General features: G+C 39.5%; 52 protein-coding genes and 2 riboswitches (1 of these 54 running past the window's edge). Of the genes, 34 read left to right on the forward strand and 18 right to left on the reverse strand.

Features of this window, described 5'->3' with window-relative positions:
- Positions 1–87 precede the first annotated feature (87 nt).
- The 3 genes from CYJ36_RS00005 (at position 88) to CYJ36_RS00015 (ending at position 2,327) form a co-directional block, all read left to right on the forward strand.
- Entirely contained in the window at positions 88–870 is a 783-nt protein-coding gene (locus CYJ36_RS00005) for a TatD family hydrolase (protein ID WP_101563589.1), read from the forward strand.
- The gene (locus tag CYJ36_RS00010; protein ID WP_101563592.1) at positions 867–1,772 is read left to right on the forward strand and encodes a fumarylacetoacetate hydrolase family protein; all 906 of its coding nucleotides are present in this window, start codon (positions 867–869) and stop codon (positions 1,770–1,772) included. Before CYJ36_RS00005 ends, CYJ36_RS00010 begins: the two co-directional genes overlap by 4 nt.
- Positions 1,773–1,973: 201 nt before the next feature.
- Positions 1,974–2,327, forward strand: coding sequence for a DUF4181 domain-containing protein (locus CYJ36_RS00015; RefSeq protein WP_101563593.1), 354 nt, complete (start codon positions 1,974–1,976; stop codon positions 2,325–2,327).
- 33 nt (positions 2,328–2,360) lie between these two features.
- Here CYJ36_RS00015 and CYJ36_RS00020 read toward each other — a convergent pair whose 3' ends face one another.
- Positions 2,361–3,608: an ornithine--oxo-acid transaminase gene (locus tag CYJ36_RS00020; protein WP_101563596.1), complete on the reverse strand. Its 1,248-nt coding sequence runs from the start codon at positions 3,606–3,608 to the stop codon at positions 2,361–2,363.
- A 123-nt stretch (positions 3,609–3,731) separates the two neighbouring features.
- On the opposite strand from CYJ36_RS00020, the gene CYJ36_RS00025 reads away from it, so the two are divergent.
- Positions 3,732–4,082 (forward strand): YisL family protein, encoded by a 351-nt coding sequence (locus CYJ36_RS00025; protein WP_101563598.1) that lies wholly within the window; start codon positions 3,732–3,734, stop codon positions 4,080–4,082.
- Positions 4,083–4,566: 484 nt separating this feature from the next.
- Here the strand turns inward: CYJ36_RS00025 and CYJ36_RS00030 are convergent, their stop codons facing one another.
- The gene (locus CYJ36_RS00030) at positions 4,567–5,133 is read right to left on the reverse strand and encodes a DUF2777 family protein (RefSeq protein WP_101563600.1); all 567 of its coding nucleotides are present in this window, start codon (positions 5,131–5,133) and stop codon (positions 4,567–4,569) included.
- 175 nt (positions 5,134–5,308) lie between these two features.
- Here CYJ36_RS00030 and asnB point away from each other — a divergent pair, with 175 nt between their 5' ends.
- From asnB to CYJ36_RS00070, 8 genes are all read left to right on the forward strand, one after another.
- Positions 5,309–7,159, forward strand: a complete 1,851-nt coding sequence (gene asnB, locus CYJ36_RS00035; protein WP_101563602.1) for an asparagine synthase (glutamine-hydrolyzing) — start codon at positions 5,309–5,311, stop codon at positions 7,157–7,159.
- Positions 7,160–7,244: 85 nt separating this feature from the next.
- Positions 7,245–8,096, forward strand: a complete 852-nt coding sequence (locus CYJ36_RS00040) for a hypothetical protein (RefSeq protein WP_101563604.1) — start codon at positions 7,245–7,247, stop codon at positions 8,094–8,096.
- 21 nt (positions 8,097–8,117) lie between these two features.
- A complete protein-coding gene (locus CYJ36_RS00045) occupies positions 8,118–8,456 on the forward strand; it encodes a phytoene/squalene synthase family protein (protein ID WP_101563606.1) in 339 nt (112 codons plus the stop codon).
- Between the two features lie 55 nt (positions 8,457–8,511).
- Positions 8,512–8,970: a GNAT family N-acetyltransferase gene (locus CYJ36_RS00050; protein ID WP_101563608.1), complete on the forward strand. Its 459-nt coding sequence runs from the start codon at positions 8,512–8,514 to the stop codon at positions 8,968–8,970.
- A gap of 116 nt (positions 8,971–9,086) precedes the next feature.
- Positions 9,087–9,902, forward strand: a complete 816-nt coding sequence (locus CYJ36_RS00055; protein ID WP_101563610.1) for a lipid II flippase Amj family protein — start codon at positions 9,087–9,089, stop codon at positions 9,900–9,902.
- Positions 9,903–10,071: 169 nt separating this feature from the next.
- On the forward strand, positions 10,072–10,305 hold the full coding sequence (locus CYJ36_RS23340) for a hypothetical protein (RefSeq protein ID WP_142382661.1): 234 nt from the start codon (positions 10,072–10,074) through the stop codon (positions 10,303–10,305).
- 34 nt (positions 10,306–10,339) lie between these two features.
- Positions 10,340–10,451, forward strand: a riboswitch (SAM riboswitch).
- 76 nt (positions 10,452–10,527) lie between these two features.
- A complete protein-coding gene (locus CYJ36_RS00065; RefSeq protein WP_101563613.1) occupies positions 10,528–11,346 on the forward strand; it encodes a MetQ/NlpA family ABC transporter substrate-binding protein in 819 nt (272 codons plus the stop codon).
- 76 nt (positions 11,347–11,422) lie between these two features.
- Positions 11,423–11,683: a hypothetical protein gene (locus CYJ36_RS00070; RefSeq protein ID WP_219621046.1), complete on the forward strand. Its 261-nt coding sequence runs from the start codon at positions 11,423–11,425 to the stop codon at positions 11,681–11,683.
- A 59-nt stretch (positions 11,684–11,742) separates the two neighbouring features.
- On the opposite strand, the gene CYJ36_RS00075 is transcribed toward CYJ36_RS00070, so the two are convergent.
- Positions 11,743–13,032, reverse strand: coding sequence for an ammonium transporter (locus CYJ36_RS00075; protein ID WP_101563617.1), 1,290 nt, complete (start codon positions 13,030–13,032; stop codon positions 11,743–11,745).
- 255 nt (positions 13,033–13,287) lie between these two features.
- Positions 13,288–14,658 carry an MATE family efflux transporter gene (locus CYJ36_RS00080; RefSeq protein ID WP_180849965.1) on the reverse strand — a complete coding sequence of 457 codons (1,371 nt, stop codon included), beginning with the start codon at positions 14,656–14,658 and terminating at the stop codon, positions 13,288–13,290.
- 117 nt (positions 14,659–14,775) lie between these two features.
- Here CYJ36_RS00080 and CYJ36_RS00085 point away from each other — a divergent pair, with 117 nt between their 5' ends.
- Both CYJ36_RS00085 and CYJ36_RS00090 read left to right on the forward strand, forming a co-directional pair.
- On the forward strand, positions 14,776–15,639 hold the full coding sequence (locus tag CYJ36_RS00085) for a helix-turn-helix domain-containing protein (RefSeq protein WP_101563621.1): 864 nt from the start codon (positions 14,776–14,778) through the stop codon (positions 15,637–15,639).
- A 71-nt stretch (positions 15,640–15,710) separates the two neighbouring features.
- The gene (locus CYJ36_RS00090) at positions 15,711–16,031 is read left to right on the forward strand and encodes a 2Fe-2S iron-sulfur cluster-binding protein (RefSeq protein WP_101563631.1); all 321 of its coding nucleotides are present in this window, start codon (positions 15,711–15,713) and stop codon (positions 16,029–16,031) included.
- Positions 16,032–16,447: 416 nt separating this feature from the next.
- Here the strand turns inward: CYJ36_RS00090 and CYJ36_RS00095 are convergent, their stop codons facing one another.
- The gene (locus CYJ36_RS00095) at positions 16,448–17,839 is read right to left on the reverse strand and encodes an amino acid permease (RefSeq protein WP_101563633.1); all 1,392 of its coding nucleotides are present in this window, start codon (positions 17,837–17,839) and stop codon (positions 16,448–16,450) included.
- Positions 17,840–18,183: 344 nt separating this feature from the next.
- On the reverse strand, positions 18,184–19,959 hold the full coding sequence (locus CYJ36_RS00100; protein ID WP_101565549.1) for an alpha-glycosidase: 1,776 nt from the start codon (positions 19,957–19,959) through the stop codon (positions 18,184–18,186).
- Between the two features lie 423 nt (positions 19,960–20,382).
- On the opposite strand from CYJ36_RS00100, the gene CYJ36_RS00105 reads away from it, so the two are divergent.
- The 5 genes from CYJ36_RS00105 (at position 20,383) to CYJ36_RS00125 (ending at position 26,929) form a co-directional block, all read left to right on the forward strand.
- Positions 20,383–21,687 (forward strand): sugar ABC transporter substrate-binding protein, encoded by a 1,305-nt coding sequence (locus CYJ36_RS00105; RefSeq protein ID WP_101563635.1) that lies wholly within the window; start codon positions 20,383–20,385, stop codon positions 21,685–21,687.
- Positions 21,688–21,899: 212 nt separating this feature from the next.
- Complete coding sequence (locus CYJ36_RS00110) at positions 21,900–23,201, forward strand: carbohydrate ABC transporter permease (protein WP_101563637.1); 1,302 nt, start codon at positions 21,900–21,902, stop codon at positions 23,199–23,201.
- Complete coding sequence (locus CYJ36_RS00115) at positions 23,201–24,037, forward strand: sugar ABC transporter permease (RefSeq protein ID WP_101565551.1); 837 nt, start codon at positions 23,201–23,203, stop codon at positions 24,035–24,037. Before CYJ36_RS00110 ends, CYJ36_RS00115 begins: the two co-directional genes overlap by 1 nt.
- 133 nt (positions 24,038–24,170) lie before the next feature.
- Positions 24,171–25,706 carry an alpha-amylase family glycosyl hydrolase gene (locus CYJ36_RS00120; RefSeq protein ID WP_101563639.1) on the forward strand — a complete coding sequence of 512 codons (1,536 nt, stop codon included), beginning with the start codon at positions 24,171–24,173 and terminating at the stop codon, positions 25,704–25,706.
- A 176-nt stretch (positions 25,707–25,882) separates the two neighbouring features.
- A complete protein-coding gene (locus tag CYJ36_RS00125) occupies positions 25,883–26,929 on the forward strand; it encodes a LacI family DNA-binding transcriptional regulator (protein WP_101563641.1) in 1,047 nt (348 codons plus the stop codon).
- 165 nt (positions 26,930–27,094) lie between these two features.
- On the opposite strand, the gene CYJ36_RS00130 is transcribed toward CYJ36_RS00125, so the two are convergent.
- Positions 27,095–29,479, reverse strand: coding sequence for a penicillin acylase family protein (locus CYJ36_RS00130; RefSeq protein WP_101563644.1), 2,385 nt, complete (start codon positions 29,477–29,479; stop codon positions 27,095–27,097).
- 311 nt (positions 29,480–29,790) lie between these two features.
- Here CYJ36_RS00130 and CYJ36_RS00135 point away from each other — a divergent pair, with 311 nt between their 5' ends.
- The 4 genes from CYJ36_RS00135 (at position 29,791) to CYJ36_RS00150 (ending at position 36,601) form a co-directional block, all read left to right on the forward strand.
- Positions 29,791–30,735, forward strand: coding sequence for a nucleoside hydrolase (locus CYJ36_RS00135; RefSeq protein WP_101563646.1), 945 nt, complete (start codon positions 29,791–29,793; stop codon positions 30,733–30,735).
- Positions 30,736–31,103: 368 nt separating this feature from the next.
- Positions 31,104–35,342, forward strand: a complete 4,239-nt coding sequence (locus CYJ36_RS00140) for a tetratricopeptide repeat protein (RefSeq protein ID WP_101563649.1) — start codon at positions 31,104–31,106, stop codon at positions 35,340–35,342.
- A gap of 11 nt (positions 35,343–35,353) precedes the next feature.
- On the forward strand, positions 35,354–35,530 hold the full coding sequence (locus CYJ36_RS00145; protein ID WP_219621047.1) for a hypothetical protein: 177 nt from the start codon (positions 35,354–35,356) through the stop codon (positions 35,528–35,530).
- Between the two features lie 132 nt (positions 35,531–35,662).
- Positions 35,663–36,601: a manganese-dependent inorganic pyrophosphatase gene (locus CYJ36_RS00150; RefSeq protein WP_101563653.1), complete on the forward strand. Its 939-nt coding sequence runs from the start codon at positions 35,663–35,665 to the stop codon at positions 36,599–36,601.
- Between the two features lie 361 nt (positions 36,602–36,962).
- Here the strand turns inward: CYJ36_RS00150 and CYJ36_RS00155 are convergent, their stop codons facing one another.
- From CYJ36_RS00155 to CYJ36_RS00180, 6 genes are all read right to left on the reverse strand, one after another.
- Positions 36,963–37,091 carry a YjcZ family sporulation protein gene (locus CYJ36_RS00155; protein ID WP_101563655.1) on the reverse strand — a complete coding sequence of 43 codons (129 nt, stop codon included), beginning with the start codon at positions 37,089–37,091 and terminating at the stop codon, positions 36,963–36,965.
- A gap of 164 nt (positions 37,092–37,255) precedes the next feature.
- Entirely contained in the window at positions 37,256–37,447 is a 192-nt protein-coding gene (locus tag CYJ36_RS00160; RefSeq protein ID WP_101563657.1) for a hypothetical protein, read from the reverse strand.
- Positions 37,448–37,587: 140 nt separating this feature from the next.
- A complete protein-coding gene (locus CYJ36_RS00165; protein WP_101563659.1) occupies positions 37,588–38,457 on the reverse strand; it encodes an SDR family oxidoreductase in 870 nt (289 codons plus the stop codon).
- Between the two features lie 351 nt (positions 38,458–38,808).
- Entirely contained in the window at positions 38,809–42,228 is a 3,420-nt protein-coding gene (gene metH, locus CYJ36_RS00170) for a methionine synthase (RefSeq protein WP_101563661.1), read from the reverse strand.
- A complete protein-coding gene (locus CYJ36_RS00175) occupies positions 42,221–44,074 on the reverse strand; it encodes a bifunctional homocysteine S-methyltransferase/methylenetetrahydrofolate reductase (RefSeq protein WP_101563663.1) in 1,854 nt (617 codons plus the stop codon). The genes metH and CYJ36_RS00175 overlap by 8 nt, the downstream gene beginning before the upstream one ends.
- An 80-nt stretch (positions 44,075–44,154) precedes the next feature.
- Positions 44,155–44,286, reverse strand: a riboswitch (SAM riboswitch).
- A gap of 107 nt (positions 44,287–44,393) precedes the next feature.
- Positions 44,394–44,885, reverse strand: coding sequence for a YajQ family cyclic di-GMP-binding protein (locus CYJ36_RS00180; RefSeq protein ID WP_101563665.1), 492 nt, complete (start codon positions 44,883–44,885; stop codon positions 44,394–44,396).
- Positions 44,886–45,057: 172 nt separating this feature from the next.
- Here CYJ36_RS00180 and CYJ36_RS23450 point away from each other — a divergent pair, with 172 nt between their 5' ends.
- The 4 genes from CYJ36_RS23450 (at position 45,058) to CYJ36_RS00195 (ending at position 49,160) form a co-directional block, all read left to right on the forward strand.
- The gene (locus CYJ36_RS23450) at positions 45,058–45,195 is read left to right on the forward strand and encodes a hypothetical protein (RefSeq protein ID WP_180849966.1); all 138 of its coding nucleotides are present in this window, start codon (positions 45,058–45,060) and stop codon (positions 45,193–45,195) included.
- 189 nt (positions 45,196–45,384) lie between these two features.
- Positions 45,385–46,239 (forward strand): CvfB family protein, encoded by an 855-nt coding sequence (locus CYJ36_RS00185; protein ID WP_101563667.1) that lies wholly within the window; start codon positions 45,385–45,387, stop codon positions 46,237–46,239.
- Between the two features lie 287 nt (positions 46,240–46,526).
- Positions 46,527–47,495, forward strand: a complete 969-nt coding sequence (locus CYJ36_RS00190) for a BMP family lipoprotein (RefSeq protein WP_101563669.1) — start codon at positions 46,527–46,529, stop codon at positions 47,493–47,495.
- 12 nt (positions 47,496–47,507) lie between these two features.
- Entirely contained in the window at positions 47,508–49,160 is a 1,653-nt protein-coding gene (locus tag CYJ36_RS00195; protein WP_101563671.1) for a methyl-accepting chemotaxis protein, read from the forward strand.
- Positions 49,161–49,251: 91 nt separating this feature from the next.
- On the opposite strand, the gene CYJ36_RS00200 is transcribed toward CYJ36_RS00195, so the two are convergent.
- Both CYJ36_RS00200 and CYJ36_RS00205 read right to left on the reverse strand, forming a co-directional pair.
- Positions 49,252–49,383, reverse strand: coding sequence for a DUF3941 domain-containing protein (locus tag CYJ36_RS00200; RefSeq protein ID WP_101563673.1), 132 nt, complete (start codon positions 49,381–49,383; stop codon positions 49,252–49,254).
- A gap of 53 nt (positions 49,384–49,436) precedes the next feature.
- Positions 49,437–50,297 (reverse strand): DegV family protein, encoded by an 861-nt coding sequence (locus tag CYJ36_RS00205; RefSeq protein WP_101563675.1) that lies wholly within the window; start codon positions 50,295–50,297, stop codon positions 49,437–49,439.
- A gap of 209 nt (positions 50,298–50,506) precedes the next feature.
- Between CYJ36_RS00205 and CYJ36_RS00210 the strand changes: the two genes are divergently transcribed.
- Both CYJ36_RS00210 and CYJ36_RS00215 read left to right on the forward strand, forming a co-directional pair.
- Positions 50,507–51,349 carry a YitT family protein gene (locus CYJ36_RS00210; protein WP_101563676.1) on the forward strand — a complete coding sequence of 281 codons (843 nt, stop codon included), beginning with the start codon at positions 50,507–50,509 and terminating at the stop codon, positions 51,347–51,349.
- A gap of 14 nt (positions 51,350–51,363) precedes the next feature.
- Positions 51,364–51,837, forward strand: coding sequence for a BsuPI-related putative proteinase inhibitor (locus CYJ36_RS00215; RefSeq protein WP_101563678.1), 474 nt, complete (start codon positions 51,364–51,366; stop codon positions 51,835–51,837).
- A gap of 32 nt (positions 51,838–51,869) precedes the next feature.
- Here the strand turns inward: CYJ36_RS00215 and CYJ36_RS00220 are convergent, their stop codons facing one another.
- The 3 genes from CYJ36_RS00220 to CYJ36_RS00225 all read right to left on the reverse strand — a co-directional run bounded on the left by CYJ36_RS00220 (position 51,870) and on the right by CYJ36_RS00225 (position 53,211).
- Positions 51,870–52,142, reverse strand: coding sequence for a DUF3813 family protein (locus CYJ36_RS00220; protein WP_101563680.1), 273 nt, complete (start codon positions 52,140–52,142; stop codon positions 51,870–51,872).
- Positions 52,143–52,292 (reverse strand): hypothetical protein, encoded by a 150-nt coding sequence (locus CYJ36_RS23455; RefSeq protein ID WP_180849968.1) that lies wholly within the window; start codon positions 52,290–52,292, stop codon positions 52,143–52,145.
- 106 nt (positions 52,293–52,398) lie between these two features.
- Positions 52,399–53,211, reverse strand: a complete 813-nt coding sequence (locus CYJ36_RS00225) for a Cof-type HAD-IIB family hydrolase (protein WP_101563682.1) — start codon at positions 53,209–53,211, stop codon at positions 52,399–52,401.
- A gap of 213 nt (positions 53,212–53,424) precedes the next feature.
- Between CYJ36_RS00225 and CYJ36_RS00230 the strand changes: the two genes are divergently transcribed.
- The 5 genes from CYJ36_RS00230 to argB form a co-directional block, all read left to right on the forward strand.
- A complete protein-coding gene (locus CYJ36_RS00230) occupies positions 53,425–54,201 on the forward strand; it encodes an alpha/beta fold hydrolase (RefSeq protein WP_101563684.1) in 777 nt (258 codons plus the stop codon).
- A gap of 69 nt (positions 54,202–54,270) precedes the next feature.
- A complete protein-coding gene (locus CYJ36_RS00235; RefSeq protein ID WP_101563685.1) occupies positions 54,271–54,579 on the forward strand; it encodes a metal-sulfur cluster assembly factor in 309 nt (102 codons plus the stop codon).
- Between the two features lie 371 nt (positions 54,580–54,950).
- Complete coding sequence (argC, locus tag CYJ36_RS00240) at positions 54,951–55,988, forward strand: N-acetyl-gamma-glutamyl-phosphate reductase (protein ID WP_101563688.1); 1,038 nt, start codon at positions 54,951–54,953, stop codon at positions 55,986–55,988.
- 11 nt (positions 55,989–55,999) lie between these two features.
- Complete coding sequence (gene argJ, locus CYJ36_RS00245; RefSeq protein ID WP_101563690.1) at positions 56,000–57,226, forward strand: bifunctional ornithine acetyltransferase/N-acetylglutamate synthase; 1,227 nt, start codon at positions 56,000–56,002, stop codon at positions 57,224–57,226.
- Between the two features lie 10 nt (positions 57,227–57,236).
- Positions 57,237–57,671 carry the 5' portion of an acetylglutamate kinase gene (argB, locus tag CYJ36_RS00250; RefSeq protein WP_101563692.1) on the forward strand. It continues 345 nt past the right edge of the window, so 435 of the gene's 780 nt are visible here — the first part of the coding sequence; it begins with the start codon at positions 57,237–57,239; its stop codon lies beyond the right edge, outside the window.

Below are 57,671 nucleotides of genomic sequence, written 5' to 3' on the forward strand. Positions count from 1 at the left end.
TAGGGTGTTTGTCGAAAAATATTTTTTTGACATCCCACCAACGGGTCAAACCGTTGATATATCAATATTTATAGAGGGAGGGTGAGCATGATTGATTCACATCTGCATCTAGATCAATATGACCGAATCGATGAAAAAATTGATAGATGGAGACAAGCTGGAATTACAGGGGTTGTTGCTGTTTCTACTGATCTTGAATCAAGCTATCGCATACTTTCCATCAAACAGAGATATCCTGACTTTATTTATGCTGCAATTGGCCATCACCCTGAAAAAAGGCTTCCTTCAGCTTTTGAACTGCAAGAACTGTCCAAATTAATAAAATTGGAGAGGAATCTGCTTTCGGCCATTGGTGAAATTGGCCTGCCGCATTATGAAAAAGAAAAACTTTCCATTCATCATCATGAAGAGGAATTTTACGATATTTTAGAGTCCTTTTTGCTGCTTGGAAATGAGCTGGATTTGCCTGTTGTTCTTCATGCTGTTCATGATGAGGCGGAAAAAGCACTGGCTCTTTTAAAAGGGCATGATGTAAAAAAGGATCATTTTCATTGGCTAAAAGCAAAAAAGGCTACCGTTCTTGAAATTGTGAAAAGAAATTACGCAATCTCAGTAACACCGGAGATCTGTTACCGGGAAAGAGATCAGGAACTGGCAAAGCAGATTCCTCTTGAGCAGCTGCTAATTGAAACGGATGGGCCATGGCCGTATAGCGGATTATTTGCAGGAATTGAAACTTCGCCTGTTTTTTTAGAGGAAATATGTCATTGTTTAGCGAATATTTTACATATTCCAATCATTGAGATTAAAGAAAAAACAGTAAGGAATAGTCAAATGTTCTATCAAAGGCAAAATGGGGGAAAACTATGAAATTAGCTACAGCACAGCTTCACGGCCGAACATTCATCGGACTGATTATGGAAGAAGATAAAATCCTGGATATTCAAAGGGCAGAGAAAAAGTTATTCGAGATGGCTACAGCTCCCCAATCAATGATTGAGTGCATTGAAATGGGTGAGAAATTTATCAATCATTTAAAGCAGCTTGAGCTTTGGGTGAAAAAATCGGATGAGACTGAATCGTATCTCTATTCCATCTCCGAAGTGAAATGGCTTGCGCCTGTTCTGTATCCGCGGAAGAATATCTTCTGTGTCGGCAAAAATTATCGTGAACATGCAATGGAGCTTGGCAGTGAAGCAGATATCCCTGAAGATGTGATGCTCTTTTCTAAAGCTCCGACGACAGTCATCGGACATGAAGAAACGATTGATCCGCATTTGCATCTTACGAAGGAACTGGATTATGAAGGAGAACTCGCCGTTATTATCGGAAAAAAAGGAAAAGTGATATCCGAAGAGGAAGCCATGGATTACGTATACGGGTATACAATACTTAACGATATAACCGCCAGAGATCTGCAATCACGCCATAAGCAGTTTTTGCTCGGCAAAAGTCTTGATACATCGTGTCCAATGGGTCCTTATATTGTACATAAATCAGCGATGGAAGATCCTTATGCGCTAAATGTGATCACAAAAGTAAATGGTGACGTGAGACAAAACGGACATACGAAAGACATGATTTTTTCTATTGAAAAAGTCATTTCAACCATCTCTCAAGGCACGACACTTGAGCCGGGAGATATCATTGCAACTGGGACACCTGCTGGAGTCGGTAAAGGATTTAAGCCGCCCAAATATTTAATGCCTGGTGATGTCGTTGAAATCTCGATTGATGGATTAGGAACGCTTACCAATAAGATTGGGGAATAAAATTACACGCCAGCGTGATTAGCTGGTGTGTTTTTATATAAGGAGGATGGCAATAAGAGTTGGATTAGCTAGGAAACTGAGATTGAGAGATGCGATAATTCCTTTGAAAAGACTATCTTTATTGTCAGCGATAGAAATAGATCTACCAGATCATGAATGGATAGATAAGATTTTGAATATGGTTATTTGGGAGGTGGATTGATGACATTTCAGCAAAAAGTAATTTTATTGGTGGTCCTTGTTGTCGTATTCACGATTGCAGAAAATACGATAAGGCGTAAATTAAAGCTTTCAAGGCAGCCGTTTTTTGCCATATATCGTCCCCTAAATAACTTCCATAAATGGATTGAGCTCATCCTCATCGGTTTGTTGATTTCCTTTATTATCGTTAATCAGGTGCTAATACCTTATTTATTAATCGCTTTTTTTATTTTACTTCAATTGTTCCGAATGGTCATGGAGTGGAAATATAACAGGAAAGAGAAAGAATATATCATGCATGGGGTCGGTGTCATTTTCTTTTCGTTTTTCATGGCAGTTATCGTAAATTTATAAATCCCCAGCTGTTTGACCAGCTGGGGATTAGTCTTAGGAAAGGACCTTTTTCACTTTTTCAATTGCCCAGTCAAGATCTTCTTTTGAGATGACTAGCGGCGGTGCAAAGCGGATAACGGTTTCGTGTGTTTCTTTGCAGAGCAATCCTTCTTCTTTCAGTTTTTCACAGTATGGGCGTGCAGATTCGGTCAGTTCTAAGCCGATGAATAAGCCTTTGCCGCGTACTTCTTTAATGATTGGATTGTCTATTTCTCGCAGGCGGTCCTGCATGTAGCTTCCGAGTTCTAATGAACGTTCTGGCAGCTTTTCATCCACAAGCACATCCAATGCAGCTATGGAGACGGCGCATGCCAGCGGGTTCCCGCCAAAAGTAGAACCGTGTGAGCCTGGCTCAAAAACGCCTAGTATATCTTTATTTGCAGCCACACATGAGATTGGGAATACACCTCCGCCTAGTGCTTTTCCGAGGATATACATGTCCGGTTTTACGTCTTCCCAGTCACATGCAAACCATTTGCCGGAGCGGCCCAGTCCTGCTTGGATTTCATCCGCTACATATAGAACGTTGTTTTTTTTACAGATGTCATATGCAGCCTTCAGAAATCCTTCTTCAGGAATGTGAATGCCTGCTTCACCTTGAATCGGTTCGAAAATGAATGCAGCCGTATTTGGTGTAATAGCTTCTTTTAATGCGTTTAAATCGCCAAAAGGAATTACTTTAATGCCAGGAAGCATTGGGCCGAATCCATGTTTGTATTCATCACTTGAGCTCATTGAGACCGCTGTCATTGTACGGCCGTGGAAATTTTCTGCGCACACAATGATCTCAGCTTGATCAGCTTGTACACCTTTTACATCATATGCCCAGCGGCGCACAGTTTTAACTGCTGTTTCAACAGCTTCTGCACCAGTGTTCATTGGCAGAACCATTTCTTTTTCAGTCAGATTTGAGACTTTTTCGTACCACGGGCCTAATTGATCATTGTGGAACGCTCTTGAGGTTAAAGTAATTTTATCCGCCTGATCCTTCAGTGCGGCAATAATTTTAGGATGGCGATGCCCTTGGTTTACAGCAGAATAGGCACTCAGCATATCCATATACTTGTTGCCTTCCGGATCTTCTACCCAAACTCCTTCTGCCTTTGAAATCACGATTGGCAGCGGGTGATAATTGTTTGCTCCATATTTTTCAGTCAGGTTGATGATTTGTACTGATTTTGACACAATATCCCCTCCGAATACGATTAAGTCCGGAAATACTTGAACATAGGATTTCCTCATCTACTACAATAGCCTACCTTTTTTAAGAAAACAATAGACAAGTAGGTGCGCTTACATTTCATTTTTTATGGGTATTCATGATACTATAGGGATGGATTTTATGAAAAAGAGGAGGATTTACCATTGGGAACACACTTACATATTACGACATGGGTTGTCGCACTTATTCTATTTTTTGTCGCGAACTCCCTCTTTAAGTCGGGGAAAGAAAAACCATTTAAAATTGTACACATGACATTGAGACTGTTTTACTTGTTAATTATCGGTTCAGGACTTCAGCTTCTGCTTAGCTTGGCTGTCATTAGCGGAGAGTACATTGGGAAAGCGATTCTTGGCATCTATGTCATCGGTATGATGGAAATGATTCTTGTTCGCTCTAAAAAGAACAAACCCACACGCATTTTCTGGATTCAATTTATTATTGTTGTGATTGTTGTGATTTTGCTTGGCTTCCGTTTGCCGCTCGGTTTTTAATTTGAATGAGCCCCTGCTTCGCGCAGGGGCTTTTATTTAGTTATAGGGGAATTTTCCGAGATTTGAAGCTCGGATAATAAGATCTCCTTTTTGGATAGTAAAATCAGGTTTCCGGAGGATAAAACGGGTCGAGCGGAGAGTAAGAGCTGCTTTTCAGATCATAAGCCTGGAAATTCTGAATTGAGGGAGGCTGCCTAGCATGAAAATGTGCGCTTTATATCGTGTGTTGGGATTAAAATGCCAAGGGCAGCTAGAAAAGCTCCATTTAGGGTTGAGATATTAAGGTTTCTGGTAAATACCGTTCCTTTTGTAATTGTATATGAAAGGTGAACTATTACAGATTACCAACAAATGATTTGATAGAATCAGAAGGTAATTAAAGTAAACTTGAAACAAAAAAGCTGCCATCCCCAAAGGAGTCAGCAGCCGAATTAGTATTAGCCAGACTTCAAACATTATTCTTCTCAATAAATCAATAAATAAATCACGTATGAATTTGTGTCAGCAGCGCTCTTTTCCCTGTACAAGTCGTAAATTCAAACCGGTCTTCTTGTTTACTGCCCCTAGAAAAATGATGCTGCAAGCCGCATATTGCCTCTTCATTATCAAATTGAAAGAAAGAAACTCCTAATTTATCATCTGCCTCCTCTTGAAAAACCATTTGATTATAGCAATAAATGCAATCATAAATAGAAAATGAGAAAGAGTTCAGTTTAGCTGTAAAGGCGAGAAATGAATCATCACTTAGTTCCTTCAGCATATATTCTAAAGCGTAAGGAACCTTTTTCTTAATACGGAGTGTATCTTCGGTTTTTAGCTGATGACTGCCCATAGGAATTAAAATCTGACCTTCTGTAAGATAGGTTCCGTCATACCAGCTGCCATGCAGAAGAATCTCAATGCGTTCGTTTTGATGTAATTGCAAGAGAGAAACGTCTTCATTAATATCATCATAAAATAAAATTTCGTTATCTTCACCTATTTCAATCATGCCAGTCACATGAGCACGTTCCTGACGTTCGAGCAGATGGTGTCTTTCTTTTGAAAGCATGACAAAGGCCTCCTTATTAGCATCGTTACTGTTCGTTTTTGCCAAATGAGAGGAAGTTTATGCAAATAAAACGTGATAAGGACAAATCAACACTTCATATGTTAAGCATAGGATAGGTACATCTTTTACTGTCTGAGTGAAAATCAGGCTGTTTAAATTGGGGAGATGGTAGACGATGTGTGGAATAACTGGCTGGGTCCATTACAAGAAAGATTTGCGGCAAGAAAAAAAGATGATGTCGAATATGGCAGAATGTTTATCTAAAAGAGGTCCCGATGATACAAATATTTGGGGCGAGCAGCACATCCTTTTTGGCCATAAACGTCTCGTAGTTGTCGATCCCGCGGGCGGAAGACAGCCGATGACCCGTAAAAAGGCAGAAAATTTGTTTACGATTTGCTATAACGGGGAGCTCTATAACACAGAAGATATACGGGTCGAATTATTGAAGCGCGGATATACTTTTGCAGGACATTCTGATACAGAGGTGCTGCTCACTTCTTATATGGAGTGGGGAGAAGAGTGTGTTCATCATCTAAACGGAATTTTTGCTTTTGCCGTATGGGATTCTGAACAGGAAAAACTATTCATTGCCAGAGATCGGCTGGGTGTAAAGCCGCTTTTTTATTCAGAGCAACAAGCCTCTCTTCTATTTGGATCTGAATTGAAGGCAATCCTTGCACATCCTGATCAAAAGGCAGTGCTTGATCGGGAAGGTTTAAGCGAAGTCTTTGGACTCGGACCTTCAAGAACTCCCGGAGTTGGAGTATTTAAAGGAATAAATGAACTGCGTCCTGCTCATGCCATGACTTTTTCAAAAGAAGGACTGAAAGTATGGAGATATTGGAACGTGAAAAGCCAGCATCATCTAGACTCTTTTGACGAAACTGTGGATCGTGTCGGATTTTTAGTGAAAGACGCAGTGACACGGCAGCTTGTATCAGATGTACCAGTTTGTACTTTTCTGTCAGGAGGCCTTGATTCGAGTGCGATAACCGCTATCGCTGCCAAGGCTTTTGAGAAAGAGGGAAAAGGTCCCCTGCATACGTTTTCGATTGATTATGAAGATAATGATAAGTTTTTTAAAGCGAATGAGTTTCAGCCGAATTCAGATGGTATGTGGATTCAGAAAATGACGGACACCTTTCAAACGGTTCATCATAGCTCCATAATCACGCAGCAGCAGCTGGTCGATTACTTGACTGAAGCTGTTGAGGTCAGGGACCTGCCTGGAATGGCGGATATTGATTCTTCTCTTTTATGGTTCTGCAAGGAAATTAAAAATGACTTTGTCGTTGGGCTCTCTGGAGAATGTGCAGATGAAATATTTGGAGGATATCCATGGTTTCACCGTCCACAGGATTTGTCAGATGATGCGTTTCCGTGGATGCGCTCAACAGATGCCAGAATGAGTCTGCTGAGATCTGATTGGCAACATAAGCTGAATTTAAAAGAATACGTGAAAATGAGATACCAAGAAACCTTGAAAGAGACCCCTTTGCTGGATGGCGAGTCTGAAATAGAATCAAAGAGGCGCCAGCTTTTCTATCTCAATATTCTTTGGTTTATGACCACCCTGCTTGACCGTAAAGACCGCATGAGTATGGGGGCAAGTCTTGAGGTTCGAGTCCCGTTTGCCGATCACAGACTTGTCGAGTATGTCTGGAATATTCCATGGGATATGAAAATGCATGGAAACCGGGAAAAAGGAATCCTGCGTAGAGCACTAGAAGGTGTGCTTCCTGAGGAGGTACTGTACCGCAAAAAAAGCCCATATCCAAAAACGCATCATCCACACTATACGAAAGCCGTTAAGTCATGGCTTCAATCATTGACGAAAAATCAAGATTCAGCCCTGCACGTTTTCTTTGATAAAAATGCATTAATCGACATTATCGAATCAGAAGGCAATGCTTTTCAGGTGCCATGGTACGGTCAGCTAATGACAGGCCCGCAGCTTTTAGCCCATCTTGCACAAATTCATGTCTGGTTTGAAAAATACAGGATTAATATTGAAGAGTCATAAGAGTCAGCCATTCAGGCTGGCTTTTTAAATAGTTATCCATAATTTTCTATCTTAATATGCTAGAATTAATTTTGAGGTGGATATTATGCTTTTAAGAAAACTATTGATTGCTGCAGCTGTCTCTTTATTCATTAATATCATTTTTTTTATATCAGTCCTTGTGCAATCTAATACCTTCCATGGGTTATTTAGTGAATTGACCTCCCTCTTTATATTTATTAGTATATTTATCTTTATGCTAGGTCTACCTGTAAGCATTTTAGCTTACTTCATTGTACGCGACATGGAAGATAGCCGAATGGCGATAAACTTCGTAATCCATATTGGATCTTCAGTAATTATTGGCATCCTTTTATTTAAAATATTGTTTTTTTTCGTTATTTTAACATTTGTAGCGGGATTCCTGTTTTTCATTGGTGATGAAGTTTTCATATTCCAAAACGAACATACTCGCAAAACCAATAAATTATGGAGCGCTGTTTCAGTTCTGCTCCTTATTTTGGTTATTTCTGCACCGATTCTTTGGTTTTTCCCAAACCAAGATGCCAATCTAAATGAAGCAGATGCAATCGATAAAAACCTGCCTCCGGGACTGACCTTAATCTGGAATGAATCATCTATAAAAAACATCAGCCCTGTGCATTGTAAACAGGAAGAGAAGGAATGCCAGGCTGACCGTGCACCATATAAACTCCCGGAAGCAGGAGCAAATCTTGAGATAGTAGACAGCTATTATGCAAACACAGTGGAGTTTGAAATTACTAACCGGATTGAAGAGCCCTCCTATGAGTTTTTCTATTTAGAAGGAGCAAAGGTTAAGAAAATTGGACTGGTTGATAATAAATTGGTCATTCCTTATGGTCTTAAAGCCCAAGTCATGAAAGGAAACCTGATATGGGAGGATGAAGTCTTAAGTTTTTCAATAGCTGTTAAGTAATGAATTAGAGTCTAGCGGATCATGCCAGGCTCTTTTTGCTGCACTCGGCTTGGAATGCAGCTGACCAATATCCCGCGAGATGCAGGAGAAGATCTTGGACGAGATCGTATCTATTTGCCGATGGATGTTATGTCACGTTATCACTATCATGAGCGAGACTTAAAGCAGAGGCAAGTAACTTCAGAGTTTATTCGAGTATGGGAACATCTTGCTGCAGAAGCCGAAGGGAACTATGACAAAGCGATGAAAACAATAAATGAATACCCGCTTCATGCACGTGCTCCAGTAAAAGCAGCAGGCCACATTTACCGTGCGGTTTTCAGGAGAGATCAGCCAAAGAAGGGAATCTTATTTTTTTGAAGAAATATTTAAGTGGTGAGAAGCTACTAAAATCTTTTATCAGAGGTAAAAAATTATGAAAGTACAGCTAAAACTTGTTACCAGAGAAAATTGGGAGAAGGCTTTAAATCTAAAAGTAAAAGAAAATCAAAGTAATTTTGTTCCAACAGTTGCCGTGTCTCTTGCTAAGGTTTACATAAAACCAGACGGTGAAAATGTAGAATATCTTCCATTTGCTATATATGACCAGGAACAAATAGTTGGTTTCGTCATGCATGCTTATGAAGAAAAGACCAGTAACATGTTTTGGATAAATGGATTTATTATTGATGAAAAGCATCAAGGAAAAGGATATGGCAAGGCTGCACTTGCAGAGATTGTGAAGTGGATAAACAATAGATTTACTCAATGCAAAGAAATTCGTTTAACGGTTTATAAAGATAATCATAACGCAAAGGAATTATATAAGAGCTTTGGTTTTGTAGAAACTGGGGATTCTTATGGTGGGGAGGAGGTATTTTGCCTTTTTTTATGAACGATCATGTTTCTTGCTCAACAGGTGGCTTTTTCCATAAAGAAAAATGCTTTAAGGAAATAGCTGGATTTGTGGTTTATAATTGAAATTATGACGATTAAGAGTAGGTTGATAAATTGGATTACTTCACAGATAGAGTATTATTTATCTCAGTGTTCATTTTAATAATCCATTGTATTGAAACATTAGCATATGCTGTAAGACTTTCTGGAGCAAGAGTGAAAATGATAGCTTCTGCCCTTTCATTGTTCAATTTGATGGTGATCGTTTCAAGAATGGCAAATATGATGCAGCAGCCGTTTACAGGAAGTCTTGTTGATTTAGCACCGCAGGAAAATACTCTTCTTTATGTGGAAAATCAATATAGAGTCCTAATTGCTTCATCGACAGCAGGAACCTTTCTCGGTATTCTATTTCTGCCAACTTTCATAGCCTTGTTTTCCAGAGCAATCATTCACTTATCTGAGGCTAGAGGTTCTATCCCGTTATTAGTAAAAAAAGGATTATCTTTTGAATATATTAAAAGAGGAATAAAGCATATTCATGTACCAAAAATGAGTTATTTTATGGCAATTAATCTTAAGAATATTCCAGTGAAGCTCTTCATTCTTAATATGATAATCACTTCTATTTATACAATAGGGGTTTTATCAGCTTTATATGCAGCTTTATTAGTGCCTGACCGATCATCAACGGCAATAATGGCATCTGGACTAATTAATGGAATAGCAACCATCCTTCTTGTCATTTTAATAGATCCCAAGATTTCAGTATTAGCTGATGATGTGGTAAATAATAAAGGGAGTTACTCGAGACTAAAAGGCATTTCATTAATGATGGTTACGTCTAGACTATTAGGGACGGTTCTTGCACAGCTTTTATTTATTCCAGGAGCGAATTATGTGGCTTGGCTAACCAAATTTATTGTTTAGGGTTGGTTGTATGGCAGGATGGATTAGGTGGTGTACTGTAGTGGGGGTGTTTTTTGAAAAAAGGGAAAGTCCAAGCACAAAACCATTTATCACGATCAGATATTTGATCCTGATCCTAATGGTCTTCATTCTAATAATAGGACTAACTAAGGGGTTCAATTTTTACTATTTGAAATTTTTATTTCTTGCATCAGGAATAGGTTCAATACTAGATGGAATTGAAAGTGTCATCAAAAGGGAAAATAAGAGGCGGATTTTATTAGATTTTGCTCTTGGATTTATATGGCTATTAACATTTTTATTATTTCTTGGCTACAATTCGTTCATTTTCAGCGGGTTGCGTTTCTTCAATCAAAACCCGATTAATCCGCTTGAAATAGTAGTTGACAAAAACACAGGTTAGAAGATAAGATTGTTTTATTCTAAATTTAATAGTTTGCTTATCAAGAGTGACTGAGGGAACAGGCCCTGTGAAGTCCGGCAACCTCCTTTAATGGAACGGTGCTAAATCCTGCAGAATGACAATGAATTCATTCTGGAAGATAAGTCGTGATACATACGATTCCTCTTTCTGAATGAAAGAGGAATTTTTTGTGTTCACAGGAAAAATGGAGGAGAAACAGACATGAAAAAGACACTTTTAGCACTTATCGTACTTGCAATCGGAGTATTATCTGCTTGTGGTGCAGCAGAAACTTCCGGGGAGAAGAAGAGCATCAAAATTGGATCCTCAGCTGGTCCGTACACAGACATGGTTGAACTTGCAATTAAGCCGGGCCTTGAAAAAAAGGGATACGACGTTGAAGTGGTGCAATTCAATGATTATATTCAGCCAAATCAGGCTTTAGGAAATGGTGAACTTGATGCCAACCTTTTTCAGCATAAGATCTACATGGAAACGTTTGCGAAACAAAGTAAACTTGATTTATCTGAGGTCATTACCGTCCCTACTGCTCCAATGGGAATCTATTCAGACAAGGTGAAATCACTTGAGGAAGTGAAAGAAGGGGCAATTGTAGCAATTCCTAATGATCCAACAAACGCAGCCCGTGCACTTCAGATCTTGAAGGGTGCCGGATTAATAAAGCTGAATGAGAATGTAAAGGCCATTCAAGTGTCGGAAAAAGATGTAACAGATAATCCGCAAAATTTAAAATTTGTTCCAGTTGAAGCTGCTCAATTACCAAGAGCGGTGGAAGATACGGATTTATCTGCAGTGCCGGGGAACTTCGCCTTAGCTGCCAAAATGAATCTGGCGGATGCCGTCAAACTTGAAGATATGAACGATGTGCACCGCAACCGCGTGGTGATGAATACGAAAGATGTTAATTCAGAGCTTGCCAAAGATATTAAAGAGGTTGTCGAATCAGAAGAATTTGAGAAAACAATCGATGAAAAATTCAAAGGATTTGGAAAGCCTGAATGGATGGAGAATCAGAAATAGGAAGTAACTCTAGAAAACGCTTGGGTGATTTCAAGCGTTTTCTTATGCTGTAAAGGTCTCTTATTGGCACAATCGAATGATTCTCGTGTTCATCTTGAATCAAGCCATGTTTATTCTTTTAGCGCTTATTAGCAAGCTTTGGCTTCCAGTCATTACGACAGCAGCCTTAACGGCTTTTGGTTTTTTTCCTCGATTATATGGAACCTCCTATGAATTCACAAGAATCCATGTGCTTGCACAGCAAAAAGCACTGCAGGTGAATTCCGCAGTGCTTTTTCTAAATATGGTAATATGGGCAGGCTATCTTGGAAACTGCCGGAAAAAATATCGTACATAATTTCCAATGATTAGATCAAACCCGGGATTATCCGTTGGGAGCCAAGAGTTTTTACCCTATTATGCTGTTGTTGTTGTTTTCTTGCCTGAGGTTTCCTCATTTAGGTGAGCAAATGATTCAGGATATCCATAGCTGCCGTGTTCACTCATATCAAGGCCCATCATTTCCTCTTCTTCCGTTACGCGGATGCTGCCCATCACTTGCTTCATGATCTTTAAAATAATGTAGGAAACGATGAATGCATAGGCTGCGCTGGAAACTATGCCAAGTGTCTGAACACTGAGCTGAGTGAAGCCGCCGCCGTAGAATAATCCCGCCAATCCGCCATTTCTCTCAGCTAACTCTGGGGTTGCAAAGAATCCTGTTGATAAAGTTCCCCAAATTCCTGCTGCTCCATGAACAGATAATGCAAAAATAGGATCATCAATTTTTAATTTATCAAAAAGCTTCATGCTGAAATAGACAAGGACTCCGCCAATGATGCCGATGACAACCGCTGCCCAAGGAGCAACAAATGCACAGGAAGCTGTAATCGCGACAAGTCCGGCAAGCGCACCATTTAAGGTTGTAGGAATATCTGCTTTTCCGGTCATCATTCTAACAATGATCATCGCCGCTACAGCCCCTGCAGCTGCAGCAAGCTGAGTATTCAAAGCTACATATCCGAAGAAACCGTCTCCAACTCCGAATGTGCTCCCTGCATTAAATCCGAACCATCCTACCCAAAGGATTAAGACACCCAGCGCAGTATATACTTGATTATGTCCCGATAACTGATTCATCGTTCCGTTTTTTCCATATTTTCCGAGTCTTGGTTTTAAAATGATTGTAGCTGCCAAAGCCGCCATTGCCCCTGTCAAATGAACAACAGTAGATCCGGCAAAATCCTGTTTGCCGAAATCTTTCAGCCAGCCGCTCCCCCAAATCCAGTGTGCGACTACTGGGTAGACAAGTGCGGAGAATAACACTGCGAAAATAACGTAGGCAGATAATTTAGCCCGTTCAGCAAAGCCGCCAAATGCAATGGTTAACGCTATTGCTGCGAATGCCAGCTGGAAAAAGAAATCAACAGATGTTGTTAATCCATCCTCGGCAGGTGTTGAATCACCGTAAAAGAAACTTGATAAGCCGATGAATTTATTTCCATCTCCATAAATAAATCCGTAACCGACAGCCCAGAAGACAAGAGAGGCAATGCCGATTGTAAAGATTGTTTTTCCGGCAATATGGCCAGCGTTCTTCATTCGTGTAGATCCTGCTTCCAGTAAAATAAATCCTCCCTGCATGAGCAGGACTAATATCCCTGCTATGATTACCCACAAATTGTCCATTAATACTAAAGCATCCATGAAAACACGCTCCCTCTTTCAAAATGGTAAATAAAAAACAAATAAGACCAAAACAAAGGAATAGATCAAAAAGAATGTAAGGTAATATAACACTTGTTGTTATGTTTATTATCATATGGCATGATTATGCATAAATCAAGTATTTTTCTGAAAATTTAAATAAAAAAATATAGTCCTTAATAACTATCTAAACATGAAGCGTTTTCAATTCGTGTTATTTTTTCTCACATAAAAAACCTGACTAATTAGTCAGGTTCATGAAACTGCTTTTGATTGTAAAATAAAACCTTTATTCACCCAAACCTTTGAACGCCAGCGGATTAACATCAGCACACCGCGAAGCCATTCGTCGGCAATGAATGCCATCCATATTCCTGCGAGTCCAAGCTCAAAATGAATACCTAAAATGTATGCCAGTGGAACACTGATGCCCCACATAGACATAATTCCCATATACACAGGGAATTTCACATCACCAGTAGCTCTTAAAGCGCTTATAATAACAAGATTAAATGCTCTTCCGGGTTCAAGGATGATCGTCAGCAAAAGCAGCGTAGCTCCAATCTGCAATATTTCCTGATTGCTTGTAAAAATTCTGAATAAGGAATCTGTGAAAATCCAGAATAGAATGGCAATTACAGTAGACATTCCAATTGCCCAATAAAGTGTTTGAATGCATCGTTTATAGGCACTGTCATAGTCTCTGGCGCCTGACATTTGTCCGATGAGGATTTGATTGCCCTGACTGATGGCTAAACTGAATAGAAAAATGAACATCATTAAGTTTTGGGTATACACTTTTGTTGTTAATGCTTCAGCACCAAGCATCGTAATAAAAATGGTAATGACAATCTGTGAACCATTATAAGATAAGTGCTCACCTGCTGAAGGAACACCAATTTTCAGCAAGTTTTTAAGGTGTGAGAATGGCAGCTGAAAAACATAACGCAATTTTGTTTCAAAAGAAATTCTTTTTACGAGAAGATAAGAAATGGCTATCAGTCCGATGAATCTGGACACAACGGTTGAAATAGCGACTCCTTCAACACCGAGCACCGGCAGCCCGAAAGGTCCATAAATAAAGATATAATTCCCGATGACATTCAGGATATTCATGCCGATTGTGATATACATCGTATCCTTTGTAAAGCCGTAGCTTTTTAAAACGGACCCAATCGTCATTATCAATGCCTGGCTGAAGCAAAATCCGCCAACTAGGCGAAGGTAAATATTTGCCTCTGGCTGGAGTGAATGAGGCAGATTCATCATATTTAGCAAGGGTTCGCTGAACATAATCACAATCAGTCCAATCACGATCCCGAGAATCAGATTGGCTGCGATAGAAACTTGAGCAATCTCAAGAGCGCTTTTGCGGTCATTTGCACCTACATTTTGTGTAATCAGAACGATGGTCCCGGTGGCAATAAATCCAAACATTACAATCAGTACATTTAGGATCTGATTAGCAACTCCGACAGCAGCAACGGAATTATCGGAGTATTGGCTGAGCATAAGAGTATCAGCGTTTCCCATCAGCATATGTAAAAATAATTCTATGAAAATAGGCCAGGTTAGTGCGAATAATGTCAATTTTCGATCTTTGATATTTTCAGACAAGCCAGACATCCCCTTTTGAAAAACACTTATAAAATCATTACTAGTTTACAGAGTATCTTATATAATAAAAAGAGATGATTTCGATCATTTTTGGAATTATACGACCTCGGGTAAAGGGAGAGTAAGATGACATATATCGGTTTTGGCATTCCGCCTTTTCCTACTTTTGTGAAAGGAGGAGATGCTATTTTTAAAAAAGGCTCAAAACACTCTAAACGGATTTTTTCAGTGTTTGATTTATTGTATGTTCAATCAGGTGAGCTGTATATGACTGAAAATGGCCAGCCTTTTACGATTAGTGAAGGACAATATCTACTTCTAATACCGGGATTTGAGCACTTTGGCCACAAAAGCTGCAGAGAGGATACGCGGGTCTATTGGACACATTTTATAATGGAAGATGGATTTGCGCTGCATGAAAACGGCAATGAAAACTGGTCTGATGTACAAGTTTTGGACGGAGATTTTGTTATTCCTTCCAAATTTTATTTTAAAATTCCTGCTTTTGGGGAATGCATACATAAGGACTTTGTAGAAAAGATTTTTGAAAATCTTGTGAGCATGAATCATCAGACTCCTGATTTTCCATTAAGACAGCAGATTTACTTTGAAGAACTGATATTGCAGCTGCAAAAAGAGTCTCTGCAAATTCCGAATGCTGCTGAAAAAGTAGTGGAGGAAACGCTGCGTTTTTTAAGAAAGCATTATCAGGAAGACATTAAAATGGTGGACTTTGCAAAGGTGCTCCACTTTCATCCGGATTACATTACCCGATGCATGCAAAAAACAATGGGGGTGACACCTATCCAATATTTAAATCAATACCGGATGGAGCAGGCAAAGAAGTTGATGTCAACGACAGATCACAAAATATCATCAATTGCTAAGGAAGTGGGTATCTTAGACGCTACGTATTTTACAAAAATCTTCAAACGAATAGAGGGTGTTGCCCCTCTTGAGTATCGGAAAATTGTTTCGAGAAAGAAATAATCATTCCCTGAAAGCTGATTAGAAATAACGATAAGAGGTCAGGATGTTACTATCCATAAGGAGGAGATTTAATGCCGACTGTACATGTTCCGGGAAAAGGATCATTTGAGGTTGAAAAAGGAAGAAAGCTTGTATTAGCACTTGAAGATAATGGAGTTGATATTCTGCACAGATGCGGCGGGAAAGCAAAATGTACAACGTGCCGTGTAGAAATTCTTGATGGTGAGTTTGAGGATCTATCGAACGTAGAAAAAAATGCATTCGCTGAAAAGGGCGTTGAGGATCATTTGCGGTTATCGTGTCAAATTCGTGTGAACGGAGATGTAACTGTAAGGCCGATTATGACAGTTGAAAGCAGGGGAATTGACGCAGGGCCGCGACCTGAGGAATGATAAAGGCTCTTTTTGTAAAGTTTGTTGCTTTTAGAAAAAAAGGTTAAAACCTTTAGTGGATTTGTAGCGGAAGGCACTTGACTCCTGCGGGAAATAGAGGGGAATGGGAGACCCCACAGGCATAGCCGGGGAGGCTCCCATCCCTCACAGCGGAAAGCAAGTGCCTGCAGCGAAAATCCACGGGTACAATTAATAACCAATAACAACAATCAATGCGAAAACAGCCTTTCTATAACATTGTTGCTTTTCAATCATATTTAATGTGTTTCATCGTTATTTTAGAGAACGTTTCGTTCGATTTTATTTGAAAAAAGCACGATATCCTAATTAATAGACTCCGGAAAATAACAATCAATGCGAAAACAGCCTCGATAAAAAAGGAGACAAGATGATCTTCACCTTGTCTCCTTTTAAATTTAGCTGATTTTGTGCTGAGATACAGACTTATTGCTCTTCTTATGAAAACCTTTTCCGTAATAAATCGCAACAAGCAGAAGGATCCATGCAGGTCCTACAATTAATGCGATTCTAGTATCTGGGAAAATGGCCATTAACCCAACTACCAATGCCAGGAAAGCAAGTGATAAATAAGATGTGAATGGGAATAAAGGCAGTCTGTATTTTAGTTTCTTCACTTCAACAGGCTTCATCGCTTTACGGAATTTAAGCTGAGAAAGCAAGATCATCGACCAAGTCCAAATCGCACCAAATGTCGAGATGCTTGTTACATACATAAATACTTTTTCAGGAACAAGATAGTTCAAAATAACACCGATTAATAGTGCTGCACCTGTTACCAAGATAGCAAATCCCGGAACGCCGCCTTTTGTCAGTTTTTCAAATGATTTAGGCGCCTCGCCCTGTTGAGCCAGATTAAACAGCATACGACCTGTGCTGAATATTCCTCCATTACAAGATGAAAGTGCAGCTGTTAAAACGACAAAGTTAATAATTCCTGCCGCTGCTGGAATCCCTATTTTTTCAAATGTTAATACGAATGGACTTCCTTGTGTACCAATCTGATCCCAAGGATAAATGGACATGATGACAAACAGCGCACCTACGTAGAAAATAAGAATTCTCCAAAAAACAGTATCAATTGCTTTTGTCAGTGTTTTTTCTGGATTTTTTACTTCTCCTGCAGTAACGCCGATCAGCTCGATGCCAAGGTAGGCAAACATAACCATTTGCAATGACATAAGCACTCCTGTAAAGCCGTTAGGGAAGAAACCGCCATTTTCCCATAAGTTGCTGATGCCTGTTGCAACGCCGCCGTTCCCGAATCCGAACAAAATCATTCCAAATCCAACAATAATCATAAAAATGATTGCGACAATTTTAATTAAAGCAAACCAAAACTCAAGTTCTCCGAAAAACTTTACAGCAAGGAAATTAACCGCTGTCATAATGGCAAGTGCAGCCAGAGCCCAGATCCATCGGTCCACATCTGGATACCAGAATTCCATATAGATGCCGACTGCAGTTATTTCAGCCATACATGTAATCACCCACAAGAACCAGTAGTTCCAGCCTGTTATATAACCAGCAAGAGGCCCTAAGTAGTTTCGTGCATATCTGCTGAATGAACCTGCTACAGGATTATGAACGGCCATCTCGCCGAGAGCTCTCATGATAAAGAACATAATCATTCCGCTAAACGCATACGCAAGCAGGATTCCGGGACCAGCCATCTGGATCGCTTTTGCTGAACCATAGAATAGCCCTACTCCAATTGCAGCTCCTAAAGACATAAGTGAGATATGTCTGGGCTCGAGCCCCCGCTGTAATTCTTGGTTGTTTTTGCTCATTTAATAATTCCTCCAAATCTTCTAAACTGCAGAAAATGGTAACGCTTTCAAAAATGTAAAAATATTACTGGGAAAATAAAACTTAACGTAAATGTGAGAAGTTTACTCATTAAGTTAATAATTGATTAAATAATAGCAAAAGAAATGAATAAAATCAAATATATTAATATAATAAAAATAGCTCATTAAAGTATAGTATTTCAATAGGAAAAGAGAATAAAAGCACAGAATGAGCTAGTCAGCTCCCAATTAAAAATAGGAATATATGAAACTTAATTGATGTAGTGAAAGCAAAATAAAAAGGGTAAAAATCATTATGATTTTTACCCGGGAAGTATATGAGATTAAACAGGTTGTTCAATCGAATAAAATGCCATTCCATAAGGCTTAACGGTTATTGTAAGTTGTTTTGCATGTGCAGCATATTCTTTTCCAGTCATCAGGTCCACTAATTTCGTATCCTGTAATTCAAACGGAAGGGCTGCAGTTAATTCGTTGGCAGAATTATTAAGGACTGCAATCATTTTTTCCTTTTTATTTTGCTTTGTAAAAATAACGTGATTTGTCTCATCATTTGCTTCAATATATGTGATATCTCCGCCATTTCCAAAGACAGGATATTGCTTTCTAAGACTAATCAGTTTTTTTACATAGCTGTATAACTCACGATCCTGCTTGTCCTCTTCCCAGATCATGCATTTGCGGCAGCCGGGATCCTGATCGCCATCCATTCCAATTTCGTCTCCGTAATATATACAAGGGGAGCCGATAAAGCTTAATTGGCAGGCGAAAAGAAGCTTAAGTTTTTCTTTTGAATGCTGGGCTGTATTTAAGATTCGCGGGGTATCGTGGCTGCCGAGCAGGTTGAAGGCTGCTTCATTTACATTTTTCGGATAAGAGTGAAGCACGCTCTCCATAATATTCACAAATTCTTCTGCACGCACTTTATCATTTGCAATGAAATTCATCGTGCCGGTAGTGAACGGATAATTCATGACGGCATCAAATTGATCGCCTTGAAGCCATGGCATAGCATCATGCCAGATTTCTCCCAAGATATAAACATCTTCTTTTTCAGCACGAACAGCCTGACGGAATTCGCGCCAAAATTGATGATCCACTTCATTGGCAACATCCAGTCTCCAGCCGTCAATGTCAAACTCGCGGACCCAATAGCGGCCAACTTCTAATAAATATTCTTTCACTTCAGGATTCTCTGTATTAAGTTTTGGCATGCTTTCTACAAAGGCAAAGGCATCGTAATTCAGGGAATCATCATCATTTTTCAGCGGGAAATCATGTATGTGGAACCAGTTCTTATATTTCGAGTCCATTCCATGCTGGAGGACATCTTGAAATTGCGGGAAAAAATAGCCGCTATGATTGAAAACAGCGTCAAGCATGATACGGATTCCGTTATCATGACATGTTTGAACGAGACGTTTGAACGTTTCTTTATCTCCGAATTGAGGATCAAGCTCCATATAATCAATCGTATCGTATTTATGGTTGGAAAATGCTTTAAATACAGGAGTGAAGTAAATACCGTTTATCCCTAAATCTTTAAGGTAATCAATATTCTGGATCACACCTTCAAAATCGCCTCCGAAGAAATTATCACTCTTTGGCTCTGTGCTGCCCCATGCTAATGTTCCTTCAGGATTAATAGAAGAATCTCCATTTGCAAAGCGTTCCGGGAAAATTTGATACCAGACCGTATCCTTCACCCATTCAGGAGCTTTAAAAACATCAATTTTATTTAAAAATGGAAATGCAAAATATGGCGCTGTATCATCTGTTGAAACCTCATTAATGAATCCTTTTTCCGTATAAACTAGTGTTTCTTCTTTAGATGAGAGTTCAAAGCCATACCTCAAGCGTCTATATTTTGGTTCTACAGCAGCAAACCAATAATCAAATAATTCATCTGAACCGCTTTTCTCCATTGCTGCTTTTTCGACCAGCCAATTTTTATCTTTCCAGAGATAAGGATCGCCGTGGACAAGACTCACAGAATCAACATCATTCTTTTTTGTTCGAAGACGAATATGTATTGTCTTTTGATCATATGCGTAGGCATATTGGTTTTTCGGGCGATGGTAAATGGCTTCTTTCAGCATGTTCATCACTCACTTTCTTAATTTTTAAAAAATAGATTAAGCGGACTCATATAGAATATGAGACAGGTATATACTGTTAGAAGGCTGAGACATTCTGCCTATTTCAATAATCACCTTAATTCGGCAAAATCCAGAACATGAACCCATTATAAATCATTAGGAAAACGTTTGCATATATTTCGAAAAATATATTGACTTTTAATTCTAGCAAAATTAAAATAAAAATTAGTTATTAGGGAAAACGTTTGCACAACGGGTTTGCCGGCTGTGCCTTTCTACAACTCAAAACGTTTTTCTAATTTTTTGAGATTAATAGGAAGCGTTTTCATTATTAAAAACGAGACTTTGGTTTCGGTTGTGCGGATTGCCTCTGGGTAATAAGTACAATGAAATAGATCACAACAAAAAAAGGTGGGGAAATGAATGAGAAAGATTTTATCTTTATCTTTAATTGCTTTGCTTATGTTTGCACTGGTTGCATGCAGCAAGCCCAGCAGCTCGGAGCCGGAAAAAACAGAAGGCGGCGACAAAGAGGGCGACAAAAAAACAGAAGAAGCAGTAGATTTAACACCTGAGGAAGGTGCAGAATTAGTACTTTGGGATAACGCTGATGCAGAAGCTGAATGGGCAACTTATGTAGCAGAAGAATTCACAAAGAAATATGACATACCTGTTGAAGTACAGGAAGTAAACCATGTTGACGCAGCTGGAAAGCTTGAAGTTGACGGTCCTGCTGGCCTTGGGGCGGACGTATTCCACGCACCGCACGACCATGTAGGTAACATGGTAAAAGCTGGTCTTATTTATGAAAACGTATTAGCAGAGGAATATAAAGAAACTTTCCTGCCTGCTGCTATCAGCGGTACATCTTACACTGAAGAAGGCGGCGAGTCTAAACTTTACGGATTCCCAATGGCAATTGAAACATACGCACTTTATTACAATAAAGATTTAGTTGACAAACCTGCAGAAACATTTGACGAAATTTTCGAACAATCTAAAAGCTTTGCTGGAGACGGCAAATACGGCTTCATGATGGAGCCTGCTAACTTCTACTTTGCACATGCATTCTTTGCGGGCTACGGCGGTTACATTTTCGGAAACGATAACACAGATGCTAAAGATCTAGGAATAAACAATGAAGGCGCTGTTGCTTCAGGTGAATTCATGCAGCGCATGAATAAAGAACTGCTTCCATTGAAAAAAGAAGATATTACTGGTGACTTAATCAGTTCATTCTTTAATGAGAATAAATTAATGTACCGTATTTCAGGTCCTTGGGATATTAAAAACCATGAAGAAGCTGGCATTAACTTCGGTATTGCACCGCTTCCTAAATTAGATAACGGCGAAACTCCAAAAAGTTTCTCTGGAATTAAAGCTTACTATGTAAACTCTTATTCTAAATATCCAAAAGCAGCTACTTTATTAGCACAATTTGCAACAAGCAAAGAGATGCTTCAAAAACGCTTTGAAATGACTGGTCAGCTTCCACCGCAAACTGAATTGATTGAGAGCGATGCAATCCAAAATAACGAAATTGCATCTGCATTCCTAGAGCAGGCAGAATCTGCATTACCAATGCCAAACATTCCTGAAATGCAATCTGTATGGGGTCCAATGGAAACAGCATACACAACAATGTGGAATGATGGCACAGAACCTAAAAAGGCACTTGACGCAGCACTTCAGCAAATTGAAGATGCAATCTCTTCACAAACGAAGTAATAGTCAGTTTGAGCCGATACCTATGGTATTGGCTCAAATTTTATCCTTTATTGGCAGGCAGCAGCCTCTACCTCTATGCTGGATGGGAAGCATGGAAAAGAGGTGCGGGTTAACTGCCCGTAAATGGGGACAGCAAAGGGGAACCGGGGAAAACACATGATGAATTTTCACAATATACACTACTTTCAAACAACGTGAGGAGGCCTGACATAATGCGCGGACCAGCTAGAATAGGTGCATTACTATCATTTTTACTAATGGGGCTTGGACAGATTTATCATCGTCAATATTTAAAAGGAATTTTATTTATCCTTTTGGAAGTTTACATTTTAGTGTTCTGGTCTTTGCCTTTCAGATATGCAATGTGGGGCTTAACAAGTCTTGGCGATACACCGCAGTCGCGAAAAGGATTTGAAGTTGTACAGGGAGATCATTCTATCTTTTTAATGATTGAAGGCATTATTTTCTTAATTTCCTTCTTATTATTCTTATGGGTGTACTACTTAAATATCCGGGATGCATATAAAGTCGGAAAACTTCGCGAGCGCGGCATTAAACCAAACTCAGCAAAAGAAACGTTAATGAATGTTTGGGAAAACGGTTTTCCTTACATTTTATTAACTCCATCCATTCTTTTCACGATGTTCTTAACAATCCTGCCGCTATTATTTGGGGTCATGATTGCATTTACAAATTACTCTGGTCCGAATCATTTGCCTCCTAAAGCTTTAGTTGACTGGGTTGGCTTTGATACATTTCTCAACCTTTTTCAGTTAAAAACATGGAGCACAACGTTCTATGGGGTATTTGGCTGGACAGTTGTATGGGCGATTTTATCTACAGCAACAACATTCTTTCTTGGTTTGATTTTTGCAGTATTAATCAATCACAAAGGAATTAAACTGAAACGCTTATGGCGCAGTATTTACATCTTGCCATGGGCTATTCCTCAATTTGTCAGTATTTTAATTATGAGAAATATCTTTAATGGTGAATTTGGACCGCTTAATCAATATTTAAGAGCAATTGGACTAGAAGCTATCCCTTGGCTTTCAGATCCGATGTGGGCAAAAGTCACACTGGTAACAGTTAACATGTGGTTTGGATTCCCATTCTGGATGGTTCTTATGAGCGGTGTTATGACTACAATTGATAAAGAAATGTTTGAAGCAGCGGATGTTGATGGTGCAACGCCTTGGAATAAATTTTGGAAGATTACGATGCCAATTGTGATGTTCTCAACAGCTCCATTGTTGATCATGAGCTTTGCAGGAAACTTCAACAATTTCAACATCATTTATTTATTAACTCAAGGTAATCCTGTTAACGTGAATTACAGCTATGCCGGTTCAACAGATATTTTAATCAGCTGGATTTATAAAATGACGCTTGAACAAAGTCAGTTTGCCACAGCTTCTGTTGTTTCGATTTTAATCTTTGTCGTTGTAGCAACTCTTTCTATCTGGAATTTCAGAAAAACTAAAGCATTTAAGGAAGAGGATATGATGTCATGATGAATAGAAAACTTACTGATAAACTCGTCGTTGGCATTATCTATGCCATTTTAGTCATAACAGCCATCTTAGTACTGTATCCGGTTTATTTCATCCTTATCGGATCATTAAATCCAGGGGATTCATTGTTTTCAACAAAGCTGATTCCTGAAGCATTAAGCATTGAACACTATCGTTATTTATTTGAGGAAACGAAATATTTAACATGGTATCAAAATACATTCAAAATTGCCTTTTTCAACATGATTATTTCAACATTCCTTGTGGTAACAGCTGCATATGCATTCTCGCGTTTCCGTTTTCCAGGGCGCAAACAAGGTTTAATGGCTATGCTTGTTCTGCAAATGTTCCCAAGCTTTATGGGGATGATCGCCATTTACATTCTACTTCTTCAAATTGGATTATTAGACAATCACTGGGGACTTATCCTTGTTTATGCTGGCGGATCGATTCCGTTTGGTGCCTGGCTTGTAAAAGGATATTTTGACGGACTCCCAAGAAGTTTAGAAGAAGCAGCGAAAATGGATGGGGCAAGTCATACTACGATTTTCTTCAAAATCATGATGCCCTTATCAAAGCCAATCTTAGTTTTTATTGCTGTAAATAATTTTATCGGACCTTGGATGGACTTTATTTTTGCCCGTCTGATCCTTCGTTCAAATGAGAACAAAACGCTTGCAGTCGGTCTTTTCGAATTCGTTACTGGGCGAACAAGTACCCAGTTTACTACTTTCGCAGCAGGGGCTGTACTTGTAGCCGTACCGATCACAATCCTATTCTTGATTTTCCAAAAATATATTGTTGAAGGCCTGACAGCTGGCGCGAATAAAGGATAAGAAATCAATTTCATATTGAAATAAATGCCGCAATTTAATAGTCTTATACGTAAAGCTGTCTATAATTATCATATTTCCCCACAGTAGAGAAAGAGATGAAAAACAGCTAATACGCAGTAAGGGGGGCAGAGGGATGCTTAAGCGATTCGTACAAGTACTAATCATCCCTTTTTTCCTTCTCACATGTTATTCAGCAAACATTGCGAATGCAGAAGAGAAGGAAGATCGATCTTGGCAAGATGAAAGCATGTATTTTATTATGATTGACCGTTTTAACAATGGTAATGCAAGCAATGATTTTGAAGCAAATCCGAAAGATCCGAAAGCCTACCATGGGGGAGATCTTCAAGGAATTATTGATAAACTGGATTATATTCAGGAAATGGGGTTTACATCCATTTGGCTGACACCTGTTTTTGATAATGAAGAAGGCGGTTATCACGGCTATTGGATTCGTGACTTTAAAAAAGTGGATGAGAACTTCGGAACTCTTGATGATGTTAAAACGCTTGTAAAAGAAGCCCACAAACGGGATATAAAAGTTGTACTTGATTTCGTAGTAAATCATACCGGTTATCAGCATCCATGGCTGCAGGACCCTGAGAAAAAAGACTGGTTTCATGAAAAAAAGGATATTGCTAATTGGCAAAATCAAGAAGAAGTAGAAAATGGCTGGCTGTTTGGATTGCCTGATTTGAACACAGAAAATCCTGAAACGCGGGCATTTCTGATGGATGCAGCAAAGTGGTGGATCACCGAGACAGATATTGACGGATATCGATTAGATACTGTTCGGCATGTTCCGAAAGACTTTTGGGAAGAATTTTCGAAAGAAGTAAAATCAGTGAAGGAAGATTTTTTCCTGATGGGAGAGGTTTGGGATAAAGATCCCCGCTACGTAGCAGGTTATACGGAAACAGGAATTGATTCTGTCGTTGATTATCCTTTTTTTGAAGATGCTTCTGCCGTTTTTTCAGATGTCGGCGGTTCTCCCGGAATGCTTGCGAATGTGTTTAAGCGCAATAAAGTGCTTTACAAGGATCCTTATATTTTAGGGAATTTTATTGACAATCACGACAATGAACGGTTTACAAGAAAAGCCATTTCTAATAATCAAAACCCGGTCACGCGATTAAAAATGGCATTGACTTACATGTATGCTGCACCTGGTATGCCAGTTGTGTATTATGGAACAGAAATTGCATTAGATGGCGGCAAAGATCCAGACAATCGAAGGATGATGAATTTCCGTGCAAATGATGAGCTGATTAAATATGTGTCTAAGCTCGGAGAAATTCGTTCGGAGTTTCCATCTTTAAGACGCGGTGATATGGAAGTTTTATATGATGAAAAAGGAATGACGATCCTCAAGAGAACCTATGAGGAAGAAGTAACCGTAATAGCCCTGAATAATACAGATAAATCAAGAAATGCAATCCTGACAGCAGAAGTGCTGGATGAAAATAAAGAACTGCGCGGTTTGTTGACAGGTGATATTACAAAAGAAAAAAATGGCAAGTATGAAATCATACTCGACCGCGAAACATCTGAGCTTTACGAAGTGGGCGAAAAAACAGGACCTAATCTTCCGCTGATCAGTGTATTCGTTGTCGTACCGGCATTGTTTGCAGGATTTCTTTTTATGAACAGAAGAAAGAAGCAAGGATAAAATCAGTGATGCTAAGGTGAAATAAAGTTCTTGCCTTTAGCTTTAAGGTATTCTGATTCCCAATATTTGAATCCGTTTACAAGCTGTTCATAAAGAGAAAAAGATGATAAATTAGAATTTCAATATGGAATGCTGGAACTTGGCTCCAAGCATATTGAAAGTAAGAGAGGGATGGGATTGTGGCAACAATAAAAGATGTCGCAAGGTTAGCGAATGTAGCTCCATCAACGGTTTCGAGAGTTATAGCTAATAACCCGCGTATAAGTGAGAAAACAAAAGAAAGAGTCAGGGAAGCGATGAATGAGCTTGGATATCATCCGAACTTTATCGCCCGCAGTTTGGCAAATCAATCAACCCAAGCGATTGGTATTATTATTCCAGGATCAGCTGATAAAGCGTTTTTGAACCCATTCTTTCCAGAAGTCATTCGCGGGATAAGCAAAGGAGCTCATCAAAAACATTATGCACTCCATATGTCAACAGGTGAGACGGATGCGGAAATCATGGAAGGCGTCGTGCAAATGGTAGAAGGCAAACGGGTAGATGGAATTATCCTATTGTATTCTCAGGTCGATGATAAACTGACTAAATATCTGCTGCTCAAAAATTTTCCATTTGTCATAGTCGGAAAACCATTCAAAGACGTTGAGCGCATTACGCACGTAGATAATGATAATTATCGCGCTGCAAAAGAAGTAACAGAGCACCTTATTGAGCTTGGCCATAAGCGCGTTGCCTTCATCGGCGGAAATCTAAAACTTGTTGTGACTATCGAGCGGCTTTTAGGATATGAAAAAGCGATTCGAAATGCAGGTTTAAACTATCGTGATGACTATATCGTACACGCCCAATTCTTAAAAGAAGGCGGACAGGCAGCCGTTCAGGAACTGTTCAAACTGGATGAGCCGCCAACTGCTCTTGTCGTTGCAGATGACTTAATGGCGCTCGGTGTTTTGAATATGCTAGATGATATGGGAATCAATGTCCCAAATGACGTTTCCGTAGTATCGTTTAACAATGTAATGCTCTCAGAAGTATCGAGACCGCCGCTTACGACAGTGGATATCAACATTTTTCAGCTTGGCTACGAAGCGGCCAAACATGTCATACATCTTGTTGAAGATCCATTAGATCCAATCAAGAGGATTATCATCCCTCACAAACTTGTGAAACGACAATCGTGCAAAAATAATTCGACAGTAGAAAAGCTGCATCATGCCTGATGCAGCTTTTTTATTTTTGTAAAATTCATATAGATTTACTGCTTCATAAAGTGCGGAGCGGTACCCATGTTAATATAAATCGGCCAGAAAAGTGAGAAAATGGCCGGAAAATTTTTGTACAGACACACACATATATGGTACGAGTAGAAAGAATAACACCGTAATTTATTCCTTCGGCAATAATGTTAATCCTTTTTCAGTTTGCTCAGCATGAATATCTGTCAAATGATAATTGCCGCTGATCCAATCATCAAGCTGATCATGATACCATTTACTTTTGACATGTCCTGATTGTCCAGGTCCGACGATATGATGGCCTTTGCTTATTTCGGCTGCATCGATTACAAAGCGCCAGGAAGCACCGTGATCGACGACTCCTTCGGCAGTATAGCTTGCTGCCCCAACTGTAATTTGGCTGCCCCCGACTGGCAACGGCTTTTCGTTATTAAACAGCCATTTCAATACAGGAGATGCTGATGAGAGAGGATGGCCAAAATAAAGCTGGTGATAGTCGCCCCAGTTCCAGTCCTCAGGGTTCTTGCCGTATTCTTCTATAAGGGAAGAAACTACATTCCTGAACGAAGTATGCAGAACTTGATCCAGACCCCCTTTTTCTGCAATCCAATCAGATTCATCACCATTTAAAGCACGTCTCAGCAGTTCATCAACAATACCTTGTTTTCCTTCAAATAGAGTATCCATATTTTTAGGAACAGCTTCTTTAAATAAGGTTACTGGAATTTCTTTCATTAACAAATGAAAGAGCAGAGGAGCTGCCATTTCTTTATCATCTTGAAGATTCCATTTACCTAAAAGATTAGCTGCAGCTATTTCAGTATCATTCAGATCTGACGCGCTAATCCTTTCAAGCAGCGGGTGTAAAAATTCCTCCGCATACAAGTTTCGCTGGTCCATCTGCAGATTCTTCATATCATTTAAAGTGAGCTTTTTACTTGTCTCTAACACTTCTTTGATTCTCTTATACCTGTACGGCTGTGCCCAATGATGGCTAATATGGTAAGGATAACTTTCATCGATCACCTTGTTGTTGGCTGTTGCAACAAAGCCTTCTTCAGGGTTTATCACCCGCGGAAGCTCGTCATAAGGAATAAATCCCTCCCATTCATATTCGTCTGTCCAGCCTGGTACAGGGATCAGTCCGTCACCTTTTTTTCTGATTGGAATCTTTCCGTTTGCTTTATAGGCGATGGTTCCATCTGATCCGGCGAAAACGAAATTCTGTGTTGGAACGTGAAAGTCAGTGAGTGCATCTTCGAACTCATCCCAGTTTTTTGCTTTATTCATCGACAGCACAGCTTGAAATTCTGCAGAAGGCATAAGTGCCGTCCATTTCATCGCAAGTGCGGTATCTTTATGTTTATCAAATGCAAAATCTGACACGATAGGGCCATGACGCGTTTCAACGACCTCATAATCAAGCGTTTTAGCATCCTTTATCGCGATTGGCTCGCTATGTACTGTTGCATCTTCCCATTTATTGTTATATAAAAATTGATGCGGATTGTCTGGATTTCTTTTTTCAATATATAAATCCTGAACATCAGGGCCTGTATTTGTTACACCCCAGGCAATGTGATCGTTGTGGCCAAGAATAATTCCTGGCACTCCTGCAAAAATAACTCCGCTCACATTCATTTCTTCTGCTTGTAAATGCATTTGATACCAAATGGATGGGGTGCCGAGTGACAGGTGAGGATCATCTGCAAGCAGCGGTTTTCCGCTTTTGCTTTTTTCACCGCTTACGACCCAATTGTTGCTTCCATTAAATTCAGGAGGGATGATCGCACTGGCAAAGCTTTTTTCAATTTCTAAATGTACATCTATATAGGCAGTAAGAATTTCAGGTGCATCTTTAGGATAGGATGGGAATAAGTCATATGCTTTTTCCTCAGGGAACGTGTCGAGCGCCCAATAGCGAAAAGCTTGTCCAGACCAGTGTCCGCCTAAATCGAATGCCATGTATTTTCCAATTGTTAATGAGTCAATCGGTGTCCAGCTCGCAGGCTCATAACCAAGAAGCTTAAATTCAGGCGGAAGAGTTCCATTCGCGCTAGCTTCTTCTATAAAGGCATTCACTCCATCTGCAAACCATTTCATAGCTTCCTTGGATTTTTGGTCGTATTCAGGGTAGGAAGCTTCTGCTGCTCTTCTTAAGCCCAGTGTCCGGAAAAACTTGTCTCTATCAACGGCAGCTTCGCCAACAACCTCACTTAGCATTCCAGACGCCTGCCTGCGGCTTAAGTCCATTTGAAATAAGCGGTCCTGAGCCTGGACATAACCTTGTGCAATATATAAATCTTGTTCCGATTGAGCACTGATATGAGGAACACCATTTTTATCTCTCGTTACCTCAACTGCATTTTTGATACCGCTTACATTAATGTCTCCGCTGAGTTTAGGTAGACTTTTTTCGATGTAAAGGTTAATGAAAATGACCGCACCAATCATTAAAAATAATAATCCTCCAAGGCCAATCCAAACGGCTTTTCTCCGCATAGGTCTTACTTTTCGTACTGCTTGTGCTTCCATGACCTTCACTCTCCAAATATCAGATAAGTGAATATATTACACTTTTATCATCAAAATCCTTTTGGCTTAAAAAATTTAGCTTAATGAATAAAAAGGAGCCCATGGTGGTTTCCTTATTAATTATTCTGCTTCCTCAACTTCTCATAAGATTTGTCTATACCTTTTTCTTCTTTCTGGAGATTTCTTTTTAAATTCTGAAGACACTTAAAAGCACTTTCATTTTTGCATAACAAAAAGAATGATTATTAGAATGGAAGTTAATTTATGTCCATATAAATGAATAAAATAAATATCTTTTAGGTGGTTTTATGATGAGAAAAATTTTGCTTTTTGCTGATCCTGGGATTGATGATTCCCTTGCCATCATATATGCATTATTAAATCCGAAAATTGAGCTGCTCGGAATCGTAACGAGTTATGGAAATGTTTCGAAACAGCAGGCAACTGAAAATGCAGCCTATTTGCTTCAGCTTGCAGGAAGAGAGGATATCCCGGTCATAGTAGGCGCGACCTTTCCTCTTACCGGCGAGGTCTCGGTTTATTATCCGGAAATTCACTGTGAGGAAGGTTTAGGACCGATAAGACCGCCAGAGGGCATGAAAGTAAATGTGAAGGAGTTCAGTTTTATTTTCACAATTATTGAACAGAACAAAGATCTAACAATCGTAGATACGGGACGAATGACTGCACTGGCAAATGCATTTAATTTAAACCTCGAAATAATGAAAGAAATCGAAGAAATCTATTTAATGGGAGGAGCCTTTTTCGTACCAGGAAATGTCACACCTTTAGCAGAAGCAAACTTTCACGGGGATCCAATCGCTGTAAACGTTGTTCTCAAATATTCCAAAAAAGTATACATTACTCCTCTTAATGTCACAAACAATGCAATTGTGACGAGACAAATAGCGGGTTACATATACTCCATTGCTTCAAACCCCTATAAGGATCTTATTCCATCCATTATAAACTACTATACGGATGCGTACGCTAAGCTAAGGCCAGGTGGAAGCGGCGCGTCTATTCATGATGTGTTCACATTGTACTTTATGCTGAACAAAGATAAGATTTATTCCGTCACAAAAAATGTAGAAGTAATTGTTTTGGAAAATGCCAGGGGTCTCAGCTATGCTGACTTTAGAAATAATCTGATGCCTACTGGAGCCCGTCATACAATAGCACTGAACTTTCAATATCAGGACTTCATAACGGATTTTATTAGTGTCATGTCATCAGATGTTAGACGGACTCATTAATGAGTTCGTCTTTTTTTTTGCAAAGAGCGCTCCTGATTGTGGAAATATATGTTCTGACCGCTCACATCCTGCTTTTGACCGCTCGTCCCTGAATTATGCCGTTCAAATCGATTTCTGACCGCTCAGCACTGTTTATCACCGTTAATACAATTATTCCCAGATCCACAAACAATATCAATTGCTGAATCCCCTTCTTTCACCCGCAGATGCCTCTTTTTCTTTTGGTCAATTCACTCTCTAAAGCAGGGCTCAGAATTGCTCAAAAAAGTATGGCATGACTTCCCGCTTTTATGATTACAAATAAGCGAAAACAGAGTATATTTAAATGGAATGGCTTCTTATTCTGAATAATCTGGCGAGGGGTAACTATGAAAATATCATACATAGAGGAAATGCTGAAAAAGCATGACTATTCTGCTGCAATCAGTCACTTTTTAATAGAATATCGTGAAGTTGTGAAAGAGAAGAAACTTTCCCATTACCGCAGATTCATTCGGTCCTTTAAAGACGAAAAGCAGATAAAACTCTTATTGCAGGTTTTAGATGCTTCACTAATGGATCAAATGAGCGGGATCTTGATCAGAGACAGTTATCGCAGATTAAAAACACCGCAAACCGCCCTATGGTATTGCGAACAGTTAATTGATGAGAATCGATTGATTGAAGCGGAAGATTTGTTAAAGGAACTTGAAAATAAAGATCTCCCGGCTGAGTTGCGGGAAAAGCTCTATTTTAATATGGCTATTGCACTTATTCAAATGCGCCGCTTAAAGGCTGCTGATGCTTATTTAAAGAAGTGTGCAGAAGTGGCAGAAGATTCCATGGATACAAGATGGGCTTATTATTATCTCCAAAGCGGTGAATGGGACAAAGCCATAGAGCGATTAGAATTGGGGAAGAAAGATGAAAAAGAGGGTGCCATTGCCTATTCCCTTCTAGTTCAGCACTTTGCCCTTCAGGGAGAGATGGAAAAAACACAAACCGTATTAGATGATGCATTAAGGTCCTATCCGGATTTTCCAAAACTGATGGTCGAGAAAATAAGGCTATGCTCTAAACAGAAACGCTGGATGGAAATGGAGAAAGTGATTTCTGAGTTAAATGATTTAACTCCGTTTCATGAATATAAGGACATGTGTGAATATTACACAGCTGATGCCTTATACGAACAGAAAGAATTTAAGAAACTTGAAGAATACCTAAAAGAACATAATGAATTTAAAACGGGGTCCCATTACAAAAAATTTAATGACCGTGCAGATAAAAAACATAGAATGCTGAACTTTAAGCCGGTCGTTCAAAAATATAACTTTTGTGTACCTGCATGTGGAGAAATGATTTTCAGCATGTTCGGAAAAACATACAGCCAGGATGAGATTGCAGAATCTGTATATACGATTTCAGGTTCAAAATTAACAAAAGCAATTGAATACTTTGAAGAGAAAGAGTTTCTTTGCCGTTACTTTTTTGGCAATCAGGAATTATTCAAAACGTTAATCGATCGAAACGCTGCTGTAATGATTAATATCGATTATCCAACGACTTCCCATGTTCAATTGCTAGCAGGATATGATGACAATTTAATGGTATTTCATGTTCAGGATCCTAATCTGCGCGGCACTCATGAAGTAATGTATGAGGATCTAGAACGGGAATTCGGTAATAACGGGGTATTATCCATTGCAATAGTTCCCGAAAAAGATGCCGCGCAATTAGATGTTTTGTCTGAAAAAGAGCATGAAATAGCAGAGAGACTTTTTTCTTTAACGGAGGAAGATGACAGCAAGCTAAGCGTTGAAGATCAGGCTTTTCTTAAGGACCATTTGCAGCATATGGCTGTATCAGCCTATATCATCAAATATTTGCCGAACAAAGTGGATGAAGCCATTTTAGAAACAGCCAGCGGCTATGTTTTTGCTCATTCAGAGGAGTCAGAATATCGCAGTCTTTCAGCGGCGATGGGTTATTTTAGTATAAATAAAATAGAACGCTCAGAAGAATATCTTAAGCAAATCAAGTTCAAACATTATCTTTCAAATTATTGGTATTTAAAAGGGAGAATAAGCTACAGCTCAGATGACTATACAGGAGCGTTTGCATCTTTTAAAGAAGCTGTAAAAAATGAACCGGACGATCACATTCTATGGTCTTATTTAGCTCTGACCGAACTAAATCAGGACAATCTAAAAGAAGCAATAAAATATTCAGAGATTGCGATGGATATTAATGAAGAAGACGCATTCCCTCAAATAAACCACGGAATGATCTTAATGGAAATGGATAAATTTGTAGAAGCCAGAGCTCTTTTTCACCGTATTCTCAACACAGATAAACACAATGGATATGCATGGTATCAAAGAGCAAAATGCGATAAGGAATTAGGAAGGTACCATCTTGCACTTAGAGGATTTCAGACAGCGATTTCGTTAGAGCCAGATGTCTCTTTAGGCTACCGGGAATTAGCCGGCCTATATGAATTTGTATATGAAGACACTGTTAAAGCAAAAGAGACCCTTCAAAAAGGGATAAATGAATGCGGGGAAAACGAGCTGCTCATCCAAGAACTTGGAGATCTATATGAACGAGCGGGAGATTATGCACAAGCACGAATTTGGTATGAAAAAGCAGCAGAACTGGATGCAGAAGATGTCTATTCCAGGATTTCACTTGCTTCCATTTTTAAAGAAGAAGGAAAACTCGAACAATGCTTCCAATCAATCAATTTATACTATGGAGATTTCCAGAAAAACAGTGAGTTTCTCGTAAATGCCGGAAAGCTTATGTGGGCTGCTGCTGAAGAAATGGAAGAAAAGGAATCTCAAATAGAACTTGCGCTGTCGTATGTTGAAAAAGGGATATTATATGCGACGGAGGCCGATTTGGAAGAAGCGCTTGAGGTTTATGTCAATCTTGTTTCTGAGACGCCCTTTTATCGACGCGGACTCAAATTCCTGGAAAGCTTAAGGAACGATAAAACACGAGAAGAATTTTTGCTGATCAGTTACATTGGCTGTTTATATGAAGCTCATGGCTATCTTGATAAAGCAAAAGAGTATTTTGATGAAGCAATTGCAATAAAGAATGATGATATTCTTCCGTTTTATCGTCTTGGAGAGATTGCATGTAAAATTGAAGACAATGACGAAGCTGAAAAATACTATAAAAAAGTGCTGGAGCTTGATTCCTCACATGAACAGGCTATGCTGGATCTTGCTTCCATTGCTAAGAGAAGAGAAGACAGAGAACAGGAATTAGATTACCTGCTTCGCGCATTTAATCTTAATCCTTATTGCATTCCGGTTGAAACAGTCCTTCAGGTGATGGAAAAACCATCAGAGATTGAAGAATTCAAAGGACATTTGTTAAGTCTTGAGAAAAAGGTGGAGCAGGCATTTTTTTATGATGCTCTTGCCCATGTGCACGGAAAGCTTGGCGATATAAAAGAGGAAGAAAATTGCCTGAGCAAAGCATATGAACTCGCACCTTCTCAATTTCAGATTCTCGTTCATCAAGTGAAGCTTTGGATGAAGCAGGGAAAAGTAAAACAAGCTAAAGCTCAGCTTCATACTTTGATAATGGAAAATAGTGAGAACAAAAGTCTTTACGACACGTGGATTGAACTAATGTCGAGCACGAGATCTATGCCTAAATTGGACAGTGAAATCAGAAAAATGAAGCTTTCCAATCAAGAGAAAAGCATGGTTTTTATGAATGCAGCAGCTGCTTATGAAAGACATTTACAGTCCATGCAAGATGCGGTAGAAGAAGTAGAGGAACAAAAAAGCTGGCTGAAGCGAATCAGAAATTTTTCAAAAGTAAGCTTGAATTTTGGGATTTTAATTGGACTTTACGAAGAATCAATTAAGCTTGACCGTGAAAATAGTGCAGCTGTATTTTGGTTCGTTGATTTTTATGAAAACTCTGGTTTATCTGAGGACGCCATCAAAGTTCTTGAGCAGTCCATTCGCCATAACTGGGATCCGGATATCGCATACAGGCTGGCGGGACTTTATGTGAATGAATACGGAACTGTCAGTGAGAAAAAGGCTGTAAAGTATTTATCAGAGGCATGCAATCTGCTGGAAACATTGTTAGAAGATAATGAGGATCCCGATTATTTTAATCTGTTTGGAGTTGCCTTGACTGAACTCGGTGAATATGAAGAGGCAGAGAATGCTCATTTGCGTGCAGTAGAGATCGAGCCGGCAGTTGAAAAAGGATATTTTCATTTGTCGAGAATCTATGAAGCAATGGAAAAATACAAAAAAGCAGAAAAAGCTATCGCTAAAGCTATCGATATTGATCCAAATGATCATGATAATTATAATCAGCTTGGATTGATCTATAAACATCAAAATAAAATGGAACAGGCACTAGGTGCGGTAGAAAAAGCCATTTCTATGGAACCAGAAGATTTAATCAGTTTATACAACAGAGCCTGCTATCTTTCCATTTTAGGCAGATTTAAAGAATCTGCAGATCAGCTGGAAACTCTTTATAAGCTTGATGAGGAATTTATTTTCACAGAGATGGCAGAAGATGATGAAGATTTAGAGCTTCTAAAGGAAGCAGGGTATTTTCCGTTAAATCCTCAGATGAAAAGGTGAATTTGATGTTAGTGAAAACATCAATTGAACTGGAAATGAATTGTGAGTATAGAAAACATCATTCATTTTCACTGCAAGAACTAAAGAGCTGGGAACTGCCAGTTGCGGCTGCCAGACTTACTGAATCGATCCCGCTTTATGAAAAGGTCAGGCTGCTTTCAATCATAAGATCACACTTGAAAAAGTAGGCAGAACGGTTAAAATAGGATATAAATTGCTTTATACTTAAAATTGAGACAGTGAACAGCGTGATTTTCTGTTAAAATAAGAAAATATATGTACATTAATCCTACACCATATACAGCAAAGGAGTTTTTAACATGGAAAAAGTACTTATCTTTGGTCACAAGAATCCTGATACAGATACAATTTGCTCTGCCATTGCGTATGCAGATCTGAAAACAAAGCTTGGATTAAACGTTGAGCCAGTGCGTTTAGGTGAAATCAATGGTGAAACTCAATTCGCATTAGACACATTTGCGGTGAAAGTTCCCCGTTTTGTAGAAACCGTTGCAACTGAGGTAAATCAAGTGATCCTGGTTGATCATAACGAACGTCAGCAAAGTGTGAGCGATATTGATGATGTCCGTGTACTTGAAGTCATCGATCACCACCGCATTGCCAATTTCGAAACAAGTGATCCATTGTACTATCGTGCAGAGCCTGTCGGATGTACGGCAACCATTTTAAACAAATTGTACAAGGAGAATGGTGTAAGCATTCCTAAGGAAATTGCGGGTTTGATGCTTTCTGCTATCATCTCTGACTCTTTATTATTTAAATCGCCAACTTGCACAGAGCAGGATATTGCTGCAGCACGTGAATTAGCAGAAATTGCAGGAGTTGATCCTGAAGTTTATGGACTTGATATGCTAAAAGCCGGTGCTGATTTAAGTGACAAAACAGTTGCTGAACTTATCTCATTAGATGCGAAAGAATTCTCTATGGGCAACTACAAAGTAGAGATCGCACAAGTAAATGCTGTTGATCCGAATGATGTATTGGTTCATAAAGAAGAAATAGAAGTATTGATCTCTTCTGTCATTGCTGAAAAAGAATTGGATCTTTTCGTCTTTGTCGTAACAGACATCTTAATTAATGACTCAGTTGCTCTGGCACTTGGGCGCGAAACACGTGCTGTTGAACAGGCATACGGCGTTAAGCTTGCAGATAACATGGCTCTTTTAAAAGGCGTAGTCTCCCGCAAAAAACAAATCGTGCCTGTTATTACGGATATTTTAACTAGCACGGAAGTTTAATAAAGATAGCTAAATCATTATGAAACGCATGGATATTTACAATCCATGCGTTTTTTTGTACATTAGCATTGTTGCTTTTAATCGTTATTTCAGGGGATTGGAGCTCTGATAGTAAGATCTAATTTTCAGGTAGTTAGACCTGGTTTCCGGATAATAAGAGGGCTAGTGCAGATAGTTAGAGTCGCATTTGGGATAATAAGACGGGATATAATTAGTTCAGGATTCATGTAAGATAGCGTTAAATTACCCAGTGCAGTTAGAAACATGCTGTTAGTGGTTTTATTCTAGAGGTTCAGGTATGACTTTTGTATTTGTTATAAAAAAACGGCATAACCAGGAGGTTAGCCGTTTTAAGCAATCTTTAGCAGTAGCCGTCGTATCCAGCTCCACCAACAAAAGAAGCACCGATGATAATTAACAAAATAAACAATACGATGATTAACGCGAAACTGTTATTGTAGCCTCCGCCGCAAGTTCCTTCTTTACTCATTATGAATTCCTCCTATTTAGCATTTATGATCAAGTTAGCTCAAAGTTAAGATATGCCAAGATTAAGATTATGTTAGCCTATTTCTATTGAGATAAGATAGGAATGAAAAGTGCATAAAAAAACCGGCGATTTTATTCACCGGTTATTACTTAGGATGCAATAAGTTACTTATGGCCATGAAATAAATTTTTAAAGCCTTTAAGGATAAGAACTAAAGAAAAGACTAAAATAGCTATAACTCCAACAATTTTTACAAAAGGCGCTAAAAATGCTAAAAATCCTAAAAATCCTGCTACTTTAATTAATGCAAAGCCAGCGATAATGCCTGCTAAAAATAAGAAAATCAATCGATCCATGTGTTTCCCTCCTCTCTAATTCTATTGTATGTAACCGTTTGCTAATATGTATTAGTTAAAAACACATTTTCAAAGTCATGCCATAAAATTTTCATCAAAAAAACGCTTGAAATATTCTTCAAGCGTTTCGGGATTTGTTTCTAGCCATTGATAATCTTTCCGCCGTTCACATGGATCATCTGGCCGGTAATATAAGTTGAATCTTGGCTTGCAAGGAAGACATAGCTTGGTGCAAGTTCTTCCGGCTGACCTGGACGTCCCATTGGAGTATCTGCCCCAAACTCAGAAACCTTTTCAGCATCAAAAGTAGACGGGATTAGAGGTGTCCATATCGGTCCGGGAGCCACACCGTTTACTCGGATTCCTTTTTTGACCAGAGACATGGAAAGTGAGCGTGTAAAAGCTGTAATGGCTCCTTTCGTTGCAGAATAATCAATCAGCTGTTCATTTCCTGCATATGCCGTAATCGATGACGTATTAATGATGCTGCTTCCTTCCTTTAAATAAGGGAGAGCAGCTTTTGTTAGATAAAAGAATGAGAAGATATTGGTTTTAAATGTCCTTTCAAGCTGCTCTTTTGAAATTTCCTCAATTCCAGCCTGCGGATGCTGCTCAGCAGCGTTATTGACTAGAATATCGATTTTCCCTAGTTTAATAACGGTCTCGGAGACGATTTGCCTGCAATAAGATTCCTCTCCAATATCGCCTGCCATCAGATGACATTGACGTCCTTCCTGCTCAACTAACCGCTTTGTTTCATTTGCATCCTCATGTTCATTCAAATAACAAACAACAACATCGGCGCCTTCCTTTGCATAATGAACAGCAACCGCACGCCCTATTCCTGAATCCCCTCCTGTGATGATGGCCACCTTATCAAGAAGTTTCCCGCTGCCTTTATAGTTAAGCGCATCAAACTGCGGCTGCGGATTCATTACATTTTCATGCCCTGGCTGAACATCCTGATGCTGTGCAGGCATCGTCTGCTTATTTTGGCTATCTTGACTCATCTTGCATCCCTCCATGTGTTATTCAGGCTTAGTATGGTGAAAAATCTGGATAAGTATGTTGAATATGTACGTTGTATTTATTCCCTGATTGAATGAGATGAAACATAAAATTCAATAAAAAAGGCTGTTTTCACATTGATTGTTGTTTTGGGATAAAAATTTCTACCATAGATTTCCGCTGCAGGCACTTGCTTTCCGCAGGGAGGGATAGGAGCCTCGGGGTCTCCCATTCCCTCTATTTCCCGCAGGAGTCAAGTGGCTGCAGCGTAGATCACTCAAGGTTTTAACCATTTTTCTAAAAGCAGCAAACTTTACGAAAAGGGCCATAAAAAAAGAACCAAAACCGAAGTTTTAGTTCAAAACATTAAAATACCTTGCTTCAGGGTGGGCAACGACAATAGCTGTAACAGAAGCTTCAGGCTCCATCATAAATCCTTCTGTGAGATTGATGCCAATGTCTTCTGGAGTAATAAGATCAAATAATTTAGCCTGATCATCTAAATTTGGACAGGCTGGGTAGCCGAATGAAAAGCGCTGACCTTGATATTTGGCTGAAAAGCGCTGATCCATTGTAAAATCAGGAGGATCAGGAAAGCCCCATTGATCGCGGATGAGCTGATGAGTCCGTTCTGCAAGCCCTTCTGCAAGCTCAAGCGCAAGTGCCTGTACGACATGGCTTTTCAAATATTCTCCTTGCTCTTTAAATTGATTTGCGATTTCCCTTACTTTTTTACCGGCTGTTACTGCAAAGAAGGAGACATAATCTCTTTGTGAACCTTCTTCTTTTGGGCGTATATAGTCCGAAATACTCCGATGCGGAAGCTTAGTTTGTCGAGGAAATTCAAATGTCTGCATAATTTTTTCTGTCTCAGGGTCTAGAATATGCAGCTTGTTTCCGTCAGATTCTGCCGGGAAAAATTGATAAACGGCAGCAGGCTGGAACCAATTTTCTATTTGTCCTTGTATGATTAACTCATCGATTGTTTCTTTTAAAGCAATTGCTTTTGGATCTTTGTTACGTATTAACTCTTTCACTTTTCCCTTTAATCCGAGATGATGGCCAATCAGCATTTGCATGTTGATATAAGGAATCAAATGGGTAAGCTCGATGTCTTTAAGGATGTGCCTCTTGCAATCCTCTGGCTGAAAATAAGGAGAAGGTGTGAGCTCGGCTCTTTTTTCGAGCAATTCTGTTACCGCCAGAGTTGTCTTCTTGATTGAAGCTCTGTCAGGCACAACTTCTTTTTTCTTGAATTGTGATGGATCCACTCTGATTCTGTTTGCCAGTGATAATCCATCCATCGCGTCTTTTGCATAAATAACGGGACCGTTATACTGTGGAGCAATTTTGCCATCAGCAAATTTTCTCGAAAGAGCCGCTCCGCCAACCATGATTGGCACAGATATTTCAGCTTCCTTTAAATCCTGCGCGGTCAGTACCATTTGCTGTGCGGATTTAACGAGAAGGCCCGAAAGTCCAACGATATCCGGATTTTCTTTTTTAACTGCCAGAATCAGATCCTGAGGTGTCACTTTAATGCCTAAGTCCACGACCTTATAGCCATTGTTGCTCAAAATAATGTCGACAAGATTTTTCCCAATATCATGAACGTCTCCTTTAACGGTTGCAAGCAGAATCTTGCCTTTGCCGCTGTCATCCTTTTTCTCCATATACTTCTCTAAAAAGGAGACAGAAGCTTTCATAACTTCTGCGCTTTGGAGTACTTCGGCTACAATCAGCTGGTTTGTATTAAATAACTCCCCAACCTCTGCCATGCCTTTCATGAGTGGACCGTTTATGATATCAAGAGGTGTGTTGTACTCTTTTAAGGCAATCTCAAGATCTGCAAGCAGGCCTTCTTTTGTTCCTTCAACGACGTATTGAGCAAGACGTTCTTCTAACGGCAAGGATTGAACCGGTTTTTTGGCGGTTTTCTTTTTTCCTCTATAGTGGTTCGTGAACGTTGCCAATGTTTCGTCATTTGTGCTGAAAAGCAGTGTTTCTGCCATTTCAATTTCCTCTTTAGGAATTGAAGCAAAACGCTCAAGTTTTTCAGTATTCACGATGGCATAATCTAGTCCTGCTTGTGTGCAATGGTATAAATACACGGCATTCAGGACTTCCCGGCCAACGGGGGGGAGGCCGAATGAAACATTGCTGACACCAAGAATGGTTAAGCAATGCGGCAATCGTTCTTTTATTAGCCGAATTCCTTTTATTGTTTCTTCAGCTGAGCCAATATATTGTGCATCTCCAGTTCCAACTGGGAAAACGAGCGGATCAAATATGATATCAGATGGGTGTAAGCCATGCTTCTCTGTCAATAATTCAAAGGAACGGACGGCAATATCAACCTTTTGTTCAGCCGTCAGCGCCATTCCTTTTTCATCTATCGTGCCGACAACAACAGCTGCTCCGTATTTGTGAATGAGAGGGACTACTGCATCAAATCTCTCTTCACCGTCTTCTAGATTGATGGAATTGATGATCACTTTCCCTTGTGAATAAGCAAGCGCCTTTTCAATGACTTTTTCATCCGTTGAATCGATGACAAGCGGTGCTTTTACTTTTTTCGTGACTTCTTTCATAAATGCTTCCATATCTTCTAATTCTTCGCGATCTGGGTCTGCAAGACAGATATCAATGACATGGGCGCCATTTTTTACTTGGGCACGGGCTATTTCGGCAGCTTCTTCAAATTTCTGCTCGGCTATTAATCTCTTGAATTTTCTAGAGCCAATGACATTTGTCCGTTCTCCTACGAAGAGAGGACGCATGGAATCATCATAGATAAGCGGGTCTATTCCAGATACAGTATGGGCAGGGTCACGATCCGGCACTGACCTTGGCTGAAGCTCACTAACGGCATCCGCTATTGCAGTGATGTGTGCAGGGGTTGTGCCGCAGCAGCCGCCGACAATGTTCAGCCAGCCCTGTTCCGCAAATCCCTTCACTTTTTGAGCAAGAGATCGCGGTGATTCGTGATAATTGCCTTCTTCATCAGGCAGACCGGCATTCGGATAACAGCTGACAGCTGTATGTGCCATACCTGATAACGTTCTGATGTGATCAGTCATAAACTCAGGCCCTGTTGCACAGTTAAGTCCTACAGATAATGGCTTCATATGCTCTAGGGAGATGAAAAAGGCCTCAATATCCTGACCTGCGAGTGTTGTTCCCATTGGCTCGATTGTTCCAGAAATCATCAGCGGAACTTCTTTTCCTGCATTATCAAAGGCTCGTTTGATTCCGAGAAAACCTGCTTTTACATTCAATAAATCCTGACTTGTTTCGAGCAAAAGCAAATCAACACCGCCGGCAAGCAGACCAAGCGTCTGTTCCTCGTAATTCTGAATCAGTTCTTCAAACGTAGCACCGCCGGTTACAGAGAGCGTTTTGGTCGTTGGTCCCATTGAGCCTGCAACATAACGCGGCCATTCTTCTGTTGAATATTTTTCTGCTGCTTTTTTTGCGATTTCTGCTGCTTTCTTATTTAATTCGAACGAGAGATGACCAAGATCATACTCATCAAGGACTATTTTGGTTGCTCCAAATGTATTGGTTTCAATAATATCTGCTTTTGCTTCCAGGTAAGCTTCATGAATCGATTCGATTACATTTGGTGCCGTTATTGTTAAGTATTCATTGCAGCCATCATATTCTTCACCGCCGAAATCAGCTGCAGAAAGATTTGCATCTTGTATCATGGTGCCCATCGCTCCATCAAGAACGAGGATTTTTTTCTCTAGCTGCTTTTTTATATCAAACATGCGTAATCTTCCTTTCATTGACCTCAGATTGTTTCATATGGATGTAGTTTGTCAGTTCAACTGTTAATTCATAGTTTAGAAATGGTGTGATTAAGTAGATACCATTAAATAAGTCAAATGCAGCATCAATTAGCCTTTTAGCAATGGCTAATCCTTCCTGATAAGCTTTTGCGCGGTCATCACCTGCCTGAGCCATTGTTTCTCTGATGCTGTCTGATAATGTGATGCCGGGAATTTCATTATGAATAAACTCTGCATTCCGGCTGCTCGTAAGCGGCATGATGCCTATATATATTGGCACTTTAAGATGCTTCGTTTCTTCGTAAACATCGACCAGCTGTGATTCTGAATAAATTGGCTGGGAAATAAAATAGTCTGCTCCGCACGCGATTTTCTTCTCTAGTCTTTTCACGGCTTTATCAAGATATTTCACATTTGGATTAAAGGCTGCCGCAACAGAGAAATTTGTTTTTTCTCCAAGCGGTTTTCCTGAATAGGAAAGTCCGTCATTAAATTGTTTAATTAAGCTGATCAAATCAAACGATGAAAGATCATAAACTGATGTAGCTCCTGGAAAATCACCGATTTTCGATGGATCCCCTGTAATGGCAAGCACGTCTGTAAGACCTAACGTATGAAGACCCATTAAATGTGACTGCAGGCCGATTAGGTTACGGTCACGGCAGGTGATATGAATCAGTGAGCGAAGCCCTAGCGACTGCTGGACAATGGAGCCGACAGCAACGTTGCTTATACGCGGTGAGGCAAGTGAATTATCTGCAAGCGTTAAAGCATCAATACCGGCAGTTTGCAAGGCTTTTGCCCCTTTTAAAAACTTATCGATTCCAAGTTTTTTTGGGGGATCAAGTTCTACAATCAAAGAACGTTTCTCTTTAACCATTTCCTGCAGCGGAGGATATTTCCGTTCAGCGGCAGAAGTAACAGAAATTTCTTCTTTCCGTATTTTTACCTTTTTTTCTGTGACAGGAGGAAGCCCTTTTAATGCTTTTGCCATTGCTCCAATATGTTTTGGTGTCGTGCCGCAGCATCCCCCAATCAGTCTTGCTCCTTGATTTCGAAAAGCGAGTGCACTTTCGGCGAAATATTTTTCCCCTGAGCCGTAGACAAGTCTGCCTTCTTCTAGAGTCGGCAAGCTGCTGTTCGGATAGACGGACAAATAAGCTTTATCAGGAAGCGGAATTTCTTCTAATGATGAAAGCATATGATAAGGGCCGAGTCTGCAATTCAGTCCAACAACATCTGCACCAAGTGCTTCTAGCTGAAGAAGGCCTTCATGAAGCGGGGTTCCATCCTGTAAAACACCAATTTCATGAAGTGAAATATTCGTGATTATTGGGATATTCGTTTCTTTTCTGGCAATCTCTAAAACTGTTTTTATTTCTTCTAGATCATAATAAGTTTCAAGCAATAGTCCTTCTACTTCTTCGTTCAATAAAAGGTAGAGCTGCTCTCGGAAGTTCCGTTTAATCTCCTCAAGTGAATGAGCGCTTTTTTTGAAGGCACGAACCCCTCCAATGGTTCCGAGAATATAAGCTTTCTTGTTCGCGGCTGCTTTTTTTGCGATCTGAACGGCCTGCCGATTGATGGATCTCACGTCATCTTCGAGTCCATATCTTGATAATTTAATATAATTGGCTCCGTAAGTGTTCGTTTGAATCACATCTGCGCCAGCTTCAATGTAAGCCTTATGAACATTTAATATTTCATCTGGCTTTGACAGGTTTAATTCCTCAAAACATCGATCTACTCCGTGTGAGTATAGGAGTGTTCCCATGGCTCCGTCGCCTATAAGGATCCTGTTCTTTAAATCTTCTAAAAGTGTCATGCTTCCAAGCCTCCTCTAAACAGTGAAAGAAAAACAAAAAAAGCCTTCCAAGAAGAAGACTTTTGAACGTTCAGGACTTCTTCTTATCGTTCGATGGTTGCATCGCTGGAATTAGCACCTTGGAATGAGCTCTCTGCTGATTACAGATCCTCTCATTATGCCAGGTTGCTGAAGCTTCAAAGGGCCAGTCCCTCAGCTTCTCTAGATAAGAATGTTGAAATATGAAATTTTGCATGTGAAAAGATATTATATCTAATTTACATGTTTTTTCGATGAGATTCAATACAAAAGTAAAAGTTTTCTGAATAGAAGGGGAATTTTAACGGAAATTTATGAATTGAACATCAATCGGCAAATCCGCTCCCCGAACAGCTGCAATCACTTGCTGAAGATCATCCTTATTTTTTCCGGTAACACGTACTTGATCGTCCTGGACTTGAGTTTTTACTTTCAATCCGGAGTTTTTAATAATGGCATTAATCTTTTTTGCATTATCTTTATCAATTCCTTGAACAAGCTTAGCACGCTGCCTGATCGTTCCGCCGGATGCACCTTCAATTTTCCCGTAATCAATATTTCTTGTTGCTACATTGCGCTTAATTAATTTAGAAATAAAGACATCCTTTAACTGATCCATTTTAAACTCATCATCAGAAATTAATACAAGCTCTTCTTTTTCCAAAGAAATGCTGCTTTTGCTGCCTTTGAAGTCATAGCGCGTGCCGATTTCCTTCATTGTCATCGTAATCGCATTTGTCACTTCAGGCATGTCTACCTTTGATACAATATCAAACGAACTATCTTTCGCCATAAGAATCCTCCCAAAAGTTTATATTATCTATAGATTATAGTAGAATAAACAGAGCATAACAACTAATGAAGTGCGGAATCGCCTGTTTAGCCCCGAAAGGCACAAAAGGGGCTGACGGAGAAGTCCGGTTTTGACTTCACCGTCAGCACCGTTGTGACCGAGGGGTTAGGCGATGGAGCCGGACAAAACGAAGTACAGAATCGCCTGTTTAGCCAGACAGGCAAAGAAGGATTTGCCTGAGAAGTCCGGTTTTGCCTTTACCGGCAGCACAGTTGTGACCGAGGAGTTGGGCGATGGAGCCGGCCAATAATGAAGTGCGGAATGCCTGTTTAGCCAACGATTCGACTAAAAAGTCGATTTTAACTTCATTAATGGACCCGTTGTTACAAAGCAGTCTGGCGGTGTAGGACCGCTCAAATTTGTCGGCGCATAAAATGCCGCTGCAATTTCAAAATATAATTAGAAGCACCCTATAAAAGAAAGGAACGAATACCATTTGATGAATCCAGGAACGTTTATGACGCTTTCGATAGATGAAAAACTAGATTATGGCTATTATTTAACAGATGGGGAAAGCCGTGTGCTGCTGCACAAAACTGAAATCACCGAACCAATTGAAGGCAAGGATGAGGTTGAGGTATACTTAGTCGTTGACCATGAAGATCGTCTTGCCGCAACGATGAAAAAACCAAAAATCACTGAAGATCATTACGATTGGGTAGAGGTTGTTAGTGTCAGAGAGGACATGGGAGCGTTTGTTGATATTGGTTTATCAAAAGATGCGCTTGTGGCAAACGATATTCTGCCTGCCTTTTTAGAAGTGTGGCCAGAAGAAGGGGACATGCTCTATTGTTCTCTGAAAGTCACGAAAAATGGCAGGTTCTTCACGAAGCTTGCGACAGAAGATGTAATGCAGGAAAATATCGTATCTGCAGATCGAGCAGCCAACAATCAAAGCGTATCTGGCAGGGTCTACAGAATGATTATTGCAGGTTCTTATATCATTACAGAAGAGGGTTATAAAGGATTTATTCACTCTTCTCAGCGTAAAAGGGAGCCCCGTTTAGGAGAGCTGGTAACTGGCCGTGTGATTGATGTAAAGGAAGATGGCACAATTAATGTATCCCTGCTGCCGAGAAAGCACGAAGCATTGGACACAGATGCTCAGCAGCTCTATGATTACATGGAATCAAGAGGCGGAGCAATGCCATATTTTGATAAAAGCGATCCGGAAGATATTAAAGAACGCTTTAACATGAGCAAAGGTGCATTCAAACGGGCGATTGGAGCATTGATGAAGGCCGGAAAAGTCTATCAGGAAGACGGCTGGACATATTTTAAAAAGGAACAGTAAGCGATAAAATCGCTTGCTGTTTTTTTGTTTTGCAGCTTGCGGATTTGTGCGAATTTAGAGACGAGGATAGTTGGACTCCCATTTCGGCGAGTAGAAGTGACATACCGGCGAGTAAGCCTGACTTTTTTGAATTCTAGGGTTTAGCTGAGCAATAAAATGAGCAGGAAATTTGGTGGCGGAATAATAAAAAATCCCTAGTAACTCAAATTCATGCTCCAAACAATAAAGATTTTTCATTTTCTGTCGATATCACATGTGGAGATACTTTTGAAGGAGAGAGAACATCAATGAAAAGAACCCAAATAACAGTTTTGCTTTCATTTTGCCTCATCATCATGCTTGCTGGATGTGGACAAGCTCAAACTGCAAGTAAATCAGATGAAAAGATAAAGGTAGGCATCATGCTGTCAGACGTCGGACTGGGCGATCAGTCTTTTAGTGATTCAGCATTTAACGGATTAATCAAATCCCGCGAAGAACTTGGGATTTTGTTTGATTACAGAGAAATAAAAGATACAGAAACATATGAAAAAGGACTGACTGAATTAGCAGAGCAAGGCAACGATTTCGTTGTAGGACTAGGATTTATGGTTCAGGAAGATCTTGAGAAGGTTGCGAAAAAATATCCGAAACAGAAATTTATTTTAATAGATGCTGTTTCAGAGCTTGAGAATATAACGTCTATTACGTTTAAAGAGGATGAAGGAAGCTTTTTAGCGGGAGTTGTGGCCGCAATGACATCGAAGACAAATACAGTAGGATTTATTGGCGGTGCAGATGTTCCGCTTATTAATAAATTTGCAGATGGATTTGCAGAAGGTGCAAAGGCGATTAAACCGGATATCACGATTATTACCGAATATGCCAATGATTTTGGCAACGATAAGCTTGGCAGTGAAATGGCAAAAAAGATGATTGCCAATAAGGCGGATGTTTTGTATGCAGCTGCAGGGTTTACCGGAGTAGGCGCTCTGAAGGCAGCACAGGACAGCGGTGTTTACGCAATTGGTGTTGACAGCGATCAGTATTTTTACGCTGAAAAATCTGTCATTACCTCTATGCTGAAAAATGTCGATGTCGGAATCTATCAGCTGCTTGAGGACTTTGTAAAAGAAAAAGAAGTTCCAAAAGGTCACGTAGAGTTAGGTTTAAAAGACAACGGTGTTCAGCTTGCACCGATTCGTGTCATCTCACTTACAGATGAACAGCAAAAAACGCTGGATGAATGGCAAAAGAAATTAGCAGAAGGCAACTAGGGAGGATTATAAGTGTCACTTAAAAAAAAGCTATTGCTGAATTCAATCAGCATCGTGCTGATGGCAACAATAATGATCGGTTTTATTATCGTTAATATGCTGTCCATACAGTCATCTAATCAAAATGAGGTTCCGGTTTTATTAAATATTGAAAAACTTCAAGGAGAGCTGACCGTTACAAAGCAAAGCTTAAATAACTTTGCCTTTTCACTCACTGATGCTCAAAAAGAAGAGGCTCTTCAATCTCTTGAGAGAAATAAGAAGCGTTTTTCGGAAATTAACAAAACGGTAAAGGATAAAAATACAGAATTAGCACTGCAAAAGGCGTTGGATAAATTCAGCAGTTTTCAAGAAGAGACTGTTAAAGCTTTGAATGAAAAAAATCAGGCTGAAGCGAAACGCCAATCTGTTCGAGTGGATGGAATATCAAACGATGTCTATTTGATGAACCTTTATGCTAATGAGCGCTATGATATGCTGCAGGTGAATTTGAAGAAACAAATTGAATTCGTCATTTTCTCAGCCTTAATTGGGACGGCGATATTAATTCTTGTCTCATCATATATTGTCATTCGAATGACAAACAGTATTACAAAGCCGCTAATAGGACTTTCAAGACAGGCAAGGGATATTGCAAATGGCAATTTGGCTGTGTCCTCTATTGTTTATAAAGGAAACGATGAAATAGCTGCTTTAAATGATTCATTTACTGCAATGACCCGCCAGCTTAAAGGGCTTCTTTTTTCAATTGACAGCGTAAGCAAGGAAGTAGAAGGATTCGCAAAAGATCTGGAAGGGGAAAACCGGGCGCTGACTGAAATAAGCAACCAGGTAGCCGTTTCTACAGATGAATTGTCAGCGGGATCTCAATCCATTTCTTCCGATCTTCAAGATGCCGTTACACTGATAGAAAGAATGGATCTTGATTTCAGCGAAAATGTAAATCGTTCTGAACAATCCGTTCTATATGGAAAAGAAACCATGCATTCGATCGCTTCAGGTCAAACCGCTATTAAAGCACAAAGAGCTCTTATAAATGAAAATATGAATACAACCCAGCAAATTGAGGATTCCACAAAAACGTTTGTCGGGTACATGACGAAGATTGAAGATATGGCTAAGGTCGTTTCAAATATTGCTGATCAGACAAATTTGCTGGCATTAAATGCTGCAATTGAAGCTGCACGCGCTGGAGATGCAGGTAAAGGCTTTGCTGTTGTCGCGGCTGAAGTCAGAAAGCTTGCAGAAGAATCAACTGGTGCCACAGCTCAAATTTTCGAAATGGTAAGTCTCATCCAATCAGGAATTTCAAGTATTTCAGAATCTGTAGTGAAAGGTGTTTCCATTGCACAAAAACAGCAGGATTCAATGGATCACACAACAAATGCATTTGAAGACATAGACAGGAAAGTAAATGGAATTACATCTGAACTGAATGACTTGAAATCAGGGATTATGAATTCTAAAAAACTTGGAGAGCAAGTGCTGCAAAATGTAGAAAGCATCAGTGCTGTTGTTGAAGAAACAGCAGCAGGAAGCGAACAAATATCTGCCTCGACTACAGAACAGCTTCTCGCGTTTGAAAAGATGGTTGAAAAAGTAGTTGAATTGAGACAGCTGACAGATGATTTAAATCAAACACTTTCTAAATTCACACTTAAATAAAATGAAAAACAGCAGCGTATCGCTGCTGTTTTTTTATTGATAAGAAGGTATAAAAATTTGAGTCGGAGCTTACCTGGCGTTTACGCTTTTCTTATTTATGATCCGTTTTTTTAGAATATTGTCTCTCGCCTTTTTGACGATTTTTTTCACGCATCATGTTTCTTTCGTGCTCTTTTGCATTATTGTCTTTGGCTTTTTTGTCATTATCGCTAGTATGCGGCATCATAAAACTCCCTTTTAAGAAAGATAAATTTATGTTGCCCTGTATAAAGAATATTATGAGATCGTTTTATTTAAAAAGAAAATAGCGATTGTGCCTGGACCGGAATGAGCACCGACTGAACAGCCTACTGTGTTGATATAAATTTCTTTTGGATGGAATTCAGCCTCAATCATTGATTTTATTTCAAGGGCCGTTTCCTCATCGTCCCCATGACTGATGGCGATCGTCTGATTTTCAAGAGCAATGCCGCGTTCTTTCATTAGTTCGATGACCCGGCGCAAGACTTTTTTCTTGCCTCTGATTTTCTCAAGGGGGATGAGCTTGCCGTCTTCAACATGAAGGAGCGGCTTGATGTTGAGAAGTCCGCCAACAAATGCAGATGCTTTACTGATTCGTCCTCCCCTTGCTAAATACTCAAGATTATCAACAGTAAAAATGTGTTCCGTATGTTCACAAAAATCCTTTACAGAAGCTTCAATTTCATGTAAAGTTTTCCCGTTATTGGCTAGCTGTACCGCATGCTTTACTGCTAGACCCAGCCCGAGGGAAGCGGATTTTGAATCAATAATGGCCAGTTCAAAGTCAGGGAATTCATCCTTGACCTCATTTCCAATCATGACAGCCGTTTGATAGGTGCCTGAGAGTTCTGAAGAAAAAGCTACATATAAAGCTGGCATTTGCTTTTTCGCGAGTTCAGTAAATGTTTCTTTTACATCCAAAGGAGAAATCTGCGTCGTTTTGGCTACTTTTCCTTCACGCATGGCATCATACACTTCTTTAGGAGAAATGGTAACCAAATCGCGATAATCAGATTTTCCAATATGTACACCGAGAGGAAGAAGCGCAACTCCATTTTTTTCAAAGAAATCCAGCGGCAGATCGCTTGCACTGTCTGCAATGATTTTTACAGTCATTCTGACACCTCATTTCATCTTGTTATATGACATTTAGACCCGATGTGCGGGCAGTTAGACTCATGTATAGTTTTAAATTAGCACTTAGCTGAAAAGAAGTAAAGAAACACTATTTAAGCCCTAGAGACAATAATTGTATTGATCTGCAAGAAAAAAGGGTAAATCAGGAATACTATCATTATCTTATAGCCCGGGAGGATTTTCTGCAAATGGTTTATGAAGAAGTAAAAAAAGGTTTGGTTGTTATTATTGGAGCCTTGCTGAACGCTGTTGGCCTGAATTTATTCATGATACCTGCTGATGTTTATGCGAGCGGATTTACTGGCATCGCACAGCTGCTATCAAGCGTCATTGAGGAATATACACCTATTTACATTTCAACTGGAGTTTTGCTGCTCCTGCTTAATATTCCCGTAGCGATTCTAGGGTGGAAAAAAGTAGGGAAATCATTCACTCTTTATAGTGTATTGAGTGTAGCGGCTACAACGGTATTTTTGTCTATAGTTCCTTTATATCCACTATCAGAGGATATTTTGCTCAATGCCGTTTTCGGCGGTGTGATCGTTGCAATCGGTGTGGGAATAACGCTTAAGTATGGTGCATCAACCGGAGGACTTGATATCGTTGCGATGATTCTTTCAAGAATGAAAGATAAACCTGTTGGCACGTATTTCTTTATTTTAAACGGGATCATTATTTTTACGGCCGGATTGCTGTACGGCTGGGAAAAGGCGCTTTACACGTTAGTCACTCTATATGCTTCGACACGTGTCATTGATGCGATTCATACAAGACATGAAAAGCTAACAGCAATGATCATTACAAAAAAAGCAGATGACTTAAAAAAGGCAATTCATGCTAAAATGGTAAGAGGTATTACGATGGTTCCTGCAAAGGGAGCTTTTACTAACGAACAAAAGGACATGCTGATGATTGTGATCACACGCTATGAGCTTTATGATTTAGAAAGAATCATTAAGGAAGTTGATCCCAAGGCATTTACCAATATTATTCAAACAACAGGAATCTTTGGGTTCTTTCGCAAAGAATAGGAGACGTGCAGATTATGAAAAAGATTGCAGCAATCATGTTCGGCTTGTTATTTCTTGTTGGCTGCGGCCAAAGTTCGGTGAAGGATGAATCGGAAGAGGTGTCTGGAAACGTGGAGACTAAAGAGGTTCAATTTACTGTTGATGTAAAAGAAAGCCAGGAAAATGTTCAATTTGAAATGACCCTCAGGAACAACACGGAAGAAGAAAAGAATTTTGAATTTCGCTCAGGTCAAAAATATGACATCATTGTTCTTGATAAAAATGGTGCGGAAGTGTACAAATATTCCAAAGGCAGAATGTTTACTCAAGCAATACAGTATGTCAATTTGCTTCCCGGAAAAAGTCAAACATGGCAAGAAACATGGGACTTGAAAAGCAATGGCAAAAAAGTTGACCCAGGGGAATATGATGTAACTGTTGTCTTAACTGGAAAAGCAGAAGGAGTAAAAACCTTGCAGGCAAAAGAAAAATTAACGGTTTCCGAATAAACAAGGCTGCGGAGAAAATCCGCAGCTTTTGTTTATTTCTTTAGTTCTTCCTGCAATTCACTAAGCTGTGCCTGTTCTGCAGGTGAGGCGTTAGCAAAAGCAGACATTAAAGCAGCCTCAGCTTTTTCTTTCGCAGCCTCATCGGAATGTTCATGCTGCTGTGAATACTGATTTTGCTGAGAATGCTGCTGATTATATTGATTCTGATGCTGCTGATCATGTTGAACATCATGCATCTTGCCGCTTAAAACCTCTCCAGCTCTATTAACGGCTTTACGTGCTGCCTGAAAAAGTTGGTTGCCCATTTAAAAGCCTCCTAAAGAGGTATTTTCTGCCATTTGAGCTTTGCGATCTTCTGACTCAGCTAATGTTGTATGATAAGGGATTCTTTCATCATGTTTGGAAACGGAATCTTTACCTTGCTGTACAAAGCGTTTAGATTTATTACTGCTCATGCGAAATTCCCCCTAAAAGGATATTGGTGACGCTGCTGATGCGTCTTTTATATTCTGTCACAACAAGCGGACAGTTATCGATGGAAATCTTCACTAAAAAAACGCCTTACAGTGATAAGGCGTCTTTTAAATAAATGGCAATGCCATCCTCTTCATTTGTTTTTGTTTCTCTGTTTGCGACCTTTTTAAGCTCTGGAATCGCATTTCCCATTGCCACACCCTGACCTGCATATTTCAGCATTTCAAGATCATTATCCTCATCTCCGAACGCAATAATTCGATCAGCAGTTATGGAGTAAGAATCAGCAATTTTCTTTAATCCGATTGCTTTGTTCATTCCATGTTTGATAAGCTCAATGACATGCCAGGGAGCAGCCCAGCGTCTATGGTCAACGAACTCTGCATGAACATCTGATAAGTATTTGCGAATGTTATCTACTTCATCCTCAGAAGCATGAATAAGAATACTTGTGACATCATCGCCAAGGTTTTCGCGAAGGTCACCTATTTTCACCTCGGGATTTCCCATAGTGAACACATCTAAAAGTTTTTCATCATGATAATGGAAATAAACGCGATCCATAACTTCAGCAAGAATGTTATTCACATTATGCTTTTCGCAGACTTCAACGATTTCTTTCACGATATCTACAGAAAGAGTGGTATGAAAAGCACCCCACTGATCGTCTTTAGGATGGTGAACGAATGCTCCATTGAAGTTTACAATTGGTGTATCAAGCTCAAGCTCATCATAATAAACGGAGCTCGATCTGAATGGCCGGCCAGTTGATATACAGACAATATGACCTGCATCTTTTGCTTTTTTTATGATTTCTTTTGAATAGGAAGAAATCGTTTTATCATCTTTTAATAAAGTACCATCTAAATCCAGTGCAATTAAATAAGGGTTTGTCGTCATAGAAGCTCCTTTATTATCTGAAATAAAAATGTTGTGTAGACTTATTCACGTCAATCCTTGTGAATTCCTGCTCTTTTTTAATAAAATACTCGAAACATTTAAGCATCAATTTTTAGACAAGCAAACAAAATTCTATATATAGTGTATCTTTTTTCCAAGATTATTGTCTACATGTTAAACTTAAGATAAATAAAAAAGAAGGAGGCATACTACATGATCACTGTTGAAAAATTGAATGCTGCCGGAATTCCTCTTCTACATGTCGTAAAGAGCTCTCTCCAAACTAAAAAAACACCATTCGTTATATTTGTTCATGGCTTTACAAGCGCGAAGGAGCACAATTTGCACTATGCCTACCTGCTTGCTGAAAAAGGGATACGTGTCGTTCTTCCAGATGCACTGCATCACGGGGAAAGAAGTGAAAATCTTGCTGGACTTGAGTTAAATTTGCAATTTTGGAGCATCGTAATAAATGAAATCAATGAATTGCAAATGATTAAAGACTATTTTGAAAAAGAAGAATTAATCGATCCCGAACAAATAGGTGTTGCGGGAACGTCCATGGGCGGTATCGTCACACTTGGAGCCTTGACACAATACGAGTGGATCAAAGCAGCTGCAAGCTTAATGGGAAGTCCTTATTATGAACAGTTTTCCCGTAAGCAAATAAAATATATACAAAAAATGGGCATAAAAGTACCGCTGACAGATGCAGAGCTTGAAAATCATTTTTTAAGTCTGCAAGCGTATGATTTAAGCATACATACGGAAAAGCTTGCTTCAAGACCGTTATTATTCTGGCACGGGAAAAAGGATCAAGTCGTACCATTCGATCCAACGTATACTTTTTTTGAAGAAATTAAATCATCTTATGAAGAGAAGCCGGAGTATCTCAAATTTATTGCAGATACGAATGCTGATCATAAGGTTTCAAGAGAAGGACTTATTGCAACAGTTGATTGGTTTGCAGATTTTCTCGTTAATCAATAAAAAACGTAAAAGCAAATAAGTTTAGAATATCTGCGCGTTTCGCTATACTTTAGGTAGAGGAGTGATAAGATGGATGAAGCACTTAAAGAAAATATATATGGCGCCTTGGAATTGGTCGTTGACCCTGAGCTTGGCGTAGATATCGTAAACCTAGGACTTGTATATGATGTAGCCCTTGAAGAGGATGGCACAGCTCTTGTAACAATGACATTAACTTCTATGGGATGCCCATTAGCCGGCACTATTATCGATCAAGTGAAAACAGCCTTGCGTGATATTCCTGAAATAAAAGAAACAGAAGTAAACATTGTCTGGAATCCGCCATGGACAAAAGATAGAATGAGCCGTATCGCCAAAATTGCATTAGGCGTTCAGTAAAAAAGGAGCCCCAGTTCTTTATAGAGAGCTGGGGTTTTTTATTATGAAATCAGTTCATTTTAAGGCTATATTTATCCCAAATTTACTGCCTACGTATTTTTCACCAGGAATATTTCTTTTCCAGTAAAAGAACACTTCGCAATATACCATCAGTTCAAGAAATTAACTGAATGAAATTCAGACTAAAAAAACCGTTATTTTTTGAAAATTCTCACATATTCTTTTTAATTTTGAAACACTATTTAACCGGAAAAAATTATTTACAATTATTAATAAAAAATATTAAATATACAATTGATTTTATTTTTATGCAGTATTATAATGAGTAATAATTCGAATGTCAGAACGATATAAATTAAAGGGTGATACTATTGAATGTTGGTATTGTTGGTGCAACTGGTTATGGAGGCAACGAGTTATATCGCTTGCTGACGAAGCATCCGAAAATTGAGAAATGTATTTTATATACATCTTCAGAAGATGGTAAAGCTTATAGAGACTCGTATCCTCATTTAACAGAAATCAGTCAGGAATCACTTTCTATTATAGATGGAAAAAGGATCGAGGAAGAGGTTGAAACGCTTTTTCTTGCTTCTCCGCCGGGAGCTGCCGCTGAGCTTTTGCAAAAGATTAATAGTAATCAAGTCAAGATTATTGATTTATCAGGAGATTTGAGATTGAAAGATTCATCGCTATACGAGCAGTGGTATAAGCGTCAGCCTGCTGATCAGAAAATTGTAGATCAGGCGGTATACGGCCTTGCAGAACTTAATAAACAGGAGATTAAAAACGCTGCCATTCTATCAAACCCAGGCTGCTTTCCAACAGCGTCCATTTTAGGTTTGGCTCCCGCTGCAGCGCAATCGCTTATCAAAGAATCCTCCATTATAATCGATGCAAAAACCGGTGTATCAGGTGCAGGACGAAAGCCAGGCGCTGCTGTACATTACGCTGAAATAAATGAGAATCTGAAAATATATAAAGTGAACGGACATCAGCATATTCCAGAAATAGAACAAGCGCTGCATCTCTTGAATGAAAATATTTCAACCATCACTTTTCAAACGCATTTAGTTCCTATGACAAGAGGAATTATGGCGACCATCTACGTTGATTTAAAGGAAGAAATGAGTTCAGAGCAATTGCTTGATTGCTATCAAACGTTTTACAGAGATTCCTATTTTGTAAGAGTGAGACCTCTTGGAGAGTTTCCATCCACAAAAGAGGTATACGGTTCAAATTATTGTGACATTGGTCTTTCTTATGATGAGCGAACAGGAAGGGCCACCATTGTTTCGGTGATCGATAATCTAATGAAGGGTGCTGCAGGTCAGGCTGTTCAAAACTTTAATATCATGAATGGATATGAAGAAACGCTTGGACTTGAACTTGCACCGATCTTTCCATAGGAGGTTGTTTTATGCTGAAAGTAAAAGAGGCTGTACAATTGCACAAAGTAGAGGAAGGTTCGATTACATCTCCGGCAGGATTTACATCAGACGGGGTACATATTGGACTGCGTTATGCCAAAAAGGATTTGGCCGTTTTGATCAGTGAGATTCCTGCAAGCTGTGCGGCCGTTTACACTCAAAGTCATTTTCAGGCAGCTCCGCTTAAGGTCACACAGGAGAGCATTGCAAAAGGCCAAAAGCTGCAGGCTCTTATCGTGAATAGTGCAATTGCGAATGCATGCACTGGAGAGCAAGGATTAAAAGATGCATATGAAATGAGAGACTTGTGTGCAAAATCCTTTGCATTGAAAGAAGAACATATAGCTGTCGCTTCGACAGGTGTCATTGGAGAATACTTGAAAATGGATTGCATTCGGACTGGGATAAAAGATGTTTCGCCTTCAAAGAATGGGGCTCCTGCTTTTCAAGAAGCCATTTTAACAACAGATACAGTTACTAAGAAATCATGCTATGAAATGGTGATCGACGGCAGGAAAGTAACAATTGGAGGGACAGCAAAAGGCTCTGGAATGATTCATCCGAATATGGCCACAATGCTTGCATTTATTACGACTGATGCTGCAATTGAGAGTGAAATTCTTCAGCAGGCGCTGAGTGAAATAACAGATGTTTCATTTAATCAAATTACAGTTGATGGAGAAACCTCAACAAACGATATGGTGTTGATTATGGCAAATGGGTTAGCCGAAAATGAATCCCTGACACCTGAACATGAAGAGTGGGAAACGTTTAAACAAGGTCTTACCCTTATTTGTGAAGATCTTGCTAAAAGCATTGCAAAAGATGGAGAAGGCGCAACTAAGCTGATTGAAGTTACTGTTGAAGGCGCAGCCTCTAATTCTGAAGCAAGAATTGTTGCCAAAAAAGTAGTTGGCTCAAATCTCGTGAAAACAGCCGTTTATGGAGCAGATGCAAACTGGGGAAGAATTATTGGTGCAATCGGCCACAGCAGCGCTCTGGTCCATCCTGATAAAATCGGCATTTTCCTCGGCGATCAATGTTTATATCATAACGGCCAGCCTCAAGATTTTTCAGAGGAAAGGGCGAAAGAAGTCTTGGAGAAAAGTACAGTCAGCATTCACATCGACCTCCGAATCGGAAACGGAGAGGGAAAAGCATGGGGCTGCGACTTGACGTATGATTATGTCAAAATTAACGCCAGCTACAGAACGTAAGGAGAGAATCATGAACCAAGTAGTCGTGTTAAAATGCGGAGGAAGTATTGTTAATGAGCTATCAGAAGCATTTTTCGGAAGCCTGCACGAGCTGAAAAAACAAGGCTATCGTGTAGTAATCGTGCACGGAGGAGGCCCTGCAATCAACAGTGTTCTTGGCAGCATGAACATTAAAACCAAATTTATAAATGGACAGCGGAAGACGACAAAGAAAGTATTGGATGTTGCTGAAATGGTGCTGGCTGGCCAAATCAATAAGCAAATTGTAAGAGCTCTTCAGCAAAATAACCTGATGTCTGCCGGTATTGCAGGTTGCGATGGAGGAATGCTGACTGCTGAATATATAAATGAAAAAGAGCTTGGATATGTCGGGCAAATTGCAAATGTGCACGTTCATCTCATAAAAACGCTGCTTGACAGTGATTATATTCCAGTCATAGCCCCT

The sequence above is a fragment of the Bacillus sp. UMB0893 genome (assembly GCF_002858905.1).
GTDB lineage: Bacteria > Bacillota > Bacilli > Bacillales > Bacillaceae > Bacillus_P.

Bases quoted from the DNA above. Each gene is read 5' to 3' on its own strand.
- CYJ36_RS00095 (WP_101563633.1), bottom strand. From the start codon at position 17,839: ATGAGCAAAAACAACCAAGAATTACAGCGGGGGCTCGAGCCCAGACAT.
- argJ (WP_101563690.1), top strand. From the start codon at position 56,000: ATGCTGAAAGTAAAAGAGGCTGTACAATTGCACAAAGTAGAGGAAGGT.
- CYJ36_RS00190 (WP_101563669.1), top strand. From the start codon at position 46,527: ATGAAAAGAACCCAAATAACAGTTTTGCTTTCATTTTGCCTCATCATC.
- CYJ36_RS00135 (WP_101563646.1), top strand. From the start codon at position 29,791: ATGAGAAAAATTTTGCTTTTTGCTGATCCTGGGATTGATGATTCCCTT.
- CYJ36_RS00210 (WP_101563676.1), top strand. From the start codon at position 50,507: ATGGTTTATGAAGAAGTAAAAAAAGGTTTGGTTGTTATTATTGGAGCC.
- CYJ36_RS00005 (WP_101563589.1), top strand. From the start codon at position 88: ATGATTGATTCACATCTGCATCTAGATCAATATGACCGAATCGATGAA.
- CYJ36_RS00050 (WP_101563608.1), top strand. From the start codon at position 8,512: ATGAAAGTACAGCTAAAACTTGTTACCAGAGAAAATTGGGAGAAGGCT.
- CYJ36_RS00065 (WP_101563613.1), top strand. From the start codon at position 10,528: ATGAAAAAGACACTTTTAGCACTTATCGTACTTGCAATCGGAGTATTA.
- metH (WP_101563661.1), bottom strand. From the start codon at position 42,228: ATGTTTGATATAAAAAAGCAGCTAGAGAAAAAAATCCTCGTTCTTGAT.
- CYJ36_RS00045 (WP_101563606.1), top strand. From the start codon at position 8,118: ATGCCAGGCTCTTTTTGCTGCACTCGGCTTGGAATGCAGCTGACCAAT.
- CYJ36_RS00100 (WP_101565549.1), bottom strand. From the start codon at position 19,959: ATGCTGAAAGAAGCCATTTACCATCGCCCGAAAAACCAATATGCCTAC.
- CYJ36_RS00075 (WP_101563617.1), bottom strand. From the start codon at position 13,032: ATGGATGCTTTAGTATTAATGGACAATTTGTGGGTAATCATAGCAGGG.
- CYJ36_RS00090 (WP_101563631.1), top strand. From the start codon at position 15,711: ATGCCGACTGTACATGTTCCGGGAAAAGGATCATTTGAGGTTGAAAAA.
- CYJ36_RS00215 (WP_101563678.1), top strand. From the start codon at position 51,364: ATGAAAAAGATTGCAGCAATCATGTTCGGCTTGTTATTTCTTGTTGGC.
- CYJ36_RS00175 (WP_101563663.1), bottom strand. From the start codon at position 44,074: ATGACACTTTTAGAAGATTTAAAGAACAGGATCCTTATAGGCGACGGA.
- CYJ36_RS00120 (WP_101563639.1), top strand. From the start codon at position 24,171: ATGCTTAAGCGATTCGTACAAGTACTAATCATCCCTTTTTTCCTTCTC.
- CYJ36_RS00200 (WP_101563673.1), bottom strand. From the start codon at position 49,383: ATGCCGCATACTAGCGATAATGACAAAAAAGCCAAAGACAATAATGCA.
- CYJ36_RS00230 (WP_101563684.1), top strand. From the start codon at position 53,425: ATGATCACTGTTGAAAAATTGAATGCTGCCGGAATTCCTCTTCTACAT.
- CYJ36_RS00220 (WP_101563680.1), bottom strand. From the start codon at position 52,142: ATGGGCAACCAACTTTTTCAGGCAGCACGTAAAGCCGTTAATAGAGCT.
- CYJ36_RS00020 (WP_101563596.1), bottom strand. From the start codon at position 3,608: ATGAGGAAATCCTATGTTCAAGTATTTCCGGACTTAATCGTATTCGGA.
- CYJ36_RS00115 (WP_101565551.1), top strand. From the start codon at position 23,201: ATGAATAGAAAACTTACTGATAAACTCGTCGTTGGCATTATCTATGCC.
- CYJ36_RS00160 (WP_101563657.1), bottom strand. From the start codon at position 37,447: ATGGATCGATTGATTTTCTTATTTTTAGCAGGCATTATCGCTGGCTTT.
- CYJ36_RS00180 (WP_101563665.1), bottom strand. From the start codon at position 44,885: ATGGCGAAAGATAGTTCGTTTGATATTGTATCAAAGGTAGACATGCCT.
- CYJ36_RS00235 (WP_101563685.1), top strand. From the start codon at position 54,271: ATGGATGAAGCACTTAAAGAAAATATATATGGCGCCTTGGAATTGGTC.
- CYJ36_RS23455 (WP_180849968.1), bottom strand. From the start codon at position 52,292: ATGAGCAGTAATAAATCTAAACGCTTTGTACAGCAAGGTAAAGATTCC.
- CYJ36_RS00140 (WP_101563649.1), top strand. From the start codon at position 31,104: ATGAAAATATCATACATAGAGGAAATGCTGAAAAAGCATGACTATTCT.
- asnB (WP_101563602.1), top strand. From the start codon at position 5,309: ATGTGTGGAATAACTGGCTGGGTCCATTACAAGAAAGATTTGCGGCAA.
- CYJ36_RS00040 (WP_101563604.1), top strand. From the start codon at position 7,245: ATGCTTTTAAGAAAACTATTGATTGCTGCAGCTGTCTCTTTATTCATT.
- CYJ36_RS00110 (WP_101563637.1), top strand. From the start codon at position 21,900: ATGCGCGGACCAGCTAGAATAGGTGCATTACTATCATTTTTACTAATG.
- CYJ36_RS00030 (WP_101563600.1), bottom strand. From the start codon at position 5,133: ATGCTTTCAAAAGAAAGACACCATCTGCTCGAACGTCAGGAACGTGCT.
- CYJ36_RS00130 (WP_101563644.1), bottom strand. From the start codon at position 29,479: ATGGAAGCACAAGCAGTACGAAAAGTAAGACCTATGCGGAGAAAAGCC.
- CYJ36_RS00105 (WP_101563635.1), top strand. From the start codon at position 20,383: ATGAGAAAGATTTTATCTTTATCTTTAATTGCTTTGCTTATGTTTGCA.
- CYJ36_RS23450 (WP_180849966.1), top strand. From the start codon at position 45,058: ATGGAGCCGGACAAAACGAAGTACAGAATCGCCTGTTTAGCCAGACAG.
- CYJ36_RS00015 (WP_101563593.1), top strand. From the start codon at position 1,974: ATGACATTTCAGCAAAAAGTAATTTTATTGGTGGTCCTTGTTGTCGTA.
- CYJ36_RS00150 (WP_101563653.1), top strand. From the start codon at position 35,663: ATGGAAAAAGTACTTATCTTTGGTCACAAGAATCCTGATACAGATACA.
- CYJ36_RS00080 (WP_180849965.1), bottom strand. From the start codon at position 14,658: ATGTCTGGCTTGTCTGAAAATATCAAAGATCGAAAATTGACATTATTC.
- CYJ36_RS00165 (WP_101563659.1), bottom strand. From the start codon at position 38,457: ATGAGTCAAGATAGCCAAAATAAGCAGACGATGCCTGCACAGCATCAG.
- CYJ36_RS00155 (WP_101563655.1), bottom strand. From the start codon at position 37,091: ATGAGTAAAGAAGGAACTTGCGGCGGAGGCTACAATAACAGTTTCGCG.
- CYJ36_RS00185 (WP_101563667.1), top strand. From the start codon at position 45,385: ATGAATCCAGGAACGTTTATGACGCTTTCGATAGATGAAAAACTAGAT.
- CYJ36_RS00070 (WP_219621046.1), top strand. From the start codon at position 11,423: ATGATTCTCGTGTTCATCTTGAATCAAGCCATGTTTATTCTTTTAGCG.
- CYJ36_RS00010 (WP_101563592.1), top strand. From the start codon at position 867: ATGAAATTAGCTACAGCACAGCTTCACGGCCGAACATTCATCGGACTG.
- CYJ36_RS00225 (WP_101563682.1), bottom strand. From the start codon at position 53,211: ATGACGACAAACCCTTATTTAATTGCACTGGATTTAGATGGTACTTTA.
- CYJ36_RS00085 (WP_101563621.1), top strand. From the start codon at position 14,776: ATGACATATATCGGTTTTGGCATTCCGCCTTTTCCTACTTTTGTGAAA.
- CYJ36_RS00205 (WP_101563675.1), bottom strand. From the start codon at position 50,297: ATGACTGTAAAAATCATTGCAGACAGTGCAAGCGATCTGCCGCTGGAT.